The organism is Sphingomonas sp. 1185 (assembly GCF_040544655.1).
Taxonomy (GTDB): domain Bacteria; phylum Pseudomonadota; class Alphaproteobacteria; order Sphingomonadales; family Sphingomonadaceae; genus Sphingomonas.
Genome location: NZ_JBEPKL010000014.1, coordinates 56,014 through 99,538, shown reverse-complemented (window position 1 = coordinate 99,538; position 43,525 = coordinate 56,014). Strand labels below are relative to the sequence as shown.

Annotated in this window: 40 protein-coding genes and 1 tRNA gene; 18 read left to right on the top strand and 23 right to left on the bottom strand. The window is 67.7% G+C overall.

The features are described from left to right. Nucleotides 1-257: alcohol dehydrogenase catalytic domain-containing protein (locus tag ABIC44_RS11385; RefSeq protein ID WP_354295504.1), on the bottom strand; the 257-nt coding region annotated here is incomplete at its 3' end. A 107-nt stretch (nucleotides 258-364) separates the two neighbouring features. Here ABIC44_RS11385 and ABIC44_RS11380 point away from each other — a divergent pair. Next, entirely contained in the window at nucleotides 365-568 is a 204-nt protein-coding gene (locus ABIC44_RS11380; protein ID WP_058734057.1) for a hypervirulence associated TUDOR domain-containing protein, read from the top strand. Nucleotides 569-624: 56 nt separating this feature from the next. Next, complete coding sequence (locus tag ABIC44_RS11375) at nucleotides 625-885, top strand: SWIB/MDM2 domain-containing protein (RefSeq protein WP_307100197.1); 261 nt, start codon at nucleotides 625-627, stop codon at nucleotides 883-885. Nucleotides 886-948: 63 nt separating this feature from the next. Here ABIC44_RS11375 and ABIC44_RS11370 read toward each other — a convergent pair whose 3' ends face one another. Then, nucleotides 949-1,416, bottom strand: coding sequence for a hypothetical protein (locus ABIC44_RS11370; RefSeq protein WP_354295503.1), 468 nt, complete (start codon nucleotides 1,414-1,416; stop codon nucleotides 949-951). Nucleotides 1,417-1,571: 155 nt separating this feature from the next. Here ABIC44_RS11370 and ABIC44_RS11365 point away from each other — a divergent pair, with 155 nt between their 5' ends. The 3 genes from ABIC44_RS11365 to ABIC44_RS11355 all read left to right on the top strand — a co-directional run bounded on the left by ABIC44_RS11365 (nucleotide 1,572) and on the right by ABIC44_RS11355 (nucleotide 4,478). Next, nucleotides 1,572-2,921, top strand: a complete 1,350-nt coding sequence (locus ABIC44_RS11365; protein WP_354295502.1) for a methyl-accepting chemotaxis protein — start codon at nucleotides 1,572-1,574, stop codon at nucleotides 2,919-2,921. 283 nt (nucleotides 2,922-3,204) lie between these two features. Next, entirely contained in the window at nucleotides 3,205-3,858 is a 654-nt protein-coding gene (locus ABIC44_RS11360) for a class I SAM-dependent methyltransferase (RefSeq protein ID WP_309696791.1), read from the top strand. Beyond that, nucleotides 3,855-4,478 (top strand): hypothetical protein, encoded by a 624-nt coding sequence (locus ABIC44_RS11355; RefSeq protein WP_309701458.1) that lies wholly within the window; start codon nucleotides 3,855-3,857, stop codon nucleotides 4,476-4,478. The genes ABIC44_RS11360 and ABIC44_RS11355 overlap by 4 nt, the downstream gene beginning before the upstream one ends. A gap of 91 nt (nucleotides 4,479-4,569) precedes the next feature. Here the strand turns inward: ABIC44_RS11355 and ABIC44_RS11350 are convergent, their stop codons facing one another. After that, the gene (locus tag ABIC44_RS11350; protein ID WP_354295501.1) at nucleotides 4,570-6,309 is read right to left on the bottom strand and encodes an aminotransferase class III-fold pyridoxal phosphate-dependent enzyme; all 1,740 of its coding nucleotides are present in this window, start codon (nucleotides 6,307-6,309) and stop codon (nucleotides 4,570-4,572) included. Between the two features lie 38 nt (nucleotides 6,310-6,347). On the opposite strand from ABIC44_RS11350, the gene asd reads away from it, so the two are divergent. Then, nucleotides 6,348-7,208, top strand: a complete 861-nt coding sequence (gene asd / locus ABIC44_RS11345) for an archaetidylserine decarboxylase (RefSeq protein WP_354295500.1) — start codon at nucleotides 6,348-6,350, stop codon at nucleotides 7,206-7,208. Nucleotides 7,209-7,236: 28 nt separating this feature from the next. On the opposite strand, the gene ABIC44_RS11340 is transcribed toward asd, so the two are convergent. Beyond that, on the bottom strand, nucleotides 7,237-7,653 hold the full coding sequence (locus ABIC44_RS11340) for a DUF2721 domain-containing protein (protein ID WP_307100210.1): 417 nt from the start codon (nucleotides 7,651-7,653) through the stop codon (nucleotides 7,237-7,239). A gap of 147 nt (nucleotides 7,654-7,800) precedes the next feature. Here ABIC44_RS11340 and ABIC44_RS11335 point away from each other — a divergent pair, with 147 nt between their 5' ends. Next, complete coding sequence (locus ABIC44_RS11335) at nucleotides 7,801-7,998, top strand: hypothetical protein (protein ID WP_307100212.1); 198 nt, start codon at nucleotides 7,801-7,803, stop codon at nucleotides 7,996-7,998. A 95-nt stretch (nucleotides 7,999-8,093) separates the two neighbouring features. On the opposite strand, the gene ABIC44_RS11330 is transcribed toward ABIC44_RS11335, so the two are convergent. From ABIC44_RS11330 to ABIC44_RS11310, 5 genes are all read right to left on the bottom strand, one after another. Continuing rightward, a tRNA-Arg gene (locus ABIC44_RS11330) sits at nucleotides 8,094-8,170 on the bottom strand. 74 nt (nucleotides 8,171-8,244) lie between these two features. Beyond that, nucleotides 8,245-8,676, bottom strand: a complete 432-nt coding sequence (locus ABIC44_RS11325) for a DUF1178 family protein (RefSeq protein ID WP_354295498.1) — start codon at nucleotides 8,674-8,676, stop codon at nucleotides 8,245-8,247. Then, complete coding sequence (locus tag ABIC44_RS11320; RefSeq protein WP_354295496.1) at nucleotides 8,673-9,497, bottom strand: carbon-nitrogen hydrolase family protein; 825 nt, start codon at nucleotides 9,495-9,497, stop codon at nucleotides 8,673-8,675. Before ABIC44_RS11320 ends, ABIC44_RS11325 begins: the two co-directional genes overlap by 4 nt. Then, on the bottom strand, nucleotides 9,494-9,751 hold the full coding sequence (gene grxC, locus ABIC44_RS11315; RefSeq protein ID WP_307100218.1) for a glutaredoxin 3: 258 nt from the start codon (nucleotides 9,749-9,751) through the stop codon (nucleotides 9,494-9,496). Before grxC ends, ABIC44_RS11320 begins: the two co-directional genes overlap by 4 nt. 31 nt (nucleotides 9,752-9,782) lie before the next feature. After that, nucleotides 9,783-10,544 (bottom strand): ComF family protein, encoded by a 762-nt coding sequence (locus ABIC44_RS11310; protein WP_354295494.1) that lies wholly within the window; start codon nucleotides 10,542-10,544, stop codon nucleotides 9,783-9,785. Nucleotides 10,545-10,602: 58 nt separating this feature from the next. On the opposite strand from ABIC44_RS11310, the gene ABIC44_RS11305 reads away from it, so the two are divergent. After that, nucleotides 10,603-11,448, top strand: coding sequence for a class I SAM-dependent methyltransferase (locus tag ABIC44_RS11305; protein ID WP_354295492.1), 846 nt, complete (start codon nucleotides 10,603-10,605; stop codon nucleotides 11,446-11,448). Between the two features lie 249 nt (nucleotides 11,449-11,697). On the opposite strand, the gene ABIC44_RS11300 is transcribed toward ABIC44_RS11305, so the two are convergent. The 8 genes from ABIC44_RS11300 to ABIC44_RS11265 all read right to left on the bottom strand — a co-directional run bounded on the left by ABIC44_RS11300 (nucleotide 11,698) and on the right by ABIC44_RS11265 (nucleotide 25,176). Then, nucleotides 11,698-12,087 (bottom strand): response regulator, encoded by a 390-nt coding sequence (locus tag ABIC44_RS11300; RefSeq protein ID WP_307100223.1) that lies wholly within the window; start codon nucleotides 12,085-12,087, stop codon nucleotides 11,698-11,700. Nucleotides 12,088-12,154: 67 nt separating this feature from the next. Continuing rightward, complete coding sequence (locus ABIC44_RS11295) at nucleotides 12,155-14,590, bottom strand: ATP-binding protein (protein WP_354295489.1); 2,436 nt, start codon at nucleotides 14,588-14,590, stop codon at nucleotides 12,155-12,157. After that, nucleotides 14,577-15,857 carry an EAL domain-containing protein gene (locus ABIC44_RS11290; RefSeq protein WP_354295487.1) on the bottom strand — a complete coding sequence of 427 codons (1,281 nt, stop codon included), beginning with the start codon at nucleotides 15,855-15,857 and terminating at the stop codon, nucleotides 14,577-14,579. The genes ABIC44_RS11295 and ABIC44_RS11290 overlap by 14 nt, the downstream gene beginning before the upstream one ends. A 319-nt stretch (nucleotides 15,858-16,176) precedes the next feature. Beyond that, nucleotides 16,177-17,346 carry an acetylornithine deacetylase gene (argE, locus tag ABIC44_RS11285; protein WP_354295486.1) on the bottom strand — a complete coding sequence of 390 codons (1,170 nt, stop codon included), beginning with the start codon at nucleotides 17,344-17,346 and terminating at the stop codon, nucleotides 16,177-16,179. A gap of 71 nt (nucleotides 17,347-17,417) precedes the next feature. Next, nucleotides 17,418-21,650: a translocation/assembly module TamB domain-containing protein gene (locus ABIC44_RS11280; protein WP_354295484.1), complete on the bottom strand. Its 4,233-nt coding sequence runs from the start codon at nucleotides 21,648-21,650 to the stop codon at nucleotides 17,418-17,420. Continuing rightward, entirely contained in the window at nucleotides 21,650-23,896 is a 2,247-nt protein-coding gene (locus tag ABIC44_RS11275; protein WP_502959844.1) for an autotransporter assembly complex protein TamA, read from the bottom strand. The genes ABIC44_RS11280 and ABIC44_RS11275 overlap by 1 nt, the downstream gene beginning before the upstream one ends. 99 nt (nucleotides 23,897-23,995) lie before the next feature. Further along, nucleotides 23,996-24,418 carry a hypothetical protein gene (locus ABIC44_RS11270; protein ID WP_354295481.1) on the bottom strand — a complete coding sequence of 141 codons (423 nt, stop codon included), beginning with the start codon at nucleotides 24,416-24,418 and terminating at the stop codon, nucleotides 23,996-23,998. Further along, nucleotides 24,415-25,176 carry a prepilin peptidase gene (locus ABIC44_RS11265; RefSeq protein WP_354295479.1) on the bottom strand — a complete coding sequence of 254 codons (762 nt, stop codon included), beginning with the start codon at nucleotides 25,174-25,176 and terminating at the stop codon, nucleotides 24,415-24,417. Before ABIC44_RS11265 ends, ABIC44_RS11270 begins: the two co-directional genes overlap by 4 nt. A 90-nt stretch (nucleotides 25,177-25,266) precedes the next feature. Between ABIC44_RS11265 and ABIC44_RS11260 the strand changes: the two genes are divergently transcribed. Next, entirely contained in the window at nucleotides 25,267-26,448 is a 1,182-nt protein-coding gene (locus ABIC44_RS11260; protein WP_354295477.1) for an acetyl-CoA C-acyltransferase, read from the top strand. 252 nt (nucleotides 26,449-26,700) lie between these two features. Here ABIC44_RS11260 and ABIC44_RS11255 read toward each other — a convergent pair whose 3' ends face one another. After that, nucleotides 26,701-27,204: an SH3 domain-containing protein gene (locus ABIC44_RS11255; RefSeq protein ID WP_354295476.1), complete on the bottom strand. Its 504-nt coding sequence runs from the start codon at nucleotides 27,202-27,204 to the stop codon at nucleotides 26,701-26,703. Nucleotides 27,205-27,343: 139 nt separating this feature from the next. On the opposite strand from ABIC44_RS11255, the gene ABIC44_RS11250 reads away from it, so the two are divergent. Together ABIC44_RS11250 and ABIC44_RS11245 are read left to right on the top strand one after the other, a co-directional pair. Then, a complete protein-coding gene (locus tag ABIC44_RS11250; protein ID WP_354295514.1) occupies nucleotides 27,344-28,342 on the top strand; it encodes a 2-hydroxyacid dehydrogenase in 999 nt (332 codons plus the stop codon). 633 nt (nucleotides 28,343-28,975) lie between these two features. Next, complete coding sequence (locus tag ABIC44_RS11245; RefSeq protein WP_354295475.1) at nucleotides 28,976-29,167, top strand: YMGG-like glycine zipper-containing protein; 192 nt, start codon at nucleotides 28,976-28,978, stop codon at nucleotides 29,165-29,167. Between the two features lies 1 nt (nucleotide 29,168). Here ABIC44_RS11245 and ABIC44_RS11240 read toward each other — a convergent pair whose 3' ends face one another. The 4 genes from ABIC44_RS11240 to ABIC44_RS11225 all read right to left on the bottom strand — a co-directional run bounded on the left by ABIC44_RS11240 (nucleotide 29,169) and on the right by ABIC44_RS11225 (nucleotide 33,394). Next, nucleotides 29,169-29,654 carry a hypothetical protein gene (locus ABIC44_RS11240; RefSeq protein WP_354295474.1) on the bottom strand — a complete coding sequence of 162 codons (486 nt, stop codon included), beginning with the start codon at nucleotides 29,652-29,654 and terminating at the stop codon, nucleotides 29,169-29,171. An 8-nt stretch (nucleotides 29,655-29,662) separates the two neighbouring features. Next, on the bottom strand, nucleotides 29,663-31,066 hold the full coding sequence (locus ABIC44_RS11235; RefSeq protein WP_354295472.1) for an NAD(P)H-dependent flavin oxidoreductase: 1,404 nt from the start codon (nucleotides 31,064-31,066) through the stop codon (nucleotides 29,663-29,665). A 100-nt stretch (nucleotides 31,067-31,166) separates the two neighbouring features. Continuing rightward, nucleotides 31,167-32,303, bottom strand: coding sequence for a glycosyltransferase (locus tag ABIC44_RS11230; RefSeq protein ID WP_354295470.1), 1,137 nt, complete (start codon nucleotides 32,301-32,303; stop codon nucleotides 31,167-31,169). Nucleotides 32,304-32,533: 230 nt separating this feature from the next. Next, a complete protein-coding gene (locus ABIC44_RS11225; protein WP_354295468.1) occupies nucleotides 32,534-33,394 on the bottom strand; it encodes an alpha/beta fold hydrolase in 861 nt (286 codons plus the stop codon). 37 nt (nucleotides 33,395-33,431) lie between these two features. Here ABIC44_RS11225 and ABIC44_RS11220 point away from each other — a divergent pair, with 37 nt between their 5' ends. Further along, nucleotides 33,432-34,808 (top strand): protein adenylyltransferase SelO family protein, encoded by a 1,377-nt coding sequence (locus tag ABIC44_RS11220; RefSeq protein ID WP_354295466.1) that lies wholly within the window; start codon nucleotides 33,432-33,434, stop codon nucleotides 34,806-34,808. A 10-nt stretch (nucleotides 34,809-34,818) separates the two neighbouring features. Continuing rightward, nucleotides 34,819-36,225 carry a succinylglutamate-semialdehyde dehydrogenase gene (gene astD, locus ABIC44_RS11215; RefSeq protein WP_354295465.1) on the top strand — a complete coding sequence of 469 codons (1,407 nt, stop codon included), beginning with the start codon at nucleotides 34,819-34,821 and terminating at the stop codon, nucleotides 36,223-36,225. A 42-nt stretch (nucleotides 36,226-36,267) separates the two neighbouring features. On the opposite strand, the gene ABIC44_RS11210 is transcribed toward astD, so the two are convergent. Continuing rightward, nucleotides 36,268-39,255 carry a TonB-dependent receptor domain-containing protein gene (locus ABIC44_RS11210; protein ID WP_354295463.1) on the bottom strand — a complete coding sequence of 996 codons (2,988 nt, stop codon included), beginning with the start codon at nucleotides 39,253-39,255 and terminating at the stop codon, nucleotides 36,268-36,270. 218 nt (nucleotides 39,256-39,473) lie between these two features. On the opposite strand from ABIC44_RS11210, the gene cobA reads away from it, so the two are divergent. The 5 genes from cobA to ABIC44_RS11185 are packed head-to-tail and all read left to right on the top strand — an operon-like array spanning nucleotide 39,474 to nucleotide 43,384. Then, the gene (cobA, locus tag ABIC44_RS11205) at nucleotides 39,474-40,265 is read left to right on the top strand and encodes a uroporphyrinogen-III C-methyltransferase (protein WP_307104605.1); all 792 of its coding nucleotides are present in this window, start codon (nucleotides 39,474-39,476) and stop codon (nucleotides 40,263-40,265) included. Continuing rightward, the gene (locus ABIC44_RS11200) at nucleotides 40,262-40,558 is read left to right on the top strand and encodes a DUF2849 domain-containing protein (protein ID WP_354295462.1); all 297 of its coding nucleotides are present in this window, start codon (nucleotides 40,262-40,264) and stop codon (nucleotides 40,556-40,558) included. The genes cobA and ABIC44_RS11200 overlap by 4 nt, the downstream gene beginning before the upstream one ends. Before the next feature lie 10 nt (nucleotides 40,559-40,568). Next, a complete protein-coding gene (locus tag ABIC44_RS11195; RefSeq protein ID WP_354295460.1) occupies nucleotides 40,569-42,194 on the top strand; it encodes a nitrite/sulfite reductase in 1,626 nt (541 codons plus the stop codon). Continuing rightward, nucleotides 42,187-42,645, top strand: a complete 459-nt coding sequence (locus ABIC44_RS11190) for a DUF934 domain-containing protein (RefSeq protein WP_354295459.1) — start codon at nucleotides 42,187-42,189, stop codon at nucleotides 42,643-42,645. The genes ABIC44_RS11195 and ABIC44_RS11190 overlap by 8 nt, the downstream gene beginning before the upstream one ends. After that, nucleotides 42,638-43,384 (top strand): phosphoadenylyl-sulfate reductase, encoded by a 747-nt coding sequence (locus ABIC44_RS11185; protein ID WP_354295458.1) that lies wholly within the window; start codon nucleotides 42,638-42,640, stop codon nucleotides 43,382-43,384. Before ABIC44_RS11190 ends, ABIC44_RS11185 begins: the two co-directional genes overlap by 8 nt. Nucleotides 43,385-43,525 lie beyond the last annotated feature (141 nt).

The following is a 43,525-nucleotide window of genomic DNA, read 5'->3' as shown; positions in this document are numbered from 1 at the left end:
GGGATGACATGGTCGCCCGGCACGACGCTGGTCACGCCCGCGCCCACCTCGCGCACGATGCCGCAGCCTTCATGGCCGAGCACGCTGGGGAAGATCCCCTCGCTGTCCAGGCCGTCCAGCGTATAGGCGTCGGTGTGGCAGATGCCGGTCGCCATGATCTCGACCAGGACCTCTCCGGCCTTGGGTCCTTCCAGATCGAGTTCGACGATTTCGAGCGGCTTCTTCGCTTCGAAGGCGACGGCGGCGCGGGTCTTCATGAATTCCAGTCTCCTCAGATGGCGTCCTGATGCCCCGATGCGCCCGCATGTGCAACCAACGAACGCCCCGGCGGATTGATGGGCTTGCACAAACCGGGAGAGCGACGATGACCGAATTCAAGAAGGGCGACCATGTCGAGTGGAACAGCCATGGCGGCACCGCCGAGGGCAAGGTCGTGAAGAAGCAGACCAGCGATACGAGCATCAAGGGTCACACCGTCCGCGCATCGAAGGACGAGCCGCAATACATAGTAGAGAGTGACAATGGCGGAAAGGCGGCGCACAAGGCGGACGCGCTGAAGAAGGCGTGATTCACGCGCGTCCCGCCAAGCGGCTGGGATGCTGAAGGATTAAGGGAAGGAATATCATGGCCACCGCAACCACGGGCACCGGCATCCACGCGCCGGTCCAGCCGTCCGAGGAACTGGGCGCGATCGTCGGCAACGATAAGCTGCCGCGCAGCCAGGTCATCAGCAAGGTGTGGGATTACATCAAGGCCAACAACCTGCAGAATCCCGAGAACAAGCGGGAAATCCTGGCCGACGACAAGCTGAAGAAGGTGTTCGGCAAGGACAAGTGCACCATGTTCGAGATGAACAAGTTCATCTCGGCGCACCTGAAGAAGTAAGCTTCTTATCCGGGCCCCCGGCCACCGCGCCGGGGAATCCCCCTCGCGCCGCCCGCGTGCCAGCTATCGCAGGTCGAGGACCAGCGGCTTGCGCGCGGGCGGTGTCGCAGACGGCGTCGGCCGGGGTGTCGCGGGCCGGGACACGGCCGATCCGGCGGCTCTGGCCGCTCCCCTTGCGGGTGGCGATACGGGTGCCGCCGTCGGTGCGGGCACATTGCCCGGCGCCGCCCCCGCCCCGACACGCTCCAGTTCGATCTGGTTCAGTCGCTGCTCGACCAGTTGCGCATCCAGCAGCTTGCGATCCCCCTGCAACGCCGCCACCTGCGCCTCCAGCGTCGCAATCCGCTGTTCCAGCATCTTGACCCGCACCTGATCCTCGGTCTGCGCGACCATCTCGCGCGCCGCCTTTTCCTGACGCGCGCGCTCCCGGCTTTCCGCCGCATCCACCGCGTCGGTACGGCCGTCGGAGCCGGACGGCTGGCAGGCGACCAGCGCCAGCGGACAAAGGATCAGGGCAGGCACGCGACGCATGGGCGACAGTCCGGACAAGAGGAGGCGACGGCTTATCCCCTGCCCCCCGGCGGGAAAAGCCCCTGCGGGCCCGCCGGAAAAATCCCTGTCTTCCTAAAGCTATGTTAAGCGAATCATCCTAAGCCGACCGTCAGGATTGGATGGAAGGCGACAGGATGAAGTGGTTTCATCGCGAAAATACGAATTTGAACGATCGCGTCGCCATCGCCCTGTTCGATCGATCCCCCGATGCCATCATGCTGCTGTCCGAAGGTCGCTTCATCGCCTGCAACGCCGCCGCCGAGCGCATCTATGAGCGTCCCCGCGCCGACGTGATCGGACAGGACCCGCTGGTCTTCTCCGCCCCCACCCAGGGCGACGGGCGGCCGACCGCGGTCCATATCCAGGAACGCGTCCAACAGGCGCTGCGCGATGGTTCGGCCCGTTTCGAATGGATGAACACCAGTCCGAACGGCCGGCTTCGCCGCTTCATGGTCATGCTGCTGCCCGCGCCGGTGGTGAAGCCCGACGACCTGCTGGTCATCATCCAGGATCTCGACGAGACCAGCCAGGTCGTCGATGCGCTGCGCACCGGCCTCGCCACCATTTCCTCGGGCGATCTGACCTACAGCATCGATACGCCCTTTCGCAGCGACTATGAACCGCTGCGCAGCAGCTTCAACGACACCGCCGCGATGCTGCGCCGGTCGATCGGCGATATCGATGCCGCCTCACAGCGCGTGCTCGCCGGGGCGGGGGAGATTCGCAAGGCGGCCGACGACCTGTCGATGCGCACCGAGCAGCAGGCCGCCTCGATCGAGGAAACCGCCGCCGCCGTGCATCAGATCAACACGACCGCGCAGCAATCGGCGGTCAGCGGTGCCCGCGCCGCCGACGTCGCCACGGCGGCCCAGACCAACGCCGCCGAGAGCAGCGCCGTGGTCCGCCGCGCGATCGATGCGATGGGCGGGATCGAGCGGACCTCGACCGAGATTTCGGAGATCATCGCGGTCATCGACGGCATCGCCTTCCAGACCAACCTCCTCGCGCTGAATGCGGGGGTCGAGGCGGCGCGCGCCGGTAACGCGGGCAAGGGCTTTGCCGTCGTCGCCAGCGAGGTGCGCGCGCTGGCGCAGCGCTCCGCCGATGCCGCCAAGGACGTCAAGAGCCGCATCGGCGCATCCGCCGAACAGGTCCGCGCGGGCGTCGAGCATGTCCATGCCGCCGGGACCGCGCTCGACCGGATCGCCGCGCAGGTCCGCGAGATGAGCGGGCTGATCGCCGACATCGCCAATTCGGCGCAGCAACAGGCGACCGGCTTCTCGCAGATCAACCTGGCGATCAACGACATGGATTCGATGACCCAGCAAAATGCCGCGATGGTCGAGGAAGCCACCGCCGCCGCGCGCGAACTCGCGCAGGAAGCGACGGGCATGGCCGATACGGTCGGCCGGTTCGACCATGGCAGCGCCCTGCACGCCGCAGCCTGGGCACAGCCCGCCCGCGCCACCCGCCGGGCCGCATGATCCCGACGATTCGCCGCCCAAGCCGACAGATATTTCCCCGATAACGAAGACTTGTCGCCGATAGAAAAGCATTGCCCGGCGACGATCTTCGCCGGGAACAGCATAGCTCATAATAACCCCTAGCACCGTATTACGACATATTCATTCCACCCATGTGACACTTCGGTTTCCGATCTGCGAAATCGTCGCAAAAGACTCGCGACTTGTCGTCAAATTGTCACCGCCTGCTGCGAACAGGGGCCGCATCGTCGTTCAACGGGATGCCCCTTCGATGGCAACGCAGATGAGTACCGCCAGCGTCACCAAGGCCTATGATCGCTGGTCGCCTGTCTATGATCTGGTCTTCGGCCCCGTCTTCAAGAAAGGCCGCTCCGCCGCGATCGTCGCGGCCGAACGCATCGGCGGCCGGATCATCGAGGTGGGCGTGGGCACCGGCATATCGCTGCCCCAATATTCGCGCGACAATCGCATCGTCGGCGTCGACCTGTCCGAGCCGATGCTCGACAAGGCGCGCGAACGGGTGGCGCGCGGCGGGCTGAGCCATGTCGAGCAGATCGCTTACGGCGATGCCGAAGCGCTGCAATTCGCCGACAACAGCTTCGACGTGGTGGTCGCGCAATATGTCATCACCGCCGTGCCCAACCCCGAAAAGGCGCTGGACGAGTTCGCGCGCATCTGCCGCCCCGGTGGCGAGATCGTCATCACGACGCGGGTGGGGGCGGGCGACGGGCTTCGCGGCACGATCGAGAAGACGCTGATGCCGATCACCAGCCGCCTGGGCTTCCGCACCGACTTCCCGTTCGAACGCTATACCGACTGGGCGGCGACGCGCGGCGATGTCGAACTGGTCGAAAGCCGGCCCCTGCCCCCGCTCGGCCATTTCTCGCTGGTCCGCTTCGCCAAGCGCCAGCCTTCCGCCCAAGGACATGTCCAATGACTGGTTTTCGCGCGCAGCTCGCCGAACAGCGGTGGGACGATCATCGCTATTATCATCACAGCCTGGTCAACCAGAGCCTGCACTTCGTCAGCGCCTGCACCTTCCTGACCGCCTATGTGCTGCTGTTCATCGATCCGGCGGTGGCGAGCCTCCTCGCCTGGGGCGTGGCGATGACCAGCCGCCAGGCCGGGCACTTCTTCTTCGAGCCCAAGGGCTATGACCATGTGAACAAGGCGACGCATGAGCATAAGGAAGAGATCAAAGTCGGCTACAACCTCGTCCGCAAATATGTGCTGATGGGCATCTGGGGCGCGATCCCGCTGGTACTGCTGGTCCAGCCGACCTTGTTCGGGACGCTCGACTATCCGGACGGCTTCATGGGCTATCTGCGGCATGTCGGCATCGGCTGGCTGGGCCTGGGCGTCAGCGCGATCGTAGTGCGCGTCCTTCAGCTCTGGGCGAAGCGCGACCTGGAGACCGGACTCGTCTGGGCGACCAAGATCGTCACCGACCCGTTCAACGACTTCAAGATGTACAAGAGCGCGCCGCGCCGCCTGATGAAGGGCGAGCGGATGGATCATCACGATGTCGATGACTTCGAGGATCTGAAGGCGGCGTAAGCTCACCGCAAAGCCACGTTTTCAAAGGGGTCGCCCGGCCCCTGCCCCTCACCCAACCCTCTCCCCGATGGGGAGAGGGCTTTTGCGTCTCCTACTCCCTCTCCCCGCCGGGGAAAGGGGCGGGGTGAGGGGCTGGGGCCGGACGAACGCTATCCGTCACCCCCCGCCCCAACCGCACCGCCAGCGACTCCTTCAGGATCCGCCGCCGGATCGCCTTGTTCGCCAGCGCCAGGTCGCTCGGCGCATCGGGCGAGGTCCACCACCAGCCATCGTCACGCATCTGTTGTCCCGCTGCAACGAAGCGGTCGCAAATCTCGGCGAACAGGGTGTCGTCGATGTCGAGGCTGAAGATCAGCCGCCCGGTCCCGACCCAGCTCAATGCCAGTCCTTCCGCCCGGAGATAATATTGCAGCATCCAGTTATAGGGCGAAGCGACCGAATAGAGGATGGTCCAGATCGTCTGGACATGCGCGACCGACAGGGGCAGCCCCGCCGCCGCCATCGCTGCGTTGAACATCGCGGCCCGCGCATTCCACCGCTCGTCCAGCCCGTCATAGAGCGCGACCACCTCGGGCGTCTCCAGCCGCCGCAGGAAGGCGTTCATCGCCCCCATCACCATGGGATGCGAATTGAAGGTGCCGCGCGCAAAGCAGATGTCGACAGGGCGATCCTCACGCCACCGCTTCATCAGATGCGCCGGGCCGCACAGCACGCCGACCGGCAAGCCACCGCCCAGCGTCTTGCCATAGGTGATGAGGTCGGGCTTCACCCCGAAATATTCGGGCATCCCGCCTTTCGCCAGGCGGAAGCCCATGAACACCTCGTCGAAGATCAGGACGATGCCGTTCGCCCGGCACACATCGGCCAGCCGGTGCAGCCAGTCGCGATAGGCGGCCAAGTCCGCCCCCGCCTTGCGCCCGCCATCGACCAGCTGCCCGTCGGACGGCGCCGAGCCATTGGGGTGCATCGCCTGGAGCGGATTGACCAGCACGCAGGCAATGTCCTTGCGCGTGGCGAGCACCTTCAGCGTCCGCTCGGACATATCGGCCAGCGTCAGCGTGCGGTCGGCAGGCACGGGGTTGCCGATGCCGGGCTGCACATCGCCCCACCAGCCATGATAGGCCCCGGCGAACCGCACCAGGCGCGGACGGCGGGTGTGATAGCGCGCCAGCCGCACCGCCTGCATCACCGCCTCGGTCCCCGACATGTGGAAGGATACCTCGTCCATCCCCGTCAGGACTGTCAGCCGACGGACATTGTCGGCGACGACCGGATGGAACGACCCCAGCACCCCGCCCAGATCGGCGACGGTCGCCGCCCCTTCCGCCATGGTCCGTTTGTAGAAGTCGTTGCCGAACAGATTGACCCCGTAGGAGCCGGTCAGGTCGATCAGCCTGTTGCCGTCCAGATCGACCAGGATCGGCCCCTCCGACCGCTGGTAGAAGGCCCCGGTCGCCAGCGTCGTGCGGACCTTCTCGCGAAACTGGAACGGCACGCGGTATGCGCCGGTGAACTGCAGGTCGGACAGGCCGGACCGCGTCTCGCGGGTCAGCGCCAGCGTCTGCGCATAACGTTGCGCGAACAAGGCGCCCAGCCGCTCGAACCCTGCGCGCCGCTGCCCGGCCACCGCATCGGGGGCGCCATCGACCCGAAAGAAGCGATCCTCGCCATAGCTGTAGAACGGGATCTGGCCCGCAATCCGCTTGGCCATGCGGACATGGCCGCCCAGTCCGGGATGCTTGGCGCGCGACAGGGTCAGGCGGCGATGCCCTTTCGTCAGGGCGACCGCACCGGCGGAGACGGCCATCAGGCCAGTGAGAATCGGGTTCATGCGGCCTTTGACCGCGTGCCCATGACGGAGGCATGACAATGCGCGGACCCATCATGCGGTTCTTTCTGAACGAGGACATCAATTTCCTCGTCACCAACCGCTTGCCGCGCCGGTTCGCGACCAAGCTGGTCGGTCGGATCGCACGGATCGAGCATCCGCTGATCGCCCGACCCTGCCTGGCCCTGTGGAAATTCTTCGCGGGCGTCGACCTGTCGGACGCGCGGACGACGCGGTTCCGGTCGTTGCGCGACGGCTTCGTCCGTCCCTTGCGCGACGGGGCCCGCCCGTTCGACGGCGATCCCGACACGGTCGCATCCCCTTGCGACGCGCTGGTCGGCGCGCATGGCGAAATCGCGGACGATCGACTCTATCAGGTAAAGGGCTTTCCCTATCGCCTGGGCGACCTGATCCCCGACCCCGAACTGGTCGAGCGGTTCCGCAACGGATCGTTCGTCACATTGCGGCTGACGGCGGGCATGTATCACCGTTTCCACGCGCCGACCGACATTGCGGTCGAGGGCGTGACCTATCTCTCGGGCGATTGCTGGAACGTCAATCCGATCGCGCTCAAGCGGGTCGAGCGGCTCTTCTGTCGCAACGAACGCGCGGTGATCGAGGCGCGGACCCTGGTGTCGGGCCAGCCGCTGCTGATCGTGCCGGTCGCGGCGATCCTGGTGGCGAGCATCCGGCTCCATTGCCTCGACACCGAACGCACCCTGCGCGAGCATGGCCCCGGCCGCCGCGCCTGCACCGCGCGGATCGGCAAGGGCGAGGAGATGGGCTGGTTCGAGCATGGCTCGACCATCATCCTGTTCCTGCCTCGGGGCATGCGATTGCTCGACACGCTGACGGAGGGACAGGCCATCCGTGCGGGCGAGGCGATCGGGCGCACGGCGTGACCGCTCACGCGGCTCTCCCGAACGCCGGTCACTGGCTGTCGTTCTCGTCGCGCAGGGCCCGTCCGGCGATCGTAATCTCGCCGACGAAACAGGCCAACCCCGCCACCGCGAACAGCAGGCCGCCGCCAAAGAAGAAGAACAGCAGGGAGGCATGGCCCGATTCGCGCAACGTCCCCAGGAACAGCGTGATCGCCGAGCAACAGGTCATCGCGCCCGCTGCCGCCGTCATCGTCACCGCGATGTCGAGGATCTTCGAGCGCAGGCGCAACCGGCGCATCTCGAAGCTCTTCGCCCGTCCGTCGCGCTTGAGCGCCTGGATCCGGTCGCTGATCCGCCCCAGCCGGGTGGCGAACACGTTGAGCAACGATCCCACGGCGGTCAGCAGAAAGATCGGCGTCAGCGCCAGCTGAATGACATGGGCGGCCGCGTTCAAGGGTTCGGTCATATCAGGTCCATTCTCCACCGATCCCCGATCGATCAAGCCGCCGCGATGTTCCCCGCCATGTCCCCGGCACCGCCCTGACATATTTGTCATGGAACAGGCGATCGGTCCCGATACTTGGAAGGCGATCGAATAACCCAGGAGGATGTCATGCGGATCGCTCTAATCGCCCTTGCCGGTGCCACGCTGCTCGCCAGCCCGGTCTATGCCAAGGGCTGTATCCGCGGCGCGGTGGCGGGCGGTGTCGCGGGCCATATGGTCGGAAAGGGGCATGGCGTCGCCGGGGCAGCGGCGGGCTGCGCGCTGGCGCACCATCATTATGCCAAGAAGGCCAAGAAGCAGAAATAACCCGGTCGGCCTGTCCGACAGCGGAGCCGCAGCCCCCGGTTGCGGCTCTTTCTCCATGCCCGGCAGGGATCGCCAAAGCCTTGGAAAATATGGCATGGTGACCCCGACTGGATTCGAACCAGTGGCCCTCAGATTAGGAATCTGATGCTCTATCCTGCTGAGCTACGGGGCCCCATGCGGGCGCGGTGATACAGGGGACGCGGGGTCCGGTCCAGAGCGTTTGCCGCGCCCGCCCATGCGCGCCGATCAGTTGGTCAGCTTGGGCGGCAGCACCGGGAAGGGCAAGGGCGCGACGGGCACGCCCTCCTCGACCAGCGCCTTGGCCTCGGCGAGGCTGGCCTGGCCATGAATCTGGGTGACGGGCGCCTCGCCATCATGCATCGCGCGGGCCCGGTCGGCAAAGGCGGTGCCGACCCAGGTCGATTTCTCCAGCATCCTGGCCTGCTCTCCGGCCAGATGGCGGAGCGCGGCCTTGATCGCCTCGGGCGATGGGGCGTCGGGGCGGCTATTGCCCTTGGCCGCGATCTGCGGCGCCATCACCGCCTTTTCGATGTCGCGGTCGCCGCATATCGGGCATTCGATCCGCCCGCTCTCGCGCTGTTCGGCATAGGCGCCGGACGAGGCGAACCACGCCTCGAACACATGCGCCTGGCCGCAGCGCAGGTCGAAGACGATCATGCCCCGGCCACCGGCGGAATGGCGCGACGATGGCGGATGGCGGGCAGCCGCTCGCGCACCGCCTCCACCTGCGCGGGGTCGATCGCGGCCACGCCCAGCCCAGCCGCCTCGCCCATGTCGAGCAGCACCTCGCCCCAGGGCCCGACGATCAGCGAATGGCCATAGGTCGCGCGGCCGTCCTGATGCTCGCCGGTCTGCGCGGCGGCGACCAGATGCACGCCCGCCTCGATCGCCCGCGCGCGCAACAGCACATGCCAGTGCGCCGCGCCGGTCGGCCGGGTGAAGGCGGCGGGCACCGACAGGATCGTCGCTCCCGCCTCGGTCAGCGCGGCGAACAGTGCGGGGAAGCGCAGGTCGTAGCAGATGGCGAGGCCCAGCCGCCCGACCGGCGTGTCGACCACCACCGCCTGCTCGCCGGGCGCGTAGGAGGCGGACTCGCGCCAGCTCTCGCCGCTGGGCAAGTCGACGTCGAACAGGTGCATCTTGTCATAGCGGGCCCGGATCGCGCCCGCATCGTCGATGACATAGCCGCGATTGGCGAGCCGCCCGTCGGCCCCGCGCACCGCCAGCGAACCCAGATGGACCCAAAGCCCATGCGCCGCCGCCGCTGCCCGGACGCGCGCCAGCACCGGATCGTCCGCTTCGACCACCAGATGCTCGGCCGCCCGCGCACGGTCGCGGTCGATCAGCCCGGACATTTCGGGGGTGAACAGCATGGCGCAGCCGCGCGCCGCCGCCTCGGCGATCGCTTGTTCCAGCACGGCCGCATTGGCGGCGGGGTCGATCCCCGCCGTCATCTGCAGGACGGCGATGTCGGTCATGCCGACAGCAGCGGGTCGAGCCCTCCCCGCTTGTCGAGCGCGGCCAGATCGTCCGATCCGCCGATATGCTGGCCGTCGATGAAGACCTGCGGCACGGTGGTTCGCCCGCCCGCGCGCTCGATCATCTCGGCGCGCTGCGGCCCGCCCATGGTGATGTCATATTCTTGGGGCTCGACGCCCTTGGAGGCGAGCAGCGCCTTGGCCCGGGTGCAATAGGGGCAGAACGCCTTGGTGTAGATTTCGACCTTTGCCATCCCCCTCAGGTGTGGCGCGCAGGCCCTATTGTCAATCGTCCGCCCCCTCGACCACCTGCGCCCAGCACAGGATCGCCACCGAAGCCGCCCCCGCCGCCAGCAGCGCGCGGACGCACGCCCCCGTCGTCGCGCCGGTGGTATAGACGTCGTCGACCAGCACCACTCGCCGCCCCGCGACCCGCGCCGGGTCGGGCACGCGAAAGGCCGAGGTCATCGCCGCCCGCCGCTGCCGGGGCGACAGGCCGCGCAGCAACGGGGTCGCCCTGACTCGCACCAGCCCGTCGCGCAGCATCGGCACGCCCGTCCGCCGCGACAGGCTGGCGCCGATCAATACGGCCTGGTTGAAGCCGCGCCGCCACAGCCGCCAGCGATGCAGCGGCACCGGCACCAGCAGTTCGGCCCCTTCCGGCATCCGCCGCGCCATCGGTCCGGCCATCGTCTCGGCCACGCCGATCCGCCCGCCATGCTTCAGCCGGATCGGCAGTTCGCGGGCGATCGGGCCATAGGCGACCGCCGCATGGATCCCCGCATGGACCGGCGGCGAGGCAAGGCATGTCGCACAGCGCGCCTCCCGCCCCCCTTCCGGCACGATCGGCAGCCCGCAACTCGCGCATCCCATGTCATCCAGAAAGCGCAGCTGCCCCCAGCAACCCGCACAGAAGCGATGATCCGCCTCGACCGGCTCGCCGCAGCCGGGACAGCGCGGCGGCAAGGCCCAATCGGCGACGAGGCGGATCAGCGAGCCGGCCAGCCTGTACGCCGCCCGCCCCGCCGCAAATCCCGGCCGCGTCATGTCCCCCGCCCCATGATCCGACTTGTCCCCGATCGGTTGAGCGCGCACAAGCGCGACCGTGACCCCCACCACCATCTTCGACCGTAGCGCCCGCCGCCACCGCCGCGACCGCGCCCAGCCCGATTATGCCGCGCACGACTTTCTGCGCGCCGCGATGCTCGACGGCCTGGCGGAGCGGCTGGATGCGGTGACGCGGCCGTTCCGCGACGTTCTGGACCTGGGCTGTTTCGACGGGGGCTTTCCCGTTCCGCCGGGCGCGCATGTGGCGCGGCTGGACCCCGGTTTCGCCTTTGCCCGCGCGGCGGCGGGCGTGCAGGCGGACGAGGACCGGCTGCCCTTCGCCGATCGCAGCTTTGACCTGGTGGTCAGCGCGGGCGTGCTCGACCAGATCGACGACCTGCCCGGCGTGCTGACGCTGATCCGGCGGGTGCTGCGCCCCGACGGGCTGTTCCTGGGGGCGTTTGTCGGCGGCGGCTCGCTGCCCCGGCTTCGCGCGGCGCTGCGCATAGCGGAGGCGGAGCGGCCGGTGGCGCGGCTCCACCCGCAGGTCGATGTCCGCTCGGCGGGCGATCTGCTGATGCGCGCCGGGTTCACCTTGCCGGTCGCGGATATCGAGACGCTGGAGGTGCGCTACCGCGATTTCGGGCGGCTGCTGGGCGATCTGCGCGGCATGGCGGCAAGCAACCTGCTGGCCGAGCGGCGACCGATCGGGCGGACCGCCCTGGCCTCCGCCGCCGCCGCCTTTGCCGACATGGCCGACGAGGACGGCCGGACCAGCGAGCAGTTCAGCCTGATCTTCCTGACCGGCTGGGCCCCCGATCCGTCGCAGCCCGTACCCGCCAAGCGGGGCAGCGCGACCGCTTCGCTGGCCGACGCGCTGAAGGCCAAGCCCTCGGCCGAATAAGCCAGGTCGGATCGACATTTTCTTCCCCTCTCCCCTGGACAGGGGAGAGGGTTAGCGAAGCTTGCCAGCCTGCTGGCTAGCGCAGCTTGGGTGAGGGGTTGAGCGAGCCCAAAGGCTCGCGCGCTGCGCGCATACACCCCTCACCCAGCTCCGACTAAGCCTTTGCTTTCGCAAAGGCCAAGTCTGCGCAACCCTTTCCCCTCTGCGAGGGGCGAGGGAAGGAGAGGCATCGCTGAATGTCGATCCGCGTTAGGAGATCATGGCCCCGCCGCGATCCCCCGCCAGGATGCGGCCGATCGCCTCGAACAGCTGGTCCATCGCGACGGGCTTGACGATCACATCGTCCGCGCCCGCCGTCATGCAACGTTCGCGCAGGTCGACGCCGCTGTCGGCGGTGACGACGATGATCGGCAGTTCCGCCTTGTCGTCGCCGCGTGCACGGATGTGGCGGATCGCGGTGATGCCGTCCATGCCGGGCATCCGCAGATCGATCAGGATCATGTGATAGGTGTCGCGGTCGATCATCTCCAGGCCGATTTCCGCGCTCTCGGCCTCGGCCATGGTAGCGCCCGCGACGTCCAGCATGTCGCGCACGACCCGGCGGTTCATGCGGTCATCCTCGATGAAAAGAACGTTCATTCGCGTCCTTTTGCCACGTCGAGCCCGAATGCGTTGATGCTCAAGGTCATGGGGTCCGCCCTAACGATCATGCCGCTTGCGTTACAAGAGGCGACCGAGCGGTTTGCGATGAGGTGCCGAACAACATGCGCATCACCTCTCCCCCGGAGATCGGTTTGGCGATAACCCTGATCAAGTCGCGTTCGGTAAAATCGTTCCCAGCCAACGACTCCGTTTTCGGCCACAAGAGATGAAGCGGGAGGTTCACCGGAGCAGCGCCCCGGATCGCGGCGATCGCGGCGGCCACGCCGTCCCTGTCGATCGCGCTGTCGTCGATCAGGACATGGGTGATGCCCCCCTCGCCCAGCCGGACCACCGCCTCCGCCACGTCGGCGGCAAAGACGATGGCGGCCTGCGACGCGGACAGCTTGGCCAACATGGCGCGGCGAATGGGGTTGCGATCGACGAGCAGCAGATGCGGGCGTTCGCCCTCCTCCTGCGGCACCGCCGCCAGCTCGGTCAGCGGCAGGGTCAGGGTGAAGCGGGTGCCGCGCCCCGGCTCGCTCTCGACGGTCACGTCGCCGCCCATCGCGCGCGCCAGCCGCCGGCAGATGGCGAGCCCCAGCCCGGTGCCGCCGAACTGGCGCGTCGTGCTGGCATCGGCCTGGCGAAACGCCTCGAATATATCCTCCAGCGTGTCCGCTGCGATGCCGATGCCGGTGTCGCGGACCTGCACCTCGACACCCTGCCCGCTGCGCCGCGCCGTCAGGTCGACGCGGCCGGACGGGGTGAACTTCAGCGCGTTGGACAGGAGGTTGAAGACGATCTGGCGAATCCGTGCCGAATCCCCCTCCACCCTGTGCGGACAGTCCGCCAGGTCGAGCGCGAAGCCCAGCCCCTTGGCCGCCGCCTGATCCTCCCATAGTCGCGAGGCGTCGCGGATCGTCGCGACCAGATCGAACGGCGCCTTTTCCAGCGTCAGGCCGCCATGTTCGATCTTGGCGACATCCAGCAGGTCGTCGACCAGCGCGCGCATGGTCAGCCCCGCGCCATGCATCACCTCGACCCGCTCGCGCTGGTCGCGCGCCAGCGCCCGGTCGGCCAGCATGACCTGCGTCATCCCCAATATGCCGTTCAGCGGCGTGCGGATCTCATGGCTGGTGGTCGCCAGGAACTCGGTCTTGACCGCCAGCGCCTTTTCCAGCCGGTCGTTGGTGATCGCCAGGTCGCCATGCGCCGCGCGGATACGGTTGCGGCTGCGCCCCAGCGTGACCAGCCAGATGCCGAGCAGCGCGAGCACGACGACGATCCCGGCGACCGACCCGATCAGGATCAGCCGCTCGGTCCGCAACTGCTCCCGCTCGAAGGCGATGTTGCGTTGCAGGTCGGCGGCCTTCATCCGCGCGATCCGCAGTTCCTGATTGGCGAAGTCGAACCGCGCCCCCATCAGCGCCAGGCTGGTCGAGGTCGCCAGCCGCGTCGCCTCGTCATCGATGCGTTTGAGCGCCTGGAGATGACGCAGCGCATCGGCGGTCCGCCCGGCGGCGGCATAGATGCGATAGGCGCTCTGATGCGCGTCGCGCTGCGTCATCGGCGTCCCGCTCGGATCGACACCCGCAAAGCTCCGGTCGATCAGCCGGGTCGCCCCCGCCAGATCGCCACGCTGGAACGCCGCCTGCGCCGCGATGCTGTCCAGCGCGCGACGATCCTCCTCGCCGGCCTGCGGATCGGCCTTAGCCGCGCTGGCGAGCGCCGCCTGCCCTTCGGCGATCCGCCCCGCCTCCAGCCGGGCACGGGCGATGTTGCGCCAGATCAGCGCCTGGAGGCCGGGGCTGTGCATCGCCTCGGCCAGACGACGTGCCTCGCGCAGCTGCGCCAGCGCATCGTCGAACCGCGTCAGCTCGACCAGCGTCAGCGCGCGGTTGTTGAGGATCGCCAGCCGCAGCGCATCGTCGCCGCGATAGGTGGTGCGCGCCTGTTCCAGATAGCGCAACGCCGAGGTCAAATCCTTGCCGTCGCTGTAAAGGCCCGCAATCTGGACGAGAGCACGGGCCTGTCCGCGCGTGTCGTCCAGATATTGGAAGACCCGGTGCGCGACCTGATAGGCCTTGAGCGCGTCGGCGATATCGCCCCGGTCGCGGTCCAGCCCGCCCCTGGACAAAAGGAGATTGCCGAACAGGTCGGATCGCGGCGCCAGCCGCCGCGCGGTCGTCAGCGCATGTGCGATGATCGGATAGGCATCCTGGCCGCGCCCCAGCCGGATCATGCTCTCGCCGCGCAGCCAGTCCGCCGTCGCCAGCGCGACCAGGCGGTGATCGCCCTGCGCCATGGCCTGCGCCTGGTCCCGCGCGCGCTCGGCCTGGTCCATGGCCAGGGCCGGGTCGCGCAGCATCTCGGCCCTGGCCGCGTCGATCGCATGGGCGAAGCCCGGCGGCCATGGCGCAACCGCCGCCCCCTGCCCCTTCGCCTCTACTACCGCCACCAGAAGGGCCGCGGCGACCAGCAGGACCCTAAGCACGCGCACGGGTAGCGAGCCGGGCAAAGGGCATGGGCGGCGACGGCGCCACCGTCGCCTGATGCGCCTGGGCGTCGAGGAACGGGATCAGCGCGTCGAGCGCGATCGGGCGGCTCATCAGATAACCCTGCACCATGTCGCAGCCCATCACGCTGAGCAGCGCGAGCGTCGCGGGCGTCTCCACCCCCTCGGCGACCACCTCCATCTCCAGCGCATGCGCCAGGTCGATGGTCGAGCGGACGATCAGGGGGTCGCGGTGCGAACTGGTCAGCTGGGTGATGAACAGCTTGTCGATCTTCAGCTCGCAGGCCGGCAGCTGCTTGAGATAGGATAGCGAGGACAGGCCCGCGCCATAATCGTCGATCGCGACCGCGATGCCCATGGCGGCGAACGCGCGGAGATTGGCGATCGCGCTGTCGGGATCGCGGATGACCGAGGTTTCGGTGATCTCGAACCCGATGCTGGCGCCGCTGTCGATGACGATCGCACAGGCTTCGCGCACGAAATCCTGGTCGCCCAGCAACATGCCCGAGATGTTGATGAAGATGCGCTGCGCATGGCCCAGCGTCGCCAGACGCCGCTGGTCGGCGATGACCCGGCGCAGCACCCACAGGGTCAGCGGCGCGATGATCCGCGACTCCTCGGCCACCGGAATGAACTCGACCGGCGAGATCAGGCCGTGCGTCCCGTGACGCCAGCGCAGCAGCGCCTCCAGGCTCGACACGCGTTGCTGGCGGACATGGACCTTGGGCTGATATTCGACGAACAGCGCATCCTGCTCGATCGCCTCGCTCAGCTCCTGCGCCAGCGTGAGCCGGTCGAGCCGGTCGGTCCGCGTCGCCATGTCGCGGATGACGGTCCGCCCCTCGACCTGCGATTCGGCGAGCGCCTGTTCGGCCTCTTCCAGCAGGCGGATATCGTCGTCATGCGGCATCCGCGCGGCCGCGACGCCCAGCATGGGCTTGATGCGGCAGGACGCGTCGCCCAGCGCGAAGGGGTGGACCAGCGCCTCGCTCAAGGTCGCCAGATAGGCATCCAGCCCGACGCGACCGGCGGCGTGCAGCATGACCTCGACCTGCGAGGGGCCGGACGGGCGGGCGACGGCATCGGGAATGCACCGGGCGATCCGGTCCGCGATCGCCTCGATCAGCGTGGCGCTTCCCGCGCGCCCCAGGCGACGGCGCAGCGCGTTGAAGTTGCTCAGGCCGATCAGGACCAGGAACTGCCAGGGCGAATCACGATCGTCCGCCGGGTGGCCGTCGGGGGTGAGGCACATAGCGTCACCGGGCGGGGTTCGGGACAATCCTTTACTCACGCCCCTGGGTCTAGGGGCGATCCTTAAACAAGGTGTTAACCGCCTTTACGCTGGGATCTCAATCGCTTGGCAATTCGTCGCAATGCCATTGCGCCATGGTTAACAGCATATTAACCATGGCGCCGCGCCAACAAAAGGGGCGCTCTTAGGGAGGTACCCATGCTGAACTTCATTCTCGCGCTGATCTACGGCGAACAGATTCGCCCCTGGTAATCATATCCGCCCCTGAAGCGGGTCGGATGCGCGGCATCCGCTCGCTTCAGGGCGCATATCGGCCGGTCTAGCCGAGCAGATCGTCCGCCAGCCGCAGCATGAAGGCGGCCCCGCGCTCCATCTGCGCGACCTCGATATATTCGTCCGGCTGATGCGCCTGCGCGATCGAGCCCGGTCCGCAGATCACGGTCGAAAATCCCGCCCCCTGAAACTGCCCCGCCTCCGCGGCATAGGGCACCGCACGGGCCGGACCATTATCCCCCGCCCATCGCCGCGCCAACCGTTCGGCCGCTCCGTCCGCCTCGGGCGCGAAGGACGGCGTGCGCGAGCGCCGCTCGACACGCACCCCCGCCTCGGGGAACCGGGCGCGAAGCGCGGCATCGGCATCGGCGCAGGCCGCGAAGAAGGGCGCGAGCAACGCCTCCGGCTCCTGCCCCGGCAGCGTCCGCAGATCGAAGGCGAACCGGCATTCGCGCGCCAGGATGTTGACCGCCGTGCCGCCCGCCATCTGTCCGATGGTCAGCGTGGCATGGTGCGGACAGAAAGGGCCGTGCGGATCGCCCTCACCCGCCAGCCGGTCGGCCAGATCGGCCAGATCCTGCATCAGCCGCACCGCGACCATGTTGGCCGACGCGCCCAGATGGATCAGGCTGGAATGCGCCTCATGCCCGGTGACGGTCACGGTCCAGGTCGCGATGCCCTTGTGACCGCTGACCACCACCATGTCGGTCGGCTCGCCCACCACCACCGCCGCCGGTGAAGGAAGCTCGCGCGCGATCTCGGCGATCATCGACGGCGCGCCGAGGCAGCCGACCTCCTCGTCATAGGAAATCGCCAGGTGCAGCGGGCGGACCATCCGCCCCCCGGCGACATGTGGCGCGATCGCCAGCGACAGCGCCAGAAATCCCTTCATGTCGCAGGTGCCACGCCCGAACAGCCGGTCGCCGCGCCGGGTCAGCCGCCACGGGTCGCTGGTCCAGGGCTGGCCGTCGACCGGCACCACATCGCTATGCCCCGACAGAACGACGCCGCCCGGCACCGCCGGGCCGATGCTGGCATAGAGATTGGCCTTGGTCCCCTCGTCGTTGAAGACCCGCCGCCCGGTCGCCCCGAACCCCGCCAGATGCCGCTCGACATAGGCGATCAGGTCCAGATTGGACTCGCGCGAGGTGGTGTCGATCGCGATCAGATCGGCGAGGATGGCGGTCGCATCGGCGGCAAGACGGTCCGGGGTCATGGCCCCATCCTGCCGGATGTTTCACTTCGATGAAACCCCGCCGGGACCGCCCGGCGGGGTTTCGCCATCGATCAGAAATCGCGCGAATAGCGCAGGCTGGCCGCCGATCCGCCGAAGGAGCCGGTCTGGGTCAACAGGCTGAGCGTGCGGGTCAGCGCGATTTGCAACTGGGTGGCGGTGAAGCCGCGCGCATCGGTGACGATCTCGACATAGATATTGTCGGTCAGATATTTGCCCGCCGCCAGGCTGGTGCCCCGGCCGGTCGCCTCGTCGGCGCCCAGGACACGCAGCCGGTCGAAGCCGACCGCCGAGCGCAGCTTGCCCAGCGGATTGAGCCCGCCGCCGCCCGATCCGCGCAGCGAATTGAGCGCGGCGGCCAGCTGGATCGCCTCGGTCGCGGACAGATTCTCGGGGTTGGTGCCGAACAGCAACCGGCTGAGCACCTCGTCCTGCGGCAGGGTCGGCGTCGAGGTGAAGCTGATCTGCGGACGCTGGCCGGTGCCGGTGACGTTGATGACCGCGGTGATGCCGTCGGTGGTCGTCGTCGCCTGGATATTGATGTCCGGATCGGTCAGCGCGCCGCCGCGGAAGCGGATCGTGCCGCGATTCACCTCGAACCGCTTGCCGGCGAAGCTGTACGTGCCGCGCACCAGATCGAGCCCGCCATTGATCGTCGGCGCCGCGCTGGTGCCCCCGATGCGCAGGTCCATTTCCCATTCCGACTCCAGCCCCATGCCCGAGACGAACAGCTGGTTGTCGGCATGGACCCGCAGGTCGAGGCGGAACAGCCCCGGCGGCGGGGTGGGCGCGGGCCGGTCGGTCGGACGCGGGGTGCGGATCTCGCTGCGACGGCGCACGCCGGTCAGCTCGGGCACCTCGGCCTGGCCCTGGCGGATGATCTGATAGCGCGCATTGGGCACGGTCAGGTCGCCCTGGATCAGTCCGCCGTCGCGACCATGGGTCAGCCGGATCGTGCCGCTGGTCGTCGCGGCCAGCGCATCGCTGTCAGCCAGCCGCGCATTGTTGAGCCTCGCGCGGATGTCGATGGGATAGCCGCTGTCCGCCGCCAGCCCGATCGTGCCCTGCGCCTGGATGCTGCCCTCACCCGCCTTGGCCTGCATCCGGGTGATCTCCAGCCGGTCGTTGTTGAAGCGTCCCGCCAGCTGCATGTTGTTCAGCCGCGTGCCGTACGCCTCATTGTCATAGGTCAGGTTGTCCGCGCGGATCAGGCCGTTGAGCTGCGGCGCGGACACCCGCCCGCCGAAATCGGCGGCGATGGCGATCGGTCCGCTCAACTGCTGGTTGGGCAGCGCCGCGAAGGAGAACAGCACCGAGGACGGGCCATTATAGCGCAGGCCGCCGGACAGCGGCGCCTGCATCAGCCGGTTGACCCAGCCGCCATTGCCCGGCGCCAGCGGACGCAGGTTCGCGACCATCCGGCCGACGACCATCTGCCCGCGCCGGATCAGCGCGCGTGCCTCGCCGCCATCGGACACAAGCCGTCCGGCAAAGACGATGTCCACCGCCTCCGACACCGCCGACAGGCCGGTGCGCCGGAAGTTGCTGATGGTCAGCCGCGCCTCGGCCGCGGGGAAGCTGCTGCCCTGCGCCTGGGTGAAATCCAGCGCACCGCTCGCCTGACCCGAAATGCCCAGATTGGGGATGAAGGCGTCGAGGATCGAAAGCTGCAGCTTGTCCAGCCGCGTCTGGACGTTCAGCCCCTTGCCATAGGAACCCGCCATCAGCACCGATCCCTGATCGAAATTGATCCGGGTCGGGGCCAGACGCCAAGTCCCCTGCTCCTGCCGGATGCGCGCGGGATTGGTGGTCCGGAAGCCGATGCCGTTGGCCTGCCCCTTGGCCGCCACCAGATAGTCGTTGGGCGCCAGCCGCGCATTGAGCGCGACGTTGAACGGAATGCTCGACGATCCGGTCAGCACCGCCTGCGCCGTACCGCGCCCGCCGGTGTAGTTCACCTTGGCGCGGGCCGACTGGATGACGACCTCGCCATAACGGGTGTCGGCCAGCTGCGCGTCGGCGACGATCTGCGGTGCCTTGGGCAGCATGACGATGCTGGCGTTGACGATGGCGCGGCCGATGGTGAAGTCGACCATGCCCGGCACGCGGGCATTATAGGCGCGCGCGGCGATGTCCGCGCGCTGGTTGCCGCCCTGGTCGGCCAGCTGAACGCGGCCGCTGATCCCCTGGCCCGCGAACTGCAACGCCCCCGCGAACGGTCCCGCCGCCGTCTGGACGACGCGGCCGGTGGCGTTGATCCCGGCGAAGACCAAGCTGCGAATGTCGATCGCCAGCTGCCGCCCGGTGCTGACCAGCACATTGGCGGTGAAGGGGCCGTAATTGGTGTCGCCGCTGGCGTTGACCGCATAGGCGCCGTTCCGCCCGACGATCCGCGCCTGGAGATTGGCCAGCCCCACGCCGACGCCCGGCCGGGCCGCGCGCAGCACGATGACCGGGTTGGTCTGCGACCCCGTCACGCGCGCGGTCAGCGGGCCGTACTGGTTGGAATAGGCATCCGCCTCCACCGCCAGCGCGCCGTTTGCGGGATTGTAGCGACCGCTGCCCCGCGTCACGCGGAATTGCGGTGCGGCCAGCCTCAGGCGGCTGAAGGTCACGATCCCCTGCGGGCTATATTCGACATCGGCGCGGACGATGGCGTTGCCGCCCAAGAAGTTGCGCGCGCCCTCGTTGAAGATCTGCGAGGTGCGCGCGACCACGCGGCCCTTCATCCCGAACCCGCCCGGCGTCGCCACCAGATTGGCGTCGGTGGTCAGGTTGATGATGCCGATGCTCTCGACCCGGTAATTGTTCACCCGGCCCTTCAGCGCGCCGGTATAGCGACCGGTCGACAGGTTCGCGACGACCACCGCCGTCGCGTCGATATTGTCGGAACGGATGCGCAGATTGTCCGACAGGATGTTGGGCATGGCGATCGCGAAATCGCCCTCGATCGCGACATTGTTGGTCAGCCCGCCGACCGCCGCGTTCAGCCCCGCGATCCGCTTCGCCCGTGCCTTGACGGGCACCAGGATGCGGTCGGCATTCACCTTGGCCAGCCCCTCGGCATAGAGGTTCTGGACCGAGGTCTCGCCGAAACCGAGCGCCGCCGCGCGGACCTTGTAATCCACCGTCGGCGTCGCGAACGCGCCGTTCAGCACCACGCGCGCCAGCACGTCGCGCCCCGTCAGGTTGGGCGCAATGGCTCCCGGCGTCAGCAGCTTGGCGTCGACCGCGAAATTGCCGAACTGGCTGTTCGCCAGATCGAGCAGACCGCCCGCATCGACCAGCAGCGCCGAGGAGCGCAGCTTCATCCGCGTGTCGGCGCGGCGTTCGTTCAGCGTGGTGTCGATCGCGACCTGGAGCGCGGGCGCGGTCAGCCGTTCGACCGGCCCTTCCAGATACAGGCCGGGCCGCGTCACGCCGCGCACCTCGATATGCCCGTCGCGCGCGGTGGCGTTCAGATTGGCCAGCTCGCCGCCGCCCAACGTCGCGATGGCGCGGCCCTGCCAGGCCTTCCAGCCGCCACGCCCGTCGACCGACAGAGTCAGCGGCGCCTTCAGCCCCGCCATCGACGCGACCACGCCGCCGGTCGGCGCGGTCAGCTTGACGTCGACCGCCAGCCGGTCGGCATCGGGCACCGCGTCGAGCACCAGCCGCAGCCGGTCGCCACCCGCAATGCCGGGTCCGCGCAGCGCATCGGCGCTGGCCGTCACCTGCGCGCGGCGGTCGGCGATATGCACCTTGCCGTCGATCGCCAGGATATGACGCTGCCCGGTCACCGGCGCACCCAGGACGAAGCGCTTGATGGTCAGGCGGTTCACATCGATGTCGAGATCGGGGAGCAGCGGCGCATTGGGGTCGCTGGGCGTCGGCTTCAGCTCGGGCTTGCGCGCCAGAGTCACCAGATCGGCGCTCAGCGAGCGGACATCGACATGGTTGCGCGTATAGGCAAAGGGGCGCCAGTCGACCGCCAGCTTCGGGCTCGACAGGAACACGCCCTTGGGATCGCTGACCCGCAGGTCGATCAGGTTCATCCGGCCGTAAAGCGAACCCTCGATCCGTCCGACCCGGATGTTCAGGCCCGAGGCGGTGGTATAGCCGCCCAGCTGGTCCGCGACGAAGCGGCGGCCGGGATCGGTGTTGATGCCCAGCAGGATCGCCCCGACCAGCAGGATCAGGCCCAGGATCGTGAAGCCAATCCATTTCAGCACACGCTGCCAGAGCGGGCGGCGCACGACGACGGTTTCGGTCGCGGGCTCAGGCACCATGGTCTGTTCGTCCGCCATCAGAAGGCCTGTCCGATCGAGATATACAGCGCGACCTTGCCGTCGCCCGGACGCGGGTTCAGCGGGGTCGCGACATCGACGCGCAACGGCCCGAAATTGGTGTAGAAGCGCCCGCCTATGCCCGCGCCGAAGCGCAGGTCCTTGCCCGTCGGCAAGGTGCTTTCATAGCTGTTGCCCGCATCGACGAACGGCACGATGCCGAAATTGCCGAAGCGATAGCGCGCCTCCAGCGAGAATTCGTTGAGGCTGCGCCCGCCGACCGGATTGCCCTGCGGATCGAACGGCCCGAGCCGCTGGAAGCCATAGCCGCGCACCGAGCCGCCGCCACCCCCATAATAGCGCCGCGACGGGGCCAGATCGTCGCGCTCGATCCCGAAGATCGCGCCCGCCCGCGCCCGTCCCGCCAGCACCAGGCTGTCGTTGAAGGGGTAATAGAAGGTCCCCTCGACCATCGTCCGGACATAGGGCCGCACCGCGCCGCGCACCGAGGTTTCGGGGCTGAGGTTCAGTTTCAGGCGATAGCCGCGCGTCGGGTTGAGCAGGTCGTTGGACTGGTCGAACACCGCCTGCGCCGGGATGGCCGCGATGCCATAGGTCGCGCGCCGCCGCTCGCCGCGGGCGAAGTCATAGACGCTTTCGTTGGTGCCGGTCAGTTCGCCGCCATAGGCATAGGTGAATTTCTTCTGCCAGATCGGCGTCGAGTCATAGCTCCAGCGGAACGCCACCGTGCCGATGAACGCGTCGAAGGCGTCGTAATTCTGGTGGCTGGCCGAGCCGATGACCTGGAAGGTCCGGTCGCGCCGTCCGGCATTGGAACGGCGGAAGGTGCCGCTCAGCCCCTGTTCCTGCGTGCCCGCGATGACCGAGGCGATGAGCGCCCCTTCGGGCTTGAAGGCGTTGCGGTTGGTGAAGCTGCCCTGCAACCGGACGCCCTGCCCGGTCGAATAGCCGCCCTCGCCCGACAGGGTGCGCGCGGGGCCCTTGGTCTGGGTGACCTGCAGGTCGATCTGCTCGGTCCCGTCGGGGTTCATCCGCCCGGTCCGCTTGGGCTCGACCGCGATGCCGTTGAACAGCCCCGTCGCGACCAGCGCGTTGCGCAGATCGTCGGTCAGCCGCGAGTCATAGAGCTGGCCTTCGTCGAAGCGCGGGAAGACGTTCAGATGGTCGAGATCGAACACCCGGTCGCCGACCGTGGTCAGCTTGCCGAACGCGGATCGCGGCCCCGTATCGACCGGCAGCGTATAGGCGCCCACCGGCTCGGGCCCCTGATCCTCCAGCAATATGTCGCGGTCACCGACCTTGACGAAGGGATAGCCGCGTTGCGGCAGGACCAGGCTGACATTGGCCTCCGCGCCCTGAATACGCGCCGCCTCGATCGGCTCGCCGACCTTGAGCGGCAGGTTGGATCGGATCAGGTCGGGCGGGACCGTGGGATCGGCCTTCACCGTGATCGACGACAGGCGATAGAGCCGCCCCGGCGTCGCGGTCAGCACGACCTTCAACCGGCCCGCCTGCGCCTCTCCCTCGCCATCGCCCGCCCCTTCGCGTTGCAGCGTCGAGACGGCGGTGGCGTCATAATAGCCGAGCGACTTCATCAGCCGGATTGCCAGCTGTTCGTCCTCGCGCGCGCGGGCGGCGACTTGGGTCGCGTTCGCCGCCTTGCCCTTGCCTTCGCGCAGCGCCGACAGCCCCCGGAACTCGTCCTCCAGCTTCAGCTCGGCCAGCCCGCGCACGTCCATGTCGTACCGGATTTCGGGGGCGCGCGTCCCCTTGATGTCGGCGGCGGTCTGGAGCGGGGTGGAGTCGAAGCCGGTCAGCGGGGTCAGCGGTTGCGCCAGTTGCGGATCCTCGGGCGCGATCGGGCCGATAGTGTCGCCGGTGGCGAGCGGTTGCGCCGACTGCGCAGCAGGCAGCGGCGGCGCGGTCTGCGGCACGGGGATCGCCTCGACCTTCGGCTGGCCCTTGGTCATCGAGGACATGGATTCCAGCGGCGCATTGATGTCGCCGCTCAAGGGGGGCAGCGCGGCGTTGAACTCGGCATCGGGGACGATCGGGGCATTGCCCTGCGGATCGCCGGCGGTCGCATTGTCGCCACCCTGGCGCTGTGCGTCGGACAGGCTGGGGCCCTGGGCGGGCGCGGTGCCGGGCTTGGACAATTGCGCCTGAGCGGGAAGGGAAAGCGGTGGAGCGATCAGCGCGAACGCAAGCCAGGTATGTCTGCCGATCCGTCCCGCCACGCCGTTCAAAACCCCTTTATCCGACAGGGCCTTCCGTCATTCGGATCGATCCCCCACTATCCCGTCAACGCCGGAAGGTCAGTTGGAGTTCCCCCTACAGTTCACTTCTCACCGCGCGGCGGGCGCACATCCCACCAGCCCGCCGACCGGCACCGCGATCTCATCCTGTCCGTCGCGCCCGATCCGCAGCGTCGCGTCGGAGACGATCGCCCCGTCCTGAAGCGTTTCGCGCTGCGCGATGGTCATCGACAGGGTGGCGGTCCATCCGCCCCCGGCAAAGCGGGTGCTGTCGGCGAACCCCAGCGTCCCCGCCCCGCTTCCCTCGGCGGCAGGCAGGTCGCGGACAGTCCCGTCGACCAAGATGCGCAGCCGGGCGGGCTCCGCCATGGCGACCAGCCGCTGATCCTGGACCGTCCACAGATAGGCGGCGCATCCCCGTTCGGGCAGTTGCTGGCGCGGCAGGGTGCCGAGCACCGGCGGGGCGGCAGGCGGCGCTTGGATCAGCGCCAGGGCGAGGAGCGGCGACATCATGGCGCCGATGCTATCATCAACAGCCAGCTCGGGTAAGCGGCGATGGCCAGCAACAGCCCCAGCGGCACCATATCGTCCCCGGCGATCCGCTTGCCCGACAGGCGGCGAAACGCGACATGGCCCAGCCCGATCACGCACGCCGCCAGCAGCACGGCGGGCAGCATCCGCCAGCCCAGCCACAGCCCGATCGCGCCCATCAGCTTGGGGTCGCCGCCTCCCATCCCCTCACGCCCCCGCCAGCGGCGATACGAGGCGGCGATGGCCCAGAGCGTCCCGAACCCCGCCAACCCGCCGACGATCCGGTCCCCCAGCAACGGCGCAAGGCCCAGCGCGCCGGTCAGCAGCCCCGCCCCCGCCAGCCAGGCGGTCAACCGGTCGGGCAGCCACAGCGCCATCGCATCGAGCGCGCCCAGCGCCAGCAGCGACCAACCGAACAGCGCGCCGGTCCAGCCATCCGGCCCGGCGACCCATCCTGCCGCCGCACCGATCAGCGCGGCCAGCGATTCGATCCGAAAATGGACCGGATCGATCCGCGTCCCGCACCGGGCGCAGCGTCCGCGCAGCGCCAGCGCGCTCAGGATCGGCACCAGTTCCCAGGGACGCAGCGCCGCGCCGCATCCGTCACAGGCCGATCGCCCGTGCAGCACCGACCGATCGTCCAGCCAGCGCAGCACCAGCGCCGCGACGAACGACCCGGCGATCGCTCCCGCCAGCCCATAGATACCGGCCCAAAGCCCCGATGCCGCCCCGAACGTCATACGCCCGCCCCTAACCGCCCGCCCCTTTGCGCGCCACGGGCAAAAGGCGTAAGGCCACAGCAAAACACAGATCACGGAGAGCATGCCGCCATGACGGATCCCATCGTCATCCTGTCCTATGCCCGCACCCCCATGGGGTCGTTCCAGGGCAGCCTGTCGGGCCTGTCCGCGACGCAACTGGGCGCCGCCGCCGTCAAGGGCGCGGTCGAGCGTGCCGGCGTCGATCCCTCGGCGATCGAGCGCATCCATATGGGCTGCGTCCTCCCCGCCGGGCTCGGCCAGGCGCCCGCGCGGCAGGCGGCGATCTTCGCGGGACTGGGCGAGCAGGTCGAGGCGACCACGGTCAACAAGATGTGCGGATCGGGGATGCAGGCCGCGATCATGGCGGCCGAGGCGCTGGCGGCGGGCTCGGCCGATCTGATCGTCGCGGGCGGCATGGAGAGCATGACGAACGCGCCCTATCTCAGCCACAAGCATCGCGGCGGCGCGCGGATCGGGCATGACATGCTCTATGACCATATGTTCCTCGACGGGCTGGAGGACGCCTATGAGCGCGGGCGGCTGATGGGGCATTTCGCCGAGGAGGCCGCACAGGATTATCAGTTCACGCGGGCGGCGCAGGACGATTTCGCCATCGCCTCGCTGGAACGTGCGAAGGCGGCGCAGGCCTCGGGCGCGTTCGACCGCGAGATCGTGCCGGTCACGGTCAAGACCCGCAAGGGCGAGGAACAGGTCGCGCGCGATGAACAGCCCGCCAAGGGCGATGCCGCCAAGATCCCGACGCTCAAGCCCGCTTTCTCCAAGGACGGGACGATCACGGCGGCCAATGCCTCGTCCATCTCGGACGGCGCGGCGGCGCTGGTCATGACGCGGGCGAGCGTCGCGGAGCGGCTGGGCCTGACCCCGATCGCGCGGGTCGTGGCGCAGGCCGCCCATGCCCACGCCCCCGCCCGCTTCACCACCGCGCCGGTCTTTGCGATGCGCAAGGCGCTGGAGCGGGCGGGCTGGTCGACCGGCGATGCCGATCTCTACGAGGTCAACGAGGCCTTTGCCGCCGTCGCGATGATCGCGATGCACGACATGGGTTTGTCGCACGACCGGCTGAACGTCCATGGCGGCGCCTGTGCGCTGGGCCATCCGATCGGCGCCAGCGGCGCGCGGGTGCTGGCCACACTGCTCTCGGCGCTGGAAACCCAGGGCGCGCGGCGGGGTGTCGCTTCATTGTGCATCGGCGGTGGCGAGGCGACCGCGATGGCGGTGGAGTTGATGTAACCGATCCGGGGTCCGATCGCTAAGCGGGACCGGAATCCTACCGAGATCATCGCCTGCCGCCTGCCCTCCCCCATCCCCTCCCGCTTGCGGGAGGGGCGTGCCTGGCAGCGAGCGAGCGAATCCTTCACAGCGTCCCGAAGACGGCACGCGGCGACTGGGGGCCAGCGCCATCCCCAAGCCTCTCCCCTCCCGCACGCGGGAGGGGCTGGGGGAGGGCAAGGTGTCTCACCGAGACCACCCCCTCCCCGCCCCCTAAGGAACGACCTCCCCCGGCTCGACGCCCCAGATCGACCCGACCGGCACGAACCCCGCCTGCCCCTTCACATCCAGCCGACACCAGCCGCCATTGCATTCGCTGATCCGCCCGACCACGCCCGGCGCGGCGCGCCACAGCGTCTTGGCGGTTTCATTGGGGGCCGATCGCATCGGCAGCGGTTCGGCGCCGCGCACGATCGCGGTGCGGGTGTTGCGCAGCAGGACCGCCAGCATCCACCCCTCGGTGCCGTCGGGGTCCTGCACCTTGCGCCATTCCTTGAACGCGGCGACGACCTTCACCGGCAAATCGGGGCGGCGATAGGTCCAGCTTGCGGGATAGGCGCGCGCCGGGCCGGTCCGCATCCGCGCCAGCGACGCGCCGATCGATCCGTAATAGGGCATGGCGCGCTTTTCGGGCGCGGCGATCGCCGCCGGGGCGATCGGTCCGGCGGACAGGAACACCGCCATCAAAGCCAGTCCGAACATGGACCTGCGCATCATAATTCCTTCAATTCGCCCCCGCCCCCGGCTCTACGCCGAGGCGGGGGGGCGCTTCAACCTTGTTCGCACGGGTGGCGAGGGACGGCTGGCACGGCATCGCCGGTTGACGGACCGGCAGGCTTGGCCCAATCCCTTGGCCATGGTCGATCCGCGCCGCTGCCTGAACCCCAGGGTGGTCGTCACCCGCGAACTGCCCGATCCGATCATGGACCGGATGGCCGCGCTGTTCGACACGCGCCTCAACCGCAGCGACGAGAAGTGGGACCGCGCGCAACTGACCGAGGCGGTGGCGGATTGCGACGTGCTGGTCCCGACCGTCACCGACGCGATCGATGCCGATCTGATCGCGCGCGCCGGGCCTCGCTTGAAGCTGATCGCCAATTTCGGCGCGGGCGTGAACCATATCGACTTGAAGGCCGCCCGCACGCGCGGCATCATCGTCACCAACACGCCGGGCGTCCTGACCGAGGATACGGCCGACATGACGATGGCGCTGATCCTGTCGGTGCCGCGTCGCCTGCCCGAAGGGGAAAAGCTGGTCCGCTCGGGCGCGTGGAAGGGCTGGAGTCCCGGCGGGATGCTGGGCCACCGGATCGGCGGCAAGGCGCTGGGCATCGTCGGCATGGGCCGGATCGGACAGGCGGTCGCGCGACGGGCGAAGGCGTTCGGCCTGTCCATCCACTATCACAACCGCCGCCGCCTGCCCGCCAGCATCGAGGCGGAACTGGGTGCGACCTGGCATGCCGATCTCGACGCGATGCTGGGCGCGGTCGATATCGTGTCGATCCACACGCCGCTCAACGCCGACAGCCATGACCTGATCGACCGCCGCCGCATCGCCCTGATGCGGCCGCACGTGTATCTCATCAACGCCAGCCGGGGCGGCATCGTCGATGAAGACGCGATGGTCGACGCGCTGGAATCGGGCAGGCTGGCGGGCGCAGGTCTGGACGTCTGGCGACACGAGCCGGAGATCGACCCACGTCTGCTGGCCCTGCCCAATGTCGTCATGACCCCGCATATGGGCTCGGCCACGCTGGAGGGCCGCATGGCCTCGGGCGAGCGGGTCATCGCCAACATCCGCAGCTGGGCCGATGGCCACCGCCCGCCGGATCAGGTGCTGGAGGGGTGGCTTTAGAGGCATTCCGCAGCGGACAATGTATATCTCCCTTTGGGAAAAGGGCATGTTCGTTTTCGCCCATTTCCAGACGTTCCGCCTCGATCGCCAGCTCCCTGAACGCGCACCTTCCATCGGCATTGGCAAGCCGTTAGCGTAGAATATCGATTAGGGACGCCAAAATGCATATTCGTTGGGAGATGCTGCCGCTTATGTTGATGGCTGTGATCGTAATGTTAGGCATCCTCCGTTACGATCGAGCAGATCAGCCGCCACCCCTTGCCCGCGAATTCTATCGACCACATTGGGAATGGGAGCGAACCAACCCAATTGGTCGCCGGCTCCGGGTTGCGAAGAGATGGATTGGATTGGCCCTCGCAACGTCCGTGGCTCTGGTGTTTCTTCTGGCGTTCCTCGGGATCAACCTGCCGGTAGGTTGATCGAAACGTCAGCTCCCCACCCAAGTCAGACATTGAGTCCGTTCAAATCGCCTCTAGCCGGTTTGCTTCCGATCCTGGTCAATCGCCATGATCCCCCCTCGCGTCTCCCAGCCGCAACGACACCGGCCCCATGATCCATGTCAAAATGTTGCGGCGCGGAACCCAGGGCCACGCCACCGCATTCCCCTCCCATCTTAAAATGGGAGCTACCATCATGAAAAAGCTGGCAATTACCTTTACCCTCGCCGCGACCGCCCTGTCGATGTCGGCCTGCTCGACGCTGAAAGGAGCCGCGATCGGCGGTGCGGGAGGCGCCGGGGTTGCGGCCGCGACCGGAGGTAGCGTGGAAAAGGGTGCTGCGGTCGGCGGCACCGCGGGCGCGGTGGTCGGCACCGTGGCCGACTGACCTATAGGGCGGGAGAGGCCTGGCTCGGCGTCGCTCCCGCCCGCTCCATTGCCGCAATACGCGGCCCCTCCTTCGGCCGCCCGAACAGGCGCAACAGCGACAGCAATTCGGGACGATCCGGCACGAAGAGCGCGGCGTCGTCGATCACGATCCACTCGCGCGATTGTGGTTCGACCGGACGCCATACGCCGCCGACCGATAGCTCAAATCCCGCCATCATCTCGACCGGCACGGACGGAACGTCCCAGCGTGCAAAAATCGCCGAACGGAACAGCGGATCGGGCGGCAGGGTCAGCGGCGAGACGCCCAGCCGCTCCACCACGGCCGGTGCCAGCGACGGGTCGACCAGCAGGTCGACGTCGTTCACCCGACCGGCTTCGATACCCTGTAGCGCCACGGCGGCGCTGCCGATGATCCACCAGCCTTCCAGAAACGGCACCATCGCTCGCGCGACATTTTGCAATGTCGCGCGAAGCTCCGGCGTCATGACGGCGATCAGTCGCCGGTCAGGATGCGGTCGACCAGCTGCTTCACGGTCGGCACGAATCCGTTGGAATAGAAAGGATCGCGCTTGAAGTTATAGGCCGCGTGGCCCGCGAACATCAGGTTCTGCTCGACATCGCCGCCATGCGCGATCTCTTGCAGCGTCTTCTGGATGCAGAAGCTGCGCGGGTCGGCCAGGCGGCCGGTCGAGTTGGTCTCGCTGTCGGCCCAGCTGGAGAACAGGCATTGCGACAGGCAGCCCATGCAGTCGGCCTGATCCTTGCGGATCTCCTTGGCTTCCTCGGGCGTGACGAAGACCAGCGTATTGTCGGGGGTCTTCAGCGCCATGGTGAAGCCGCTGCCGAACCACTCGCGCGCGCGCAGCAGGTCGCCCTTGGTCACCCAGAAATTCTTGCCCTTCACGCCCACATCGAGCTGGAAGACATGATCGCCCGCTTCCTGGGTCGAGAAGGCGATCTGCCGGTCCGAGCGCGCCTCCAGGTTGCGCAGGAAGGGATTGCGCACCGCGCTGGAATAGAAGCCGGTCGGGGAGAAGCGATGGAGAAGGACATCGCCCTGCTCGATCGTCATCAGCCGCTGCTTCCACTCCTCGGGGATCGGGCTTTCCTGCGTCAGCAAGGGCCGCGTGCCGAACTGGAACGCGATCTTGCCCAGCTCGGGATTGTCGATCCAGTCGTTCCAGTCGCGCAAATACCAGACACCGCCCGCCATCACGATCGGCACGTCGTCGGAAATCCCGCCCTCGCGCATCGTGTCGCGCAGCGCCTTCACGCGCGGATAGGGGTCCTGCGGCTGCAACGGGTCTTCGGCGTTGGACAGGCCGTTATGGCCGCCCGCCAGCCATGGGTCCTCATAGACCACCGCCGCCAGCCATTCCGACGCCTTGGAATAGGCGCGCTTCCACAGCGCGCGGAAGGCGCGGCCCGAGGAGACGATCGGCAGATAGCTGACCTGGTGATGCGCCGCGATCTCGGACAGCTTGTAGGGCATGCCGGCGCCGCAGGTGACGCCCGCGACCAGCCCCTTGGTGCGCGCCAGCACGCCTTCCAGCACCCGCTGCGCGCCGCCCATTTCCCACAGCACGTTGATGTTGATCGCGCCCTTGCCACCGGCAATGTCCCAGGCGCGCTTCACCTGCTGGACCGCACCCTCGATGGCATATTCGATCAGTTCCTCATGCCGCTCGCGCCGGGTCAGCGCGCGGTAGATCTGGGGAATGATCTTGCCGTCTGCATCATAGCTGTCGGCATTGACCGCCGAGACGGTGCCGACGCCGCCAGCCGCAGCCCAGGCCCCCGCCGAGGCGTGGTTGGTGGCGGCGACGCCCTTCCCGCCTTCGATCAGCGGCCATACCTCGCGGCCGTTGTACAGGATGGGGCTCAAGCCTTTGAACACGTCGTTACCTTGTCTGTCCGAAAGGGCCTCATATAGCGTGTTAGGACCGCTTAGCGAGCGGGAATTAACGACACGGCCCGGTACGACGCTCCATGGCGGATCAGCCGAGCGCACCCGGTCGGCCCAGGACCTTTTCGTACAGGGACTTGTAGCGCGCGACCATCAGGCTTTCGTCGAACTCGGCCCGCGCCCGCGCCTGGTTGGCCGCGCCCGCCGCCGCGCGGTGATCGGGATTGAGGATCAGCGCCTGGATCACGTCGCGCAGGCGCACCTCGTTGGGATGGTCGGTGATGAACGGCTGATTGGCCTCCGACACCATCGACGCCACGTCGCCGACCGGCAGCGAGGCGATGGGCAGGCCCGCCGCCATCCCCTCCAGCACCGAGATCGGCGCCTGTTCGGACAGCGAGGACAAGGCGACGATGTCGAAATGCCGGATGAAGCGATAGGGCCGGTCGAGAAAGCCCGGCATGACCAGCCGGTCGGCGATGCCCATCGCGGCGGCGGCCTGCTGGATGGTCGCGCGCTCCGGCCCCTCGCCCACGATCACCAGCCGGAAGCGCCCGGCGATGCCGCCCATCGCGCGGACCAGCATCGGCAGGTTCTTGACGACGCGCAGGCCCGCCAGCGCGCCGACCACCACCTCCTTGGGCTGGCGGACGAAGCCGGGGATCGCCTTGGGCTCGGGGTCGCGGGCATAGAGTGCGGTGTTGATCCCGTTGGGGATGCGGTGCACCCGCTCGGCGGGCTGTTTCCAGGTGGTGCGCGCAATCCCCTCCAGCACATGGCTGGGCACCGCCAGCGCATCCGCCGCCGACAGGGCGATGCGGCGATAGATGTTGCGCTCCAGCTTCAGCCCGCGCGCCTCGTCGGCGTTGAACCCGTCCTCGTGATGGACCAGCGGCGGCGCGCCCTTGGCATAGACGCGGCGCGCCATCACCCCGTCGATCGCCCCCCAATTATAGGTCAGGACCAGATCGAAGCGGCGCATATAGGCGGCGATCGCCTCGTAACGCTTGACCGAGGGCTTGCCGGTCAGCGGCGGCGCATCCTGCGCGATCTCGTAGCGGATGCCCTTGGCGATCGCATCGCGCGCACCGAGTTCGTCGGGCAGCCCCGAGACGATGGTGTGCTTCGCGGCATCGCCGAACGCATTCATCAGCGCGACCGCCCGCGCCTCCTTGCCGCCCAGCGAGAAGGAGGAATGAAGATGGAGGATGTGGAGCGGACGGGCCATGTCCGCCGGATTAGCGGGCATCGGGAAGGTTGAAAACCACTCGCGCCGCCCAGCACTCGTCTTTTCCCGAACAACCAAGCGCCGTCGCGATCGTCAGTCCCTGCCCCAACACTGCACCCGGCGAAGGCCGGGGTCCAGTTGCGGTACGACGGGATCAGGTCAGCAGCACTTACCCAACTGGATCCCGGCCTTCGCCGGGATGGTGCCGCTGGGTTTTGAAGGCGATCCCCCTAACCCGCCACCCGGTCGAGCAACCGGCCGATCCCCGCCAACGCCTCCGGCTCGGTCAGCAGCGGCGTGTGGCCGACGCCCGGCACCGTCACCAGCTCGGACGGCGAAAGGCGCGCGGCCATGCGCTCCGCCACGCCCGCGCCCAATATGTCGGATCGCTCGCCACGCACGACCAGCGTCGGCACGCCGTTCAACGCGTCGAGCGCAGCCCACATATCCGGTCCGCCCTCGGTATTGGGCACGCGGAACGGCTCGGCGATCTTCAGGTCATAGTCGAGGACGATCCGCCCCGCACTGGTCAGGCGGTGGGTGCGCTTGGCCATGGCCAGCCAGTCCTCGACGCCCCAGCCGGGATAGATGTCCTCATTGGTTTCCTGGACGCAGCGCGCGGCGTGGAGCCAGGTCGGGAAGCTCTGCCCCCTGCCGACATAGCCGCGAATGCGCGCCAGCCCCGCCGCCTCGATCTCCGGCCCGATATCGTTGAGCACCGCGCCCGCCAGCCGCCCGCGCGCGGTCGCCGCCAGCACCATGGTCACGATCCCGCCCAGCGAGGTGCCGACCGCGACGAACCGGCCGATGCCCAGTTCGTCCAGCATCGCCTCGACATCCTGGACATAGGTGAGCGGCACATAGCTCATCGGGTCCTTGGCATAGGCGCTTTCGCCCCGCCCCCGGAAACTGACCGCGATCACCCGCGCGCGGCCCGCCAGCGCCTCGGCCAGACCTTCGAAATCGCGCGCATTGCGGGTCAGGCCGGGCAGGCAGATGACGGGGGGCAGCGCGTCCGCCCCCGGATAGTCCCGTGCGTGGAGCCGCAGCCCGTCTTTCGACCACCAATAACGATTCTCATAGGCCGTCATGCTTGAAGGTCCTCCGGTGCCGCCTCCATATCGCGGCATGCCCGTTTCCCCGCAAGCCTATCGCCCCGCCCGCGCCCTGACCGAGATCGCCGACATCCTCGCCGATCCGGTCGCGCCCGCCGACTTTCCGCAGACCATCCTGCGCTTCCGCAACGATCGAGCGGCGGCCGAGATCGGGCTGGACACGCTGACCGACGACGAATGGGGCGCGCATCTCGGCCGGTTCCAGCCGCTGCCCGACACGCTGCCCGGCCCGGTCGCGCTGCGTTATCATGGGCACCAGTTCCGCCAGTATAATTCCGACCTGGGCGACGGGCGCGGCTTCACCTTCGCGCAGATGACCGCGACCGATGGCCGGCTGCTCGAACTCGGCACCAAGGGGTCGGGGCAGACGCCGTACAGCCGGTTCGGCGACGGTCGCCTGACGCTGAAGGGCGGGGTGCGCGAAATCCTGGCGACCGAGATGCTGGAGGCGTTGAACGTCCCCACCTCGCGCACGCTGTCGCTGATCGAGACGGGCGAGGCGCTGCACCGGGGCGACGAGCCCTCCCCCACCCGCTCGGCGGTGATGGTGCGGATGAGCCATGGCCATATCCGCATCGGCAGTTTCCAGCGGCTCGCCTTCGAGCGCGACGAGGCCGGGATGAAGCGGCTGGTCGCCTATGCCCTGCATCACCTCTATGGCGAGGATTCGGATGATCCCGTCCGGCTGCTGACGCTGGTGGCGGAGCGGACCGCGACCCTGGCGGCGCGCTACATGGCCGCCGGATTCGTCCATGGCGTGCTCAATTCGGACAATATCAACGTCACGGGCGAGAGCTTCGACTATGGCCCATGGCGGTTCGCCCCGGTCTGGGCCCCCGAATTCACCGCCGCCTATTTCGACCAGAGCGGCCTCTATGCCTTGGGCCGTCAGCCCGAGGCGATCCAGTGGGACGTGATGCAGCTCGCCTCCAGCCTGCGCCTGATCGCCGAAAGCGAGCCGCTGATCGCGGCGCTCGACGGCTTTGCCACCACCTATCAGACGGCGATCGTCGCGGCGATCCTCTGGCGGCTGGGCGTCACCCCGCGCGAGGCCACCGAGGACCGCGCGCTGGTCCAGACCTTCGAGCGCGCGCTGCGCACCAGCCAGGCCTCGATCGACCGTACCTATTTCGATCTGTTCGGCGGGTCGGTGCCCGATCATTATGACGAGACGTGGGACGCGCTCCGCGACCTGATCGAGCCCTATGCGCCGCGACGCGCCCGCGATCACGCCTATTGGCAGGGCTCGCCCGAATCGATGCTGATTGACGAGGTCGAGGCGATCTGGGCGCCCATCGCCGAGCGGGACGACTGGACGCCGCTCTACGACAAGGTGGAGCGGATTCGCGCGATGGGCGCGGCGCTTGCCGGGGGTCCCGGCACGGCCTAGCCTCGCCGCCATGACCCAGTTCCTGTCGACCCATGAGCCCGCCACCGGCGCGCTGATCGCCAAACTGCCGATCGGGGATGCCACGCAGGAAGTCGCCGCCGCGCGTGCCGGATGGCCGGGCTGGGCGGCCACCCCGCTGGCGGAGCGGATCGCCACGCTCCACCGCTTTGCCGAGCTGGTGCGGGAGCGCGCCGCATCCTTTGCCGAGCTGATCGCGCGCGAGACCGGCAAGCCGCTGTGGGAGGCCGCGACCGAGGTCGACACCGTGGTCGCCAAGGTCGCCATCTCGATCACCGCGCAGGCTGAGCGTGCGGGCGAGCGCGTCACCGACCAGCCGGGCGGCGGGCGCATGGCGTTGCGCCACCGGCCGCACGGGGTGCTGGCGGTGCTGGGGCCGTATAATTTCCCGGCGCACCTGCCCAATGGTCATATCGTGCCTGCGCTCCTCGCGGGGAATGCGGTGGTGTTCAAACCCTCCGAAAAGACGCCCGCGACGGGGGCGTTCCTGGTCGAATGCTATCATGCGGCGGGCGTGCCGGACGGGGTCGTGCGGCTGCTGGTCGGCGGACCCGACCAGGGGCGGGCGCTGGCGGGGCATGAGGGTATCGACGGGTTGCTCTTCACCGGATCGGCGCGCACCGGCATCGCGCTCAACCGCCAGTTCGCCGAGCGGCCGGAAAAGATCCTCGCGCTGGAGATGGGCGGCAACAACCCGATCCTCGTCTGGGACGATCCCGACCCGGATGCCGCCGCCGCGCTGATCGCCCAGTCCGCCTTCACTACCGCCGGACAGCGCTGCACGGCCGGGCGGCGGCTGATCGTCGAGGATCGGCTGTACGATCCGGTGATGGCGGCGCTGACCCGGCTGACCGACCGGCTGATCGTCGGCGCGCCGCAGGATGACCCCGCGCCCTTCATGGGGTCGGTGATCGACAATGCGGCGGCCGATCATCTGCTGGCACGGGCCGACGAACTGATCGCGAGCGGCGCGACGGTCGTCCGCCCGCTGGCGCGTCTTACCCCCGGCCTGCCACTGCTGAGCCCCTCGATCCTCGACGTGACCGATGCGACGGAGCGGCCCGATGACGAGTTGTTCGGCCCGGTCCTACAGGTTTCGCGCGCGCGGGATTTCGGGCAGGCGATCGAACAGGCCAACGCCACCCGCTACGGCCTGTCCGCCTCGCTGATTTCGCCCTCGCGCGAACGATACGAGGCATTCTGGACCGGCATCCGCGCCGGGATCGTCAACTGGAACCGCCCGACCAATGGCGCGGCGTCGAGCGCGCCGTTCGGCGGTATCGGCTGGTCGGGCAATCACCGCCCCAGCGCCTATTACGCCGCCGACTATTGCGCCTATCCGGTCGCCAGCGCCGAGACCGACCATATCGCCGCCGCGATCCCGGTCGGTCTTCGCTGAACAGGAAAATGGCCCGGAACCAGGGTTCCGGGCCATCCCCGATCAGAAGCGGGCGGAAATGCCGACCCGCAGGGTCCGTCCCCGTACCGTGTAATAGGCCGGGAAGGTGTTGAAGTACGATCCGCTCGAAGCCGTCGCGGCATCGCCGATCAGCGGCGGATCCTTGTCGAAGATGTTCTGGACGTTGAAGCGTACGTCGATCCCCTTCACCAGCGTGACATTGGTGTTGAAGTCGAAATAGCTATAGGCCGGAATCCGCTGGACCAGCGGATAGGTCTCACCCGCCTTGGCAGCCAGCACCGAGTTCTTCGAGAGCTTCGCATTGCTGGTGCCCCCCACATAGCGCCAGGTGAACCCGACGCCGCCCTTGATCCATGGCAACTGCCAATTCACTCCGGCGACATGGCGCCAACGCGGCATCGGATCAACGCAGGCGAAGCCGAAATAGCCCAGGCACGACCAGGGTGTGTTGCCCGGTGCGAACTGCCGCTCATATTTGGTAGTCAGCGTTCCGTTGAAGTTCAGGCCGAAGGTGCCGATGTCGTCGGCGATCCCCAGACGTTTCGGATCGAGCGCATAGTTGGCCCCGAAGTCGATACCCCGCGTCTTGGTATAGCCGGAGTTGTTGTACCGTGCGTCGGCGACGAGCAGCTGTCCGGACTGCGGGTCACGCTTGTAGAACTGACAGAAGAATTCGACCTTGTTGTTGTAACATTGGTCGAAAGCCATACCGATCCGCGTCCATTCGAAGGCGCCACGGATATCGATGTCATACCAGTCGACGGTGGCGGACAGACCGGGGATGCCGCGCGGTTGCAGCACCACGCCCAGCGTCTTGCTGCGCGAACGTTCGGGTTGCAGCCCGGCATTGCCGCCATTGACCAGGGTCGTCGGGCAATAGCCCTGTGAATTGCATCCCGTATAGCTGGTCAGCGCGTCATATTGTGCTCGCGTCATGCCGATCGAGCACTGATCGAAGGTGTAACGCTGGACAGTGTTGGCGCCGCTGGACGCACGGGGCGGGGCACACAGGTCGAGCATCAGCGAATTGGGATAGCGGTTCTCGCCTTCCAGCCGCGGGAGCACGCCGACCCGCACCGCGCGGTTATAGCTGCCCCGGAAGCGGATGCCGTCCACGGGGGCCCAGCTCGCCTCCGCCTTCCAGCTATGCACCAGCGACTGATAGACGTCGTAATCGGAAATCCGATAGCCGCCATTGACGCTGAGTTCCTTGAAGAACGGCTTGTTCTCGATCAGCGGGATATCGATTTCGCCGCCAAGTTCCTTCACGCTGGTCCGGCCGTCAAACGTCGTGAAGGTCGACCAAGCGCCTATCCCCTTCGACTGGTTGCGATATTTGCGATATTCGCCGGTGATCGCAAAGCCGACGCCGCTTTCGGCAAATGGGCTTTTGATCCCGTAATCCTCCAGCGTGCCCGACACGATGGCGTTGATGACCTGCAGATCGTTCTGCTGGCGGCGGCTGCCATCGGTGGTCAGATAATTATAGACCGCGTCGCTGACCGGCGAGTTGACCGAGAAGGCATCGACCGGCTGGCAGATCGGATCGCTTCCGTCGATCTTGGACAGACAGGTCGGAACGCCGTTGACGTTACGGACCTGAAGACCGCGCCCCATACGGGCTTCCTGGTCCGCTGCCGGCAGATGGTCCGCATAGCCCCGCATGATGTTGCGGGTCTGCTGATAGCTGAGTTCGAAGCGGATCTTGTCGACGATCGTGCCCGACAGGTTCAACGATCCGCGCCAATCGGCCGTGGTGTTGCGGAAGTTCTGGATCATGCCCGGCCGGAACAGCGACACCGCAATCGGATCGCTGAGCGCCGTCGTGCCCGCCGCCGCACCGCAGATCACCTGGGCCTGCTGCTGCCCCAGGAAGGGATTGTCGCAGTTGACGCGGGCGCTGGGCGTCCAGATGCCGCCATCGATCGAAAGGGCGCCACGCTCAACGATGCTGCTGTACAGGAAGCTGCCGTTCAGCCGCATGCCCGCCGGCAGGTCGGCGGTCAGGAAGCCGCCGACATTGACCTGCTCGTTGCGACGCTGGACCGCGTCGACACGCTGGATGCGCTGCTCGTCCTGCACGTCATAGGGGCGGAAGCTACGCGAACCATCGCGTGCGTTGGTGAGGTCCTGGTTGTTGATCCCGAAATAGCTGTACGGATTGTAGGTCGTGCCGTTGCACGTCCACTTGGTGTTGCCTGCCTCCACCTTGTTCGGGTCGAACATCAGCAGCGGACAGTTGGTCGTGTCCAGATTGCGGTACTGGATCGGGTCGGCGCGCTTGTAGGTCGCGAAGGCGCTGAGATTGACCTTGTCGTCCAGGAACGAATGCCCGGCCGCCAGCGACGCATAGTAATTGCCGCCGCCCAGATAGCTGCCGCGCGGATAGGTGTAGCCCGCCTCCTGCGCCACCTTGGCCAGCAGCGGATTGTTGTTGTTGTGGTTGAAGCCGCTAACCTCGCCATCGAAGGCGATGCCGTTGAACTTGCGCTTCACGATGAAGTTGACGACGCCCGCGATCGCGTCCGAACCATAGACCGCCGATGCGCCGCCGGTCATGATGTCGATCCGCTCGATCAGCGCGCCGGGAACGATATTGACGTCATTGTCCATCCGCTGCCCGTTGAGCAGCGTCAGCGTACGGCCCGCCCCCAGACTGCGCAGCCCGACCGGCGCAGCGCCGGAGTCCCAGCTCTGCCCCTGAAGTCCCAGCATCGGCGTGACCTGCGGCAGTTGCGCCAGCGCGTCCTCGACGCGGGCGAGGCCCCGCTCCTTCAGATAGGTGGCGTCGATCGTGGTGATCGGCGCATTGCTTTCCATGTTCGGCCGCACGATGCGCGTACCCGTGACGATCACGTCGCCGAGATCGACCTTTTCCTGCTTGGCGTCGATCCTGTCGGTCGATGCCGCCACACCCGTGACGACGGAGGCCTCGGTCTTGGCCTTGTCGTCGTCACCCGCCGGAGTCGTTTGCGCCGACGCAACGCCCGTCCACGCCAGCGCAATCAAGGATGCCCCAATCCCCATTTTGGAGCAATATGATGTCTTCACTACTACGCCCCCTATCAACTTCTTCTACTTTCGCTCATCAAAGCACATCTCAATGCGAATCACAAATATAATATACTATCGTCCCGGTCCCGCCCCGCGCGGCACCCAAGCTGATCTACCCCTGCCCCAAGCATCGCTCGGTTGTGGCAGGCGCGGAGCGGGCGCACATGGGCATCATGGCTAGTCTCCTCGATCCCGCCGCGCGTGGACGCGTGATCCTTGTCGGTGCAGGCCCCGGCGATCCGGGCCTGCTGACGGTTCGCGCGGTCGAGGCGCTGAAACAGGCCGATGTCGTCGTGCATGACGGGCTGATCGATCCGCGCGTGCTCGACATCGCGCCCGGCACGGCACAGCGCATTTCGGTGGCCAAGCGGCGCGCGCGGCACACCCTGTCGCAGGACGCGATCAACGCGCTGATCGTCGCGCATGTGAAGACCGGCGCGATCGTCGTGCGACTGAAGGGCGGCGACCCCTTCATCTTCGGGCGCGGCGGCGAAGAGGTGGAGGCGGTGCGCGCCGCCGGCCTGCGCGTCGAGGTGATTCCCGGTGTCTCGGCCGCGCTCGGCTGCGCGGCGGAGGCGATGCTGCCGCTGACGCACCGCGACCATGCCTCGGCGGTGTCCTTCGTCGCGGGCCAGTGCAAGGGGCTGACCGATCAGGACTGGTCGGGGCTGGCGGGCCAGGGCCGCACGCTCGTCATCTATATGGGCGTCGCGACCGCCAACGGCATCGCCGACAAGCTGATGGCGGACGGCGTCGCCCCCGACATGCCGGTCGCGGTGCTGGAGCGCGGCACGCTGGAGGGCCACCGCGCCATCCGCACCCTGCTCGCCGACCTCGGGCCGATGGTCGAGCGCGAAAAGGTGCAGAGCCCGGCGATCATCGTCGTGGGCGAGGTGGTGGAATTGTCGGATGCCGAGGACAAGCTGGCGCGTTGGGCCCGCGTGGCGGAAGGGATGAACGCATGAAGCTGTTGACGGGCAATGATCTGGCGACCGGCGATGTCGTCTGGTGGACGGGGCGCGACTGGTCGCGTCATATCGAGGATGCGGTCGATGTCGGCACGGCTGGCGAAGCGATCCTGCGCGCCGAGGAAGGCGCGCGCCGGGTCAACGTCCCCTATCTGATCGATGCCGAGGCGACCGGGCAAGGCCCCCGCCCCGCGCATATCAAGGACCGTATCCGCGCGCTCGGCCCCACGGTACGCCCCGACCTGACGCTGAAGCCCGCCGATGCCGATGCCGGCGCCTGGGTGATCTGAGAGAGACGCGATGTACGTTTACGACGAATATGACCAGAGCATCGTCGATGCCCGTGTCGAGGAGTTTCGCGACCAGGTGGAACGCCGCCTGTCGGGCGCGCTGACCGAGGATCAGTTCAAGCCGCTGCGGCTGATGAACGGGCTCTATCTTCAGCTTCACGCCTATATGCTGCGCGTCGCGGTGCCCTATGGCACGCTGGACAGCCGCCAGATGCGGATGCTGGGCCATATCGCGCGCAAATATGATCGCGGCTACGGCCATTTCACCACCCGCCAGAACATCCAGTATAACTGGATCAAGCTGGCCGATGCGCCCGACATCCTGGCCGAGCTGGCGACCGTGCAGATGCATGCCATCCAGACCTCGGGCAATTGCATCCGCAACATCTCGTCCGACCAGTTCGCGGGCGCGGCCGCCGATGAAGTCACCGATCCGCGTCCCTGGGCTGAATTGCTGCGGCAATGGTCGACCTTCCACCCCGAATTCACCTATCTCCCGCGCAAGTTCAAGATCGCGGTGATCGCCGCGGACGAGGATCGCGCGGCGATGCGGCTGCACGATATCGGCATCCAGCTGCTGGAGCGCGATGGCGTGCTGGGCGCGAAGATCTTCGTCGGCGGCGGCATGGGCCGCACCCCGATGATCGCGCATGAGGTGAAGGACTTCATCACCGCCGACCATCTGATGAGCTATCTGGAGGCGTGCCTGCGGGTCTATAACCGCTATGGCCGTCGCGACAATATCTACAAGGCGCGGATCAAGATCCTGCTGCACGAGATAGGCGTCGACGCCTATCGCGACCAGGTGGAGGCGGAGTTCGCCGCGATCCGCGAGCTGGGCATCGATCCGCCCGTGGCCGAGCTGGCACGGATCACCGCGATGTTCGCCGGACCGGGCTTCGCCAGCGACGCGCCCGATAGCGTGGACCGGTCCGATCCCGACTTCGCGGTCTGGCTCGACCAGAATGTCGCACGCCACAAGCAGCCCGGCCATGCCATCGTCACGATCAGCCTGAAGCCGATCGGCGGGATTCCCGGCGACGCCTCGGCCGACCAGATCGACCTGATGGCCGACCTGGCCGAGCGTTACGGCCATGACGAACTGCGCGTCACCCATGCCCAGAACATCGTCCTGCCGCATGTCCGCAAGGCCGACCTCCACGCCATCTGGACCGCGCTTCGCGAAGCCGGGCTGGCCGAGGCGAACCTAGACCTGATCTCTGACATCATCGCCTGCCCCGGCCTGGATTATTGCAGCCTGGCCAATGCCCGCTCCATCCCGCTGGCGCAGAAGATCGGCGAGCGTTTCGCCGGGCGGCAGCGCGAGCTGGGCGAGTTGAAGCTCAAGATTTCGGGCTGCATCAACGCCTGCGGCCACCATCATGCCGGGCATATCGGCATCCTGGGCGTCGACAAGAAGGGCACCGAAAACTACCAGCTGCTGCTCGGCGGATCGGGCGCGGAGGACGTGTCGCTCGGCAAGATCACCGGCCCCGGTTTCGACGAGGACGGCGTGGTCGACGCGATCGAGCGCGTGACCGACCGTTATGTCCAGCTTCGCGAGGGCGGTGAACGCTTCCTCGACACCTATCGCCGCGTCGGCATGCAGCCGTTCAAGGAAGCCATTTATGGTTGATCCGATCACCGTGAACACCGATGCGGGCGAGACGCTGCTGCGCTTTCGCGACGATGTGGCGCATGACGAACCGGCGGTGACGCTGGATGCGTTCCTGGGCCAGACCAACGCCACCGCCGTCCGGCTGGAGGCGGGCGACGATGCGCGCGCGCTCCTCCCGCATCTGGGGCAGATCGCTTTGGTCGAGATCAGCTTCCCGACCTTCCGCGACGGGCGCGGCTATTCGGCGGCGCGGATTCTGCGCGAGGCGGGGTTCGAGGGCGAACTCCGCGCGGCGGGCGACGTGCTGGTCGACCAGATCCCGCATATGCGCCGCTGCGGCTTCGACAGCTTCGCGCCCGAAAAGCCGGTCGATGCGGCGACGCTGACCAAGCTGCTCGCCCTCTATCCGCAACCCTATCAGAAAGCCGCCGATGCCCGCGTGCCGGTGTGGAAGCGGCGTCATGGCTGAGCGGTCGCTCGACCGGATCGACGTTCGGCCGGCTTACACGGCGGAGGACGCTGCGGCTTATGAAGCGCGCTTCGCGGGCGTGGCTGCGCCCGAGATGCTGCGCACCCTGCTGACCGGCGAGCTGCGCGGGCAGATCGCGGCGGTGTCGTCCTTCGGCACCGAGTCCGCCGTACTGCTGCACATGGTGGCGCAGGCCGATCCCGCGACGCCGGTGGTCTTCACCGACACGCTGAAGATGTTTCCCGAGACGCTGGCGTATCGCGATACGCTGGTCGCACGGCTGGGCCTGCTCGATGTGCGCGTCATCCAGCCCGACCCGGCGCTGCTCGCCGCGAAGGACCCCGAGGGCATCCGCCATGGCTATGATCCCGATGGCTGCTGCGACCTGCGCAAGGTCGAGCCGCTGGCGCGCGGTCTTACCCCGTTCGAGGCCTGGATTTCGGGTCGCAAGGGCTTCCAGGCGGGCACCCGCCGCGCCCTGCCCCGGTTCGAGGTCGAGGATGGCCGGTTGAAGCTCAACCCGCTGGCGGATTGGGACAAGACGGCGCTGGACGGCTATTTCGCCGAACACGACCTGCCGCGCCATCCACTGGAGGCACAGGGCTATCTTTCGATCGGCTGCGCGCCCTGCACCAGCAAGGTCAAGCCCGGCGAAGACCCGCGTGCGGGGAGATGGCGCGGGTTCGACAAGGTGGAATGCGGGATACACCGGCCGGTGGAGGCCGTTCGGTCGGTCTGAGGGACTTGGATCCCTTGGCCACTCTTGCCTCCTCCGGTGTTACGCAAAAGCATTCCCACCTCCGTTCGCACTGAGCGAAGTCGAAGTGCACGCCCCGGACCATGCGGCCAGGGCTTTGCGTGGCCTTCGACTTCGCTCAGG

What these genes read in the sequence shown, in the direction of transcription:
- ABIC44_RS11380 (WP_058734057.1), top strand. Translation starts at nt 365, where the DNA reads ATGACCGAATTCAAGAAGGGCGACCATGTCGAGTGGAACAGCCATGGC.
- ABIC44_RS11375 (WP_307100197.1), top strand. Translation starts at nt 625, where the DNA reads ATGGCCACCGCAACCACGGGCACCGGCATCCACGCGCCGGTCCAGCCG.
- ABIC44_RS11370 (WP_354295503.1), bottom strand. Translation starts at nt 1,416, where the DNA reads ATGCGTCGCGTGCCTGCCCTGATCCTTTGTCCGCTGGCGCTGGTCGCC.
- ABIC44_RS11365 (WP_354295502.1), top strand. Translation starts at nt 1,572, where the DNA reads ATGAAGTGGTTTCATCGCGAAAATACGAATTTGAACGATCGCGTCGCC.
- ABIC44_RS11360 (WP_309696791.1), top strand. Translation starts at nt 3,205, where the DNA reads ATGAGTACCGCCAGCGTCACCAAGGCCTATGATCGCTGGTCGCCTGTC.
- ABIC44_RS11355 (WP_309701458.1), top strand. Translation starts at nt 3,855, where the DNA reads ATGACTGGTTTTCGCGCGCAGCTCGCCGAACAGCGGTGGGACGATCAT.
- ABIC44_RS11350 (WP_354295501.1), bottom strand. Translation starts at nt 6,309, where the DNA reads ATGAACCCGATTCTCACTGGCCTGATGGCCGTCTCCGCCGGTGCGGTC.
- asd (WP_354295500.1), top strand. Translation starts at nt 6,348, where the DNA reads ATGCGCGGACCCATCATGCGGTTCTTTCTGAACGAGGACATCAATTTC.
- ABIC44_RS11340 (WP_307100210.1), bottom strand. Translation starts at nt 7,653, where the DNA reads ATGACCGAACCCTTGAACGCGGCCGCCCATGTCATTCAGCTGGCGCTG.
- ABIC44_RS11335 (WP_307100212.1), top strand. Translation starts at nt 7,801, where the DNA reads ATGCGGATCGCTCTAATCGCCCTTGCCGGTGCCACGCTGCTCGCCAGC.
- ABIC44_RS11325 (WP_354295498.1), bottom strand. Translation starts at nt 8,676, where the DNA reads ATGATCGTCTTCGACCTGCGCTGCGGCCAGGCGCATGTGTTCGAGGCG.
- ABIC44_RS11320 (WP_354295496.1), bottom strand. Translation starts at nt 9,497, where the DNA reads ATGACCGACATCGCCGTCCTGCAGATGACGGCGGGGATCGACCCCGCC.
- grxC (WP_307100218.1), bottom strand. Translation starts at nt 9,751, where the DNA reads ATGGCAAAGGTCGAAATCTACACCAAGGCGTTCTGCCCCTATTGCACC.
- ABIC44_RS11310 (WP_354295494.1), bottom strand. Translation starts at nt 10,544, where the DNA reads ATGACGCGGCCGGGATTTGCGGCGGGGCGGGCGGCGTACAGGCTGGCC.
- ABIC44_RS11300 (WP_307100223.1), bottom strand. Translation starts at nt 12,087, where the DNA reads ATGAACGTTCTTTTCATCGAGGATGACCGCATGAACCGCCGGGTCGTG.
- ABIC44_RS11290 (WP_354295487.1), bottom strand. Translation starts at nt 15,857, where the DNA reads ATGTGCCTCACCCCCGACGGCCACCCGGCGGACGATCGTGATTCGCCC.
- argE (WP_354295486.1), bottom strand. Translation starts at nt 17,346, where the DNA reads ATGACCCCGGACCGTCTTGCCGCCGATGCGACCGCCATCCTCGCCGAT.
- ABIC44_RS11280 (WP_354295484.1), bottom strand. Translation starts at nt 21,650, where the DNA reads ATGGCGGACGAACAGACCATGGTGCCTGAGCCCGCGACCGAAACCGTC.
- ABIC44_RS11270 (WP_354295481.1), bottom strand. Translation starts at nt 24,418, where the DNA reads ATGATGTCGCCGCTCCTCGCCCTGGCGCTGATCCAAGCGCCGCCTGCC.
- ABIC44_RS11265 (WP_354295479.1), bottom strand. Translation starts at nt 25,176, where the DNA reads ATGACGTTCGGGGCGGCATCGGGGCTTTGGGCCGGTATCTATGGGCTG.
- ABIC44_RS11260 (WP_354295477.1), top strand. Translation starts at nt 25,267, where the DNA reads ATGACGGATCCCATCGTCATCCTGTCCTATGCCCGCACCCCCATGGGG.
- ABIC44_RS11255 (WP_354295476.1), bottom strand. Translation starts at nt 27,204, where the DNA reads ATGATGCGCAGGTCCATGTTCGGACTGGCTTTGATGGCGGTGTTCCTG.
- ABIC44_RS11250 (WP_354295514.1), top strand. Translation starts at nt 27,344, where the DNA reads ATGGTCGATCCGCGCCGCTGCCTGAACCCCAGGGTGGTCGTCACCCGC.
- ABIC44_RS11245 (WP_354295475.1), top strand. Translation starts at nt 28,976, where the DNA reads ATGAAAAAGCTGGCAATTACCTTTACCCTCGCCGCGACCGCCCTGTCG.
- ABIC44_RS11240 (WP_354295474.1), bottom strand. Translation starts at nt 29,654, where the DNA reads ATGACGCCGGAGCTTCGCGCGACATTGCAAAATGTCGCGCGAGCGATG.
- ABIC44_RS11230 (WP_354295470.1), bottom strand. Translation starts at nt 32,303, where the DNA reads ATGGCCCGTCCGCTCCACATCCTCCATCTTCATTCCTCCTTCTCGCTG.
- ABIC44_RS11225 (WP_354295468.1), bottom strand. Translation starts at nt 33,394, where the DNA reads ATGACGGCCTATGAGAATCGTTATTGGTGGTCGAAAGACGGGCTGCGG.
- ABIC44_RS11220 (WP_354295466.1), top strand. Translation starts at nt 33,432, where the DNA reads ATGCCCGTTTCCCCGCAAGCCTATCGCCCCGCCCGCGCCCTGACCGAG.
- astD (WP_354295465.1), top strand. Translation starts at nt 34,819, where the DNA reads ATGACCCAGTTCCTGTCGACCCATGAGCCCGCCACCGGCGCGCTGATC.
- cobA (WP_307104605.1), top strand. Translation starts at nt 39,474, where the DNA reads ATGGCTAGTCTCCTCGATCCCGCCGCGCGTGGACGCGTGATCCTTGTC.
- ABIC44_RS11200 (WP_354295462.1), top strand. Translation starts at nt 40,262, where the DNA reads ATGAAGCTGTTGACGGGCAATGATCTGGCGACCGGCGATGTCGTCTGG.
- ABIC44_RS11195 (WP_354295460.1), top strand. Translation starts at nt 40,569, where the DNA reads ATGTACGTTTACGACGAATATGACCAGAGCATCGTCGATGCCCGTGTC.
- ABIC44_RS11190 (WP_354295459.1), top strand. Translation starts at nt 42,187, where the DNA reads ATGGTTGATCCGATCACCGTGAACACCGATGCGGGCGAGACGCTGCTG.
- ABIC44_RS11185 (WP_354295458.1), top strand. Translation starts at nt 42,638, where the DNA reads ATGGCTGAGCGGTCGCTCGACCGGATCGACGTTCGGCCGGCTTACACG.